The 56,760-nt window shown below is 59.0% G+C and carries 55 protein-coding genes and 1 pseudogene (1 of these 56 cut by a window edge); 46 read left to right on the plus strand and 10 right to left on the minus strand.

From position 1 onward, the window contains the following. From trpB to NB231_RS01025, 13 genes are all read left to right on the plus strand, one after another. On the plus strand, positions 1-811 hold an 811-nt coding region (trpB, locus tag NB231_RS00965), incomplete at its 5' end, for a tryptophan synthase subunit beta (protein ID WP_004998954.1). Beyond that, on the plus strand, positions 808-1,644 hold the full coding sequence (gene trpA, locus NB231_RS00970; RefSeq protein WP_004998956.1) for a tryptophan synthase subunit alpha: 837 nt from the start codon (positions 808-810) through the stop codon (positions 1,642-1,644). The genes trpB and trpA, both read left to right, overlap by 4 nt. A gap of 14 nt (positions 1,645-1,658) precedes the next feature. After that, positions 1,659-2,552, plus strand: a complete 894-nt coding sequence (gene accD, locus NB231_RS00975) for an acetyl-CoA carboxylase, carboxyltransferase subunit beta (protein WP_040662728.1) — start codon at positions 1,659-1,661, stop codon at positions 2,550-2,552. A gap of 5 nt (positions 2,553-2,557) precedes the next feature. Further along, positions 2,558-3,838 carry a bifunctional tetrahydrofolate synthase/dihydrofolate synthase gene (folC, locus tag NB231_RS00980; RefSeq protein WP_004998959.1) on the plus strand — a complete coding sequence of 427 codons (1,281 nt, stop codon included), beginning with the start codon at positions 2,558-2,560 and terminating at the stop codon, positions 3,836-3,838. Between the two features lie 85 nt (positions 3,839-3,923). Next, complete coding sequence (locus NB231_RS00985; protein ID WP_004998961.1) at positions 3,924-4,556, plus strand: SPOR domain-containing protein; 633 nt, start codon at positions 3,924-3,926, stop codon at positions 4,554-4,556. A gap of 74 nt (positions 4,557-4,630) precedes the next feature. Then, entirely contained in the window at positions 4,631-5,197 is a 567-nt protein-coding gene (locus tag NB231_RS00990; RefSeq protein WP_004998963.1) for a CvpA family protein, read from the plus strand. Positions 5,198-5,259: 62 nt separating this feature from the next. After that, on the plus strand, positions 5,260-6,771 hold the full coding sequence (gene purF, locus NB231_RS00995; protein WP_004998964.1) for an amidophosphoribosyltransferase: 1,512 nt from the start codon (positions 5,260-5,262) through the stop codon (positions 6,769-6,771). 196 nt (positions 6,772-6,967) lie between these two features. Next, the gene (locus NB231_RS01000; protein WP_004998965.1) at positions 6,968-8,167 is read left to right on the plus strand and encodes an O-succinylhomoserine sulfhydrylase; all 1,200 of its coding nucleotides are present in this window, start codon (positions 6,968-6,970) and stop codon (positions 8,165-8,167) included. After that, the gene (locus NB231_RS01005; RefSeq protein ID WP_004998966.1) at positions 8,164-9,390 is read left to right on the plus strand and encodes a DUF4147 domain-containing protein; all 1,227 of its coding nucleotides are present in this window, start codon (positions 8,164-8,166) and stop codon (positions 9,388-9,390) included. Before NB231_RS01000 ends, NB231_RS01005 begins: the two co-directional genes overlap by 4 nt. A 100-nt stretch (positions 9,391-9,490) precedes the next feature. Next, the gene (locus NB231_RS01010; RefSeq protein WP_040662731.1) at positions 9,491-9,766 is read left to right on the plus strand and encodes an Lrp/AsnC family transcriptional regulator; all 276 of its coding nucleotides are present in this window, start codon (positions 9,491-9,493) and stop codon (positions 9,764-9,766) included. Between the two features lie 31 nt (positions 9,767-9,797). Next, entirely contained in the window at positions 9,798-10,157 is a 360-nt protein-coding gene (locus tag NB231_RS01015) for a DUF488 domain-containing protein (RefSeq protein ID WP_004998986.1), read from the plus strand. A gap of 260 nt (positions 10,158-10,417) precedes the next feature. Continuing rightward, a complete protein-coding gene (locus tag NB231_RS01020; RefSeq protein WP_004998989.1) occupies positions 10,418-13,168 on the plus strand; it encodes a DUF349 domain-containing protein in 2,751 nt (916 codons plus the stop codon). 110 nt (positions 13,169-13,278) lie between these two features. Further along, positions 13,279-13,602 (plus strand): RnfH family protein, encoded by a 324-nt coding sequence (locus NB231_RS01025; protein ID WP_004998992.1) that lies wholly within the window; start codon positions 13,279-13,281, stop codon positions 13,600-13,602. On the opposite strand, the gene NB231_RS01030 is transcribed toward NB231_RS01025, so the two are convergent. After that, positions 13,585-13,986, minus strand: coding sequence for an outer membrane protein assembly factor BamE (locus NB231_RS01030; RefSeq protein ID WP_050756033.1), 402 nt, complete (start codon positions 13,984-13,986; stop codon positions 13,585-13,587). The two genes, NB231_RS01025 and NB231_RS01030, sit on opposite strands and share 18 nt — an antisense overlap. 77 nt (positions 13,987-14,063) lie before the next feature. Between NB231_RS01030 and fur the strand changes: the two genes are divergently transcribed. Beyond that, the gene (gene fur / locus NB231_RS17265) at positions 14,064-14,480 is read left to right on the plus strand and encodes a ferric iron uptake transcriptional regulator (RefSeq protein WP_004998995.1); all 417 of its coding nucleotides are present in this window, start codon (positions 14,064-14,066) and stop codon (positions 14,478-14,480) included. A 186-nt stretch (positions 14,481-14,666) separates the two neighbouring features. On the opposite strand, the gene recN is transcribed toward fur, so the two are convergent. After that, entirely contained in the window at positions 14,667-16,328 is a 1,662-nt protein-coding gene (gene recN / locus NB231_RS01040; protein ID WP_004998996.1) for a DNA repair protein RecN, read from the minus strand. A 35-nt stretch (positions 16,329-16,363) separates the two neighbouring features. Further along, positions 16,364-17,236, minus strand: a complete 873-nt coding sequence (locus NB231_RS01045) for an NAD(+) kinase (protein WP_040661515.1) — start codon at positions 17,234-17,236, stop codon at positions 16,364-16,366. A gap of 212 nt (positions 17,237-17,448) precedes the next feature. On the opposite strand from NB231_RS01045, the gene hrcA reads away from it, so the two are divergent. The 5 genes from hrcA to dapB all read left to right on the plus strand — a co-directional run bounded on the left by hrcA (position 17,449) and on the right by dapB (position 23,500). Next, positions 17,449-18,561, plus strand: coding sequence for a heat-inducible transcriptional repressor HrcA (hrcA, locus tag NB231_RS01050; RefSeq protein ID WP_084766191.1), 1,113 nt, complete (start codon positions 17,449-17,451; stop codon positions 18,559-18,561). An 87-nt stretch (positions 18,562-18,648) separates the two neighbouring features. Further along, a complete protein-coding gene (gene grpE, locus NB231_RS01055; protein ID WP_004999002.1) occupies positions 18,649-19,269 on the plus strand; it encodes a nucleotide exchange factor GrpE in 621 nt (206 codons plus the stop codon). Positions 19,270-19,360: 91 nt separating this feature from the next. Then, entirely contained in the window at positions 19,361-21,289 is a 1,929-nt protein-coding gene (dnaK, locus tag NB231_RS01060) for a molecular chaperone DnaK (protein ID WP_004999005.1), read from the plus strand. 225 nt (positions 21,290-21,514) lie between these two features. Further along, the gene (dnaJ, locus tag NB231_RS01065) at positions 21,515-22,651 is read left to right on the plus strand and encodes a molecular chaperone DnaJ (protein WP_004999008.1); all 1,137 of its coding nucleotides are present in this window, start codon (positions 21,515-21,517) and stop codon (positions 22,649-22,651) included. A 42-nt stretch (positions 22,652-22,693) separates the two neighbouring features. Further along, entirely contained in the window at positions 22,694-23,500 is an 807-nt protein-coding gene (gene dapB / locus NB231_RS01070) for a 4-hydroxy-tetrahydrodipicolinate reductase (protein WP_004999010.1), read from the plus strand. Positions 23,501-23,507: 7 nt separating this feature from the next. Here the strand turns inward: dapB and NB231_RS17270 are convergent. Beyond that, positions 23,508-24,585, minus strand: a pseudogene (locus NB231_RS17270) (IS630 family transposase). Positions 24,586-24,935: 350 nt separating this feature from the next. Further along, positions 24,936-25,955, minus strand: coding sequence for a CAF17-like 4Fe-4S cluster assembly/insertion protein YgfZ (gene ygfZ, locus NB231_RS01085; RefSeq protein WP_004999018.1), 1,020 nt, complete (start codon positions 25,953-25,955; stop codon positions 24,936-24,938). Positions 25,956-26,132: 177 nt separating this feature from the next. Between ygfZ and sdhC the strand changes: the two genes are divergently transcribed. From sdhC to NB231_RS01115, 6 genes are read left to right on the plus strand one after another with little or no spacing between them, the layout of a single operon-like run. Then, a complete protein-coding gene (gene sdhC / locus NB231_RS01090) occupies positions 26,133-26,513 on the plus strand; it encodes a succinate dehydrogenase, cytochrome b556 subunit (protein ID WP_004999020.1) in 381 nt (126 codons plus the stop codon). Positions 26,514-26,540: 27 nt separating this feature from the next. After that, a complete protein-coding gene (gene sdhD, locus NB231_RS01095; protein WP_004999021.1) occupies positions 26,541-26,921 on the plus strand; it encodes a succinate dehydrogenase, hydrophobic membrane anchor protein in 381 nt (126 codons plus the stop codon). Positions 26,922-26,924: 3 nt separating this feature from the next. After that, entirely contained in the window at positions 26,925-28,715 is a 1,791-nt protein-coding gene (gene sdhA / locus NB231_RS01100) for a succinate dehydrogenase flavoprotein subunit (RefSeq protein ID WP_004999023.1), read from the plus strand. Between the two features lie 59 nt (positions 28,716-28,774). Beyond that, positions 28,775-29,554: a succinate dehydrogenase iron-sulfur subunit gene (locus NB231_RS01105; protein ID WP_004999024.1), complete on the plus strand. Its 780-nt coding sequence runs from the start codon at positions 28,775-28,777 to the stop codon at positions 29,552-29,554. A gap of 33 nt (positions 29,555-29,587) precedes the next feature. Beyond that, positions 29,588-29,827 (plus strand): FAD assembly factor SdhE, encoded by a 240-nt coding sequence (locus tag NB231_RS01110; RefSeq protein ID WP_004999026.1) that lies wholly within the window; start codon positions 29,588-29,590, stop codon positions 29,825-29,827. Beyond that, entirely contained in the window at positions 29,817-30,224 is a 408-nt protein-coding gene (locus tag NB231_RS01115) for a hypothetical protein (RefSeq protein WP_040661520.1), read from the plus strand. The genes NB231_RS01110 and NB231_RS01115 overlap by 11 nt, the downstream gene beginning before the upstream one ends. A gap of 24 nt (positions 30,225-30,248) precedes the next feature. Here NB231_RS01115 and nadB read toward each other — a convergent pair whose 3' ends face one another. Continuing rightward, positions 30,249-31,892, minus strand: coding sequence for an L-aspartate oxidase (gene nadB, locus NB231_RS01120; protein WP_004999029.1), 1,644 nt, complete (start codon positions 31,890-31,892; stop codon positions 30,249-30,251). 186 nt (positions 31,893-32,078) lie between these two features. Between nadB and rpoE the strand changes: the two genes are divergently transcribed. The 11 genes from rpoE (at position 32,079) to acpS (ending at position 41,633) form a co-directional block, all read left to right on the plus strand. Continuing rightward, positions 32,079-32,678, plus strand: a complete 600-nt coding sequence (rpoE, locus tag NB231_RS01125) for an RNA polymerase sigma factor RpoE (RefSeq protein ID WP_040662747.1) — start codon at positions 32,079-32,081, stop codon at positions 32,676-32,678. Next, positions 32,675-33,316 (plus strand): sigma-E factor negative regulatory protein, encoded by a 642-nt coding sequence (locus tag NB231_RS01130; protein WP_004999033.1) that lies wholly within the window; start codon positions 32,675-32,677, stop codon positions 33,314-33,316. Before rpoE ends, NB231_RS01130 begins: the two co-directional genes overlap by 4 nt. After that, positions 33,300-34,343, plus strand: coding sequence for a MucB/RseB C-terminal domain-containing protein (locus NB231_RS01135; RefSeq protein WP_004999035.1), 1,044 nt, complete (start codon positions 33,300-33,302; stop codon positions 34,341-34,343). Before NB231_RS01130 ends, NB231_RS01135 begins: the two co-directional genes overlap by 17 nt. A gap of 651 nt (positions 34,344-34,994) precedes the next feature. Continuing rightward, entirely contained in the window at positions 34,995-36,809 is a 1,815-nt protein-coding gene (gene lepA, locus NB231_RS01140) for a translation elongation factor 4 (protein WP_004999037.1), read from the plus strand. A gap of 158 nt (positions 36,810-36,967) precedes the next feature. Further along, positions 36,968-37,744 carry a signal peptidase I gene (lepB, locus tag NB231_RS01145; RefSeq protein WP_004999039.1) on the plus strand — a complete coding sequence of 259 codons (777 nt, stop codon included), beginning with the start codon at positions 36,968-36,970 and terminating at the stop codon, positions 37,742-37,744. 23 nt (positions 37,745-37,767) lie between these two features. After that, positions 37,768-38,139: a DUF4845 domain-containing protein gene (locus NB231_RS01150; RefSeq protein ID WP_040661524.1), complete on the plus strand. Its 372-nt coding sequence runs from the start codon at positions 37,768-37,770 to the stop codon at positions 38,137-38,139. Beyond that, positions 38,136-38,816 (plus strand): ribonuclease III, encoded by a 681-nt coding sequence (gene rnc, locus NB231_RS01155; protein ID WP_004999045.1) that lies wholly within the window; start codon positions 38,136-38,138, stop codon positions 38,814-38,816. The genes NB231_RS01150 and rnc overlap by 4 nt, the downstream gene beginning before the upstream one ends. Beyond that, positions 38,813-39,745 carry a GTPase Era gene (gene era, locus NB231_RS01160; RefSeq protein WP_004999048.1) on the plus strand — a complete coding sequence of 311 codons (933 nt, stop codon included), beginning with the start codon at positions 38,813-38,815 and terminating at the stop codon, positions 39,743-39,745. Before rnc ends, era begins: the two co-directional genes overlap by 4 nt. A 6-nt stretch (positions 39,746-39,751) precedes the next feature. Next, on the plus strand, positions 39,752-40,501 hold the full coding sequence (gene recO / locus NB231_RS01165) for a DNA repair protein RecO (RefSeq protein ID WP_004999060.1): 750 nt from the start codon (positions 39,752-39,754) through the stop codon (positions 40,499-40,501). Positions 40,502-40,503: 2 nt separating this feature from the next. Next, positions 40,504-41,268: a pyridoxine 5'-phosphate synthase gene (pdxJ, locus tag NB231_RS01170; RefSeq protein ID WP_004999061.1), complete on the plus strand. Its 765-nt coding sequence runs from the start codon at positions 40,504-40,506 to the stop codon at positions 41,266-41,268. Continuing rightward, positions 41,250-41,633 (plus strand): holo-ACP synthase, encoded by a 384-nt coding sequence (gene acpS, locus NB231_RS01175; protein WP_004999062.1) that lies wholly within the window; start codon positions 41,250-41,252, stop codon positions 41,631-41,633. Before pdxJ ends, acpS begins: the two co-directional genes overlap by 19 nt. Positions 41,634-41,720: 87 nt before the next feature. On the opposite strand, the gene NB231_RS01180 is transcribed toward acpS, so the two are convergent. After that, entirely contained in the window at positions 41,721-42,389 is a 669-nt protein-coding gene (locus tag NB231_RS01180; RefSeq protein ID WP_232210360.1) for a response regulator, read from the minus strand. Between the two features lie 34 nt (positions 42,390-42,423). Beyond that, the gene (locus tag NB231_RS16535; protein WP_004999064.1) at positions 42,424-44,484 is read right to left on the minus strand and encodes a hybrid sensor histidine kinase/response regulator; all 2,061 of its coding nucleotides are present in this window, start codon (positions 44,482-44,484) and stop codon (positions 42,424-42,426) included. 291 nt (positions 44,485-44,775) lie between these two features. Here NB231_RS16535 and NB231_RS01190 point away from each other — a divergent pair, with 291 nt between their 5' ends. The 4 genes from NB231_RS01190 (at position 44,776) to NB231_RS16540 (ending at position 48,098) form a co-directional block, all read left to right on the plus strand. Further along, positions 44,776-45,558 (plus strand): 3'-5' exonuclease, encoded by a 783-nt coding sequence (locus tag NB231_RS01190; RefSeq protein WP_004999065.1) that lies wholly within the window; start codon positions 44,776-44,778, stop codon positions 45,556-45,558. A 25-nt stretch (positions 45,559-45,583) separates the two neighbouring features. Beyond that, positions 45,584-46,936, plus strand: a complete 1,353-nt coding sequence (gene rlmD / locus NB231_RS01195; protein WP_004999069.1) for a 23S rRNA (uracil(1939)-C(5))-methyltransferase RlmD — start codon at positions 45,584-45,586, stop codon at positions 46,934-46,936. Further along, positions 46,933-47,538, plus strand: a complete 606-nt coding sequence (locus NB231_RS01200; RefSeq protein WP_004999070.1) for an NUDIX domain-containing protein — start codon at positions 46,933-46,935, stop codon at positions 47,536-47,538. The genes rlmD and NB231_RS01200 overlap by 4 nt, the downstream gene beginning before the upstream one ends. A gap of 143 nt (positions 47,539-47,681) precedes the next feature. Beyond that, complete coding sequence (locus tag NB231_RS16540) at positions 47,682-48,098, plus strand: DUF6763 family protein (RefSeq protein WP_004999072.1); 417 nt, start codon at positions 47,682-47,684, stop codon at positions 48,096-48,098. A 60-nt stretch (positions 48,099-48,158) separates the two neighbouring features. On the opposite strand, the gene NB231_RS01210 is transcribed toward NB231_RS16540, so the two are convergent. Then, positions 48,159-48,605, minus strand: a complete 447-nt coding sequence (locus NB231_RS01210; protein ID WP_004999073.1) for a DUF2325 domain-containing protein — start codon at positions 48,603-48,605, stop codon at positions 48,159-48,161. Between the two features lie 329 nt (positions 48,606-48,934). Next, positions 48,935-49,216, minus strand: coding sequence for a hypothetical protein (locus NB231_RS01215; protein WP_040661526.1), 282 nt, complete (start codon positions 49,214-49,216; stop codon positions 48,935-48,937). Between the two features lie 828 nt (positions 49,217-50,044). Between NB231_RS01215 and tkt the strand changes: the two genes are divergently transcribed. The 6 genes from tkt to NB231_RS01245 all read left to right on the plus strand — a co-directional run. Next, positions 50,045-52,111: a transketolase gene (gene tkt / locus NB231_RS01220; RefSeq protein ID WP_004999079.1), complete on the plus strand. Its 2,067-nt coding sequence runs from the start codon at positions 50,045-50,047 to the stop codon at positions 52,109-52,111. A 152-nt stretch (positions 52,112-52,263) separates the two neighbouring features. After that, a complete protein-coding gene (gene fba, locus NB231_RS01225; RefSeq protein WP_004999082.1) occupies positions 52,264-53,310 on the plus strand; it encodes a class II fructose-bisphosphate aldolase in 1,047 nt (348 codons plus the stop codon). A 72-nt stretch (positions 53,311-53,382) separates the two neighbouring features. Continuing rightward, on the plus strand, positions 53,383-54,267 hold the full coding sequence (locus NB231_RS01230) for a phosphoribulokinase (protein ID WP_004999084.1): 885 nt from the start codon (positions 53,383-53,385) through the stop codon (positions 54,265-54,267). A gap of 37 nt (positions 54,268-54,304) precedes the next feature. Continuing rightward, the gene (locus NB231_RS01235) at positions 54,305-55,333 is read left to right on the plus strand and encodes a class 1 fructose-bisphosphatase (RefSeq protein WP_004999088.1); all 1,029 of its coding nucleotides are present in this window, start codon (positions 54,305-54,307) and stop codon (positions 55,331-55,333) included. 214 nt (positions 55,334-55,547) lie between these two features. Then, the gene (gene pip, locus NB231_RS01240; protein WP_004999091.1) at positions 55,548-56,519 is read left to right on the plus strand and encodes a prolyl aminopeptidase; all 972 of its coding nucleotides are present in this window, start codon (positions 55,548-55,550) and stop codon (positions 56,517-56,519) included. A gap of 232 nt (positions 56,520-56,751) precedes the next feature. Beyond that, positions 56,752-56,760, plus strand: partial view of an IS1634 family transposase gene (locus NB231_RS01245; RefSeq protein ID WP_004999092.1) — the beginning only. It continues 1,827 nt past the right edge of the window; the window shows 9 of its 1,836 coding nt (coding positions 1-9); it begins with the start codon at positions 56,752-56,754; its stop codon lies off the right edge, out of view.

The following is a 56,760-nucleotide window of genomic DNA, read 5'->3' on the forward strand; positions in this document are numbered from 1 at the left end:
TCTAGGCCTGGAATGCGTGATCTACATGGGTGCGGCGGATATACAACGTCAGTCTGTGAACGTCTACCGGATGCGGCTGCTCGGCGCTAAAGTCGTCGCTGTCGAAGCCGGCACGCGCACCCTCAAAGATGCCCTTAACGAAGCCTTCCGCGATTGGGCCGCCAACGTCGACGATACTTTCTACATCATCGGAACGGTGGCCGGGCCGCATCCTTATCCAGCGATGGTGCGGGATTTCCAGACGGTAATCGGACGTGAGGCCCGGAGGCAGGTCCTCGAGCGTGAGGAACGCCTGCCGGATGCGCTGGTTGCCTGCGTCGGTGGTGGCTCCAATGCCATGGGACTGTTTCACCCTTTTCTCGCTGATCCCGGGGTTCGGCTCTATGGTGTGGAGGCCGGCGGTGAGGGGTTGGCTGGTGGTCGGCACGCGGCGCCGCTCGCGACCGGTCGTCCAGGGGTGCTGCACGGCAATAGGACATATCTAATGGAGGACGCCGATGGGCAGATCCTGCCTACGCATTCGATTTCGGCCGGTTTGGACTATCCTGGCGTGGGGCCTGAGCATGCTTGGCTCAAGGACATCGGCCGTGCCGAATACGTCGATGCCACCGACCGTGAGGCGCTGGCGGCGTTTCACACGCTGACTCGGGCCGAAGGGATCATGCCGGCTTTAGAGAGCGCCCATGCCTTGGCCTGCGCTGATCGCTTGGCCCGCGAAATGACGCCGGATCAAATTATAATCGTGAATCTATCAGGCCGGGGGGATAAGGACATCAACACCGTGGCCGTTCTGGAAGGGATGGAGCTATGAATCGCATCGAGCGCCGTTTCGCCGCTTGCCGTGAACGTGGTCGTAAGGCGCTGATTCCTTATATTGCCGGTGGAGATCCGCAGCCTGACGCCACTGTACCGCTGCTGCAGGCCTTGGTGGAGGGGGGGGCCGATATCCTCGAAGTGGGAATCCCGTTTTCTGATCCCATGGCTGATGGCCAAGTCATTCAAGCGGCTTGTGAGCGCGCGCTGGTTCATCGGGTCAATATCCGACGAATTCTAGAGATGGTTCGTGAGTTTCGTGTGGATGACGTGCACACGCCAGTGGTTCTCATGGGCTACCTCAATCCCATCGAACAGATGGGCTATGCGGTTTTTGCCCGGGAGGCCGCTGCTGCGGGTGTGGATGGCATCCTGTGTGTGGATTTACCACCGGAGGAAAGTGGGCCTTTTGTAGAGACACTGCAGGCAAACCAGCTCGATCCGATCTGGTTGATCGCGCCGACTACCCAGGCCGGGCGTATGCACCGTATTTGCGAGGTGGCGCGCGGTTTCGTCTATTACGTATCGCTCAAGGGAGTAACCGGCGCCGACAGCCTGGATGTCAGCGACGTCGCTGTGCATGTGGCGAGTATCCGCACGGCCACGCAGCTGCCGGTGGGTGTGGGGTTTGGTGTTCGTGACGCCGCTGCCGCGGCTCGCATTGCCGCCGTGGCCGATGCCGTGGTGGTTGGCAGCGCGCTCGTTGCTCGAATCGAAACCCATCAGAGCCAGCCAGAGGTTATGTATGATGTCGTACGGGAGTTGATCGCCGATATGCGCCGGGCCATGGACGCCGCGGTGGTAAAAAGCGCGCTGGGCGCAGAGCAATGAGCGACGGGACCTATATGAGTTGGTTCCAGAAGCTGATGCCTTCCCGGATCCGCACGGAGGCTAACAATCGACGTAGCCGTAACGTCCCCGAGGGACTCTGGACCAAATGTGGCGCTTGCAACAGCGCGCTCTACCGACCGGAGTTGGAGCGCAGCTTCGATGTCTGTCCGAAGTGCGGCTATCACATGCGCATCGGGGCACGGCGGCGCCTGGAATTGTTTCTGGATGAAGGGGCGCGAAGCGAACTGGCTGAAAACGTGCAGCCGGTGGATGCGCTGCGCTTTCGCGACAGTAGGAAATACAAAGAGCGCTTGGTCCAGGCTCAGAAAGGGACTGGTGAAAAGGACGCCTTGGTCGTTATGCAAGGCGGGATATATGGCATTCCGGTCGTGGCCGCTGCTTTCGAATTCCGTTTCATGGGCGGTTCTATGGGCTCGGTGGTGGGCGAGAAAATTGTTCGTGCCGTCAATGTAAGCTTGCAGGAGCGTATTCCGTTGATCTGTTTCTCGGCAAGTGGTGGGGCGCGGATGCAGGAGGCGCTGCTCTCGCTTATGCAGATGGCGAAGACTGCTGCTGCATTGGGGCGGTTATCCGATGCGGGTATCCCCTTTATCTCCGTTTTAACGGATCCCACGATGGGGGGGGTTTCGGCCAGTCTAGCGATGCTCGGCGATGTGAACGTCGCCGAGCCGGGGGCTCTGATCGGCTTCGCCGGTCCTCGAGTCATCGAGCAGACCGTTCGTGAGACGCTGCCGGATGGCTTTCAGCGCAGCGAATTTCTGCTGCAGCACGGGGCCATCGATCTGATCGTGGATCGTCGTGAGATGCGGCCGCGGTTGGCAAATCTGCTGGCTATCATGACCCATAGGCCGCCGCCGAATGTCAAGCCTCTCGCCACCGTGACCTGAATCGCATGCGCTGCTCCAGCCTGCGAGATTGGCTGCGCTGGCAAGAAGGGCTCCACCCCCGAACGATCGAGCTCGGGTTGGAGCGCGTGGCGGCCGTCGCCAAGCGTTTGGGCGTTGATCGTAGCGGCGCGCGTGTCATCACCGTCGGCGGGACGAACGGTAAAGGTTCTACCGTTGCCTACCTAGAGGCTATGCTGCGGGCGTTGGGGTATCATCCGGGCGTGTATAGCTCACCTCATGTGCAGCGCTACAATGAGCGTATCCGCATCGACGGTCGGGAAGCGACGGATGAAGCCATCGTTGCCGCCTTCGAGGCGGTGGATGAGGCACGTTCGGATACCCCGCTGACGTACTTTGAATTCGGCACGCTGGCTGCCTTGCACCTCTTTCAACTCACCCAATGTGACGTCTGGCTGCTTGAGGTTGGGATGGGCGGGCGTTTGGACGCGGTCAATATCCTGGCAGCAGATGTGGCCGTGCTGACTAATGTTGAGCTCGATCATACCGATTGGCTCGGTCACGATCGTGACAGCATAGGTCGGGAAAAGGCCGGCATTATGCGCCCGGGTCGCCCCGTGATCTTCGGTTCGGTAGCTATGCCGTGCACGGTGACAGCACATGCGAGGTGCCTTGGAAGCGACGCGCGCCGTCTGGGGCGAGACTTTGATTACGGTTCGCCGGTTGGGGTGCCGCACTGGTGGTGGCGTGGTCGAAGCGTCCACTTATCCGAGTTGCCTTTACCGGGTTTGTCGGGTTGTCACCAGCTGGCCAATGCTGCGGCCGCCCTGGCCGCGTTGGAGGCATTCGGCGAGCCTGCCGCGCGTTTGGCTGACGCGGCACGGCGTGCTCTACCGCGGGTTTACTTGCCGGGGCGCGCCCAGTGGCTTGCCGGACCGCCGGATTGGCTTTTGGATGTCGCGCATAATGCCGCCGCCGCCGCTCGTCTGCCCGCGTTGCTGCGCGCCCGATCGGGCTCGGGTCGAGTGCGTTGTATCTTCGGGCTATTACGGCGCAAGGATCTTGCTGGTGTTGTCGCGCCGTTGTTACCGTTGGTAGATCAGTGGTATTTGCTCCAGCTAGCCGATGGTGAAGCGTTGGCGGCGGCGCACGTGGCGGCTCACCTGCGAGCCAATGAGGCGCGGATCGCCGCGATTGGGCCGGCGCACGAACTGGTGAGCCGAGTGTGTGGCGAGGCGGAGACGGTTGATTGCATCGTTGCGTTCGGCTCGTTCCGGGTGGTTGCGGAAATCTTGCACGAACTGCGCTTGTCCGACCCCCTACGGTAGATGCCCAATAATCGCCAGTCCTTTTCGGCCTGGCTCGAGGTAGGTAGTATGCTATGGATGTTCCAGCGCTTCGGGGAGAAAGAAGGTGGAGCAGCGAGCCAAACAACGGTTGATCGGTGCAGTGATCCTGGTCGCCTTGGGGGTGGTCTTCATCCCCATGTTGCTCCAAGGACCCGTCGAGCGTGATCGCAGCGGTATCCCAGTTGAAATTCCGCCACGGCCACAGATAACACCGGTGCCTGATGTTCCCAAAGCCGCGGTGTTGCATGAGCCCGCTCCCGGACAGCGGCTGGCTGAGCGTCCTCCGCCAATAGGGGCACCGCAGGCGAACTCGATGGCTACGGCGAATCGGTCAGCGTCGACGCCGGTCGACGAACGCGAGCGCCACACCTCCGCGCCGGTTTCGAAATCGACGGTTTCCGCCGGCGTCGGCGCCAACCAAATGGCAGCAGCCCCCCGTCGTGAGATTGCCGGTGAGAGGCCGGCTGCAGCCTGGACCGTGCAAGTGGGCAGTTTTCGAGAACGGGATAATGCCAATGCATTGCGACAAGTGCTGCGACAGAGTGGTTTCAGCACCTACATCGAACAGGCCCAATATCGACACAAGCCGCTTTTCCGCGTACGCATCGGCCCATTCGTCGCTCGTGACGAAGCCGAGCAACTGGCTGCTCGGTTGCATGAGCAACGTGGCATAAAGGTTCTAGTGGTGGAAAAATAACGACTGCGGCATAAGCGCTTCTCGCGCTCTGGGACATCTCGATCGCGAGCGGTTTGTTTGCACCTGTGGCGTATATGAACTGGTTGGATTACCTCTTCAGCGGTATTATCGCGGTCTCTGCAGCCATCAGCCTAGTGCGGGGATTCGTGCGCGAGGTATTATCCATCGTGGTCTGGGTCGCCGCATTTTGGATCAGTTTGCACTTCGCCCGTCAGCTTGCGTTCTACCTGAATGACTATGTCCATTCGCCTACACTTCGTTTAATGATTGCGTTTGTCGGTCTGTTCATCGTCGTTTTGGTGCTGGGCGGAGTTGTGAATTACCTCGTCGGTACTTTAGTCGGCAAGACCGGGTTGAGCGGCACCGACCGAGTTTTCGGGATGGTATTCGGCGGTCTGCGTGGTGCGTTGATCGTGGGGCTGCTGGTGCTCATGGCAGGGCTCACCAGCATTCCGCGGGAGCGGTGGTGGCAGGAGTCCGTGTTGGCGACGCAGTTTCGCCCGTGGGTGTGTTCCGTTGGGGTGGGGCAATGGCTGCAAGGTTTGCGCTTGTATAGCCCGGTCACTGCCAGCGACGAGCCGGCCACCGGCACTCCGCTGCGCGAGTACTGGCGGGAATACTGTAGTGCTGCTGAGCGTTGAGCAGCGCTTAGATCGTCGCCGCGGTCGTGGCGTGGCTTTACCGAATGGGATAATCAGTTGACATGTGTGGTGTAATCGGCATGGTGGCCCGAGGTCCCGTCAATCAGGCGCTCTACGATGGGCTCACGGTGCTTCAGCATCGCGGGCAGGATGCCGCGGGAATCATGACCTACGATAACGGGCAATTGTATCTGCGTAAGAGCAGCGGTCTCGTGCGGGACGTGTTCCGTGCCCAGGATATGTTGCAGTTGCGGGGCAATATGGGTATTGGTCATGTGCGCTATCCTACCGCCGGCTGCGCCAGTCTGGCGGAGGCACAGCCGTTCTACGTGAACTCACCGTACGGAATCAGCCTCGCCCACAACGGCAATCTGACCAATGCCGAGCAGATAAAGCGCGAGCTTTATCTCGAGGATTTACGGCATATCAATACGAACTCTGACTCGGAAGTGTTGCTCAACGTTTTTGCCCATGAGCTGGGCGAGATGCGCAAGCTCAAAATCGACGAGAACGACATCTTCTCGGCCGTGGCCGGTATCCACCGGCGGGTATTCGGCGGCTATGCCGCTGTGGTGATGATCAACGGTTACGGCGTGCTCGGCTTTCGCGACCCCCATGGCATTCGCCCGCTATGCTTCGGTAAGCGTGAGACCGAGTACGGCAGCGAATACATGATTGCCTCCGAGAGTGTGGCGTTGGACGTGCTCGGCTTTCAGCTGGTGCGCGATGTCGCGCCCGGTGAGGCTGTGTTCATCGACGTGGATGGGCGGCTTTATACTCGGCAATGCGCCACCAACGCCATTTTGACGCCTTGTATCTTCGAGTTCGTCTATTTGGCGCGTCCCGACTCCATGCTCGACGATGTCTCGGTATACAAATCGCGGCTTAGAATGGGCCGGATGCTTGCCCGCAAGATCGCTCGAGACTGGGCGAGCCATGACATCGACGTCGTCATCCCGATCCCCGATACTAGTCGCACGGTGGCCTTGGACCTCGCCAATGAATTGGGTGTGGTCTATCGTGAGGGGTTTATCAAGAATCGCTATATCGGCCGTACCTTTATCATGCCGGGCCAGACCCAGCGGCAATACTCGGTGCGCCAAAAACTCAACGCCATCGAACTGGAATTCCGCAATAAAAACGTCCTGTTGGTTGACGACTCGGTTGTGCGAGGAACCACCTCGCGGAAGATCGTTCAGATGGCTCGCGACGTGGGCGCAAATAAAGTCTATTTCGCCTCGGCGGCGCCGCCGGTGCGCTATCCCAATGTCTACGGCATCGACATGCCGGCGGCCAAGGAACTCATCGCTCATGCGCGCACGGAGCCTGAGATCTGCTGTGCGATCGGCGCGGATCACCTCATATACCAAGACTTGCCGGATCTCATCGAGGCAGTCCGCGGGGGTAACGACAAGATCGAGCGCTTCGACTGCTCTTGTTTCACAGGTGAATACGTCGCGGGTGACGTTACCCCCGACTATCTTCGCACGCTTGCGGCGTTGCGCTCTGAGGAGACCAGGCAGCGCGGCGAGGATGCCATGAGTTTCTGTGGGATCTCCAATACGGCCATTTGACAGTCCTGGCGGCAGGACGGAAGATAATCGAACGGCGCTAGTTTGACTCTCAGCTTGCGGGCGCCCTAGAAATACGGCTAAAGCGAGATCGGCCCGCCGTGTAGATTTCGCAATGGCGGGCTTGCGTTGCCGAGTTTCCGGTCTCGCTTCGCTCCGCCTGCTACGAGCTAATCCGTTGCTAGTGCGAGGTTGAGCCATGACCGACATCGATTTTCGGGAATTCGGAATTGCGACGCAGGCTCTGCGTGGAGGGCAGAGGCGAACGAACGAGCAAGAGCATTCCGAGCCGATTTTCCCCACCTCCAGTTTTACGTTTCAAAGCGCCGCCGAGGCGGCCGCCAAGTTTTCCGAGCAGCAGCCGGGCAACATCTACTCACGTTTCAGCAACCCGACGGTGCGAGCTTTCCAGGACCGCTTGGCGATCATGGAGGGCGGTGAGGCCTGTGTCGCCACGGCATCCGGTATGTCCGCTATCCTCACGACCTGTATGGCATTGCTCAACGCCGGAGATCATATCGTCTCCTCCATAGGCATCTTCGGTACCTCGGTTTCGTTGTTCGGCAATCATCTCGGGCGTTTTGGTGTACACACCGATTTCGTTCCGCTCACCGACTACGCGGCCTGGGAGGCGGCAATCCGTCCCGAGACGCGGTTGTTGTTCCTAGAGACCCCTTCCAACCCATTGACTGAAATCGCCGACATTGCCCGATTGGCCGAGCTTGCCCATGCGAACGATGCCGTTTTAGTGGTAGATAATTGCTTTTGTACCCCGGTGTTGCAGCGACCGTTGGCACTCGGTGCGGATATCGTGATTCACTCGGCTACCAAATACCTGGACGGCCAAGGACGCTGTGTGGGCGGTGCAGTGATTGGAAACGCCGAGCAGGTGGGCAAGCAGGTGTTGGGTTTTCTGCGCGCCGCCGGTCCTTCCATGAGTCCGTTCAATGCCTGGGTATTTCTCAAGGGACTCGAAACTTTGGCGCTACGGATGCGCGCCCATTGCGAGAACGCGCTAGCACTCGCCACTTGGCTCGCGGAGCAGCCTGGCGTGAGCCGGGTCCACTACCCAGGGCTTGCGACGCATGCTCAACATGAGCTTGCCGCGCGCCAGCAAAATGGTTTCGGCGGTATCGTATCCTTCGAGGTCGAAGGCGGGCGTGAGGCCGCCTGGCGCGTGATCGACCATACGCGAGTGTTGTCCATTACCGCTAATTTGGGCGATGCACGTACCACGATTACTCATCCGGCGAGCACCACGCATGGGCGCAACCCGCCGGCGCAACGCGCCGCCGCCGGAATCACCGAAGGTTTGATCCGGCTGTCGGTGGGTCTAGAAGACGTGGCGGATCTCTGCGCTGATCTCGACCGTGGGTTGGTGGCGGCGAGGAGTGAATGAATCCCCGCGAAGCGCTATTAGCGATCTATCAGGCCGGCCTTGACGCGGTGCGGGGTGATAGGTGCGTCCGCCGGTGGTTGCGGCAGCATCCATGTGATAATGCCATATACGCTATAGCCATCGGCAAGGCCGCGGCAGCTATGGCCCGCGGCGCCCTGGCGGTATGTGATCGCGCAACCGAGCGTGTTTTAGTGATCACCCGAGCGGGATATGGTGATCCGGGGCTCGCCAGCGATCCCCGGGTCGAGCAGTTGGAATCGGCACACCCGGTACCGGATACCCGTAGCTTGGTAGCGGGTGAACGCCTGGTCCGGTTCCTGGAAGCCGCCCCAGAGCAGGTGCACTTGTTGGTCATGATCTCCGGCGGCGCTTCTAGCCTGGTGGAATTACTCCCTGACGGAGCCAGTCCCGAACGGCTTGCCGAGCTCAACCGGCGGTTGTTGGCGAGCGGCTTCGCTATCCATGAGATCAACCGCATCCGCAAGGCTGTTTCGCGCATCAAGGGCGGACGTTTGGCGCGGTGGGTCGCAGGGCGGCCCACTACCGTCTTGCTTATATCGGATGTGCGTGATGATGATCCAGCGGTTATCGGTTCGGGATTGTTGTCTCCGGATAGCCAGGCAAGCGGCCTGGCAACACTACCGCTTGCGCTGCGCCGGCTCTGCCCACCAGCCGAGCCCGCTCCGAGGGCGAACGAGGCTTTGTTCCAGTCGATTCAATGGCAGCTCGTTGCCAGTAATCGGCAAGCGCGGGCGGCGGCGGTAAACGCCGCTCATGCGCTGGGGTTGCCCGTTAGCAATCACGAGGAGTTCATCAGTGGAGAGGCCGCCGTTGAGGGGCGGCGCATCGCGGAAGAACTCGTATATCTCAGCCCGGGCGTGCACATCTGGGGGGGCGAGCCGACCGTGAGCTTGCCGGAGAACCCTGGGCGCGGTGGTCGTATGCAGACGCTGGCGCTGGCGGCAGCCATGGCCCTTGCCGGTCGGGATGACATCTGGCTACTCGCGGCCGGCACCGACGGCGCCGATGGCTTTAGCGAAGATGCCGGCGCCTTGATCGATGGGCAAACCGTCAGTCGGGGCTCGGTTGCCGGGGGCAATGTCAACGAAGCCTTATTTGATGCCGATGCTGGGGGGTTTCTTGCCGGCAGCGGCGATCTCATACGTACCGGCGCGACCGGGACCAACGTAATGGATTTGATCATCGGGTTGCGGGCGGCCTGAACGATACCGCCGCGGGAGATCACGGTGAACGGATTTGACCGCTTCTGAGCTACACTCGTGAGGAATGGTTGCAGAGAGCGACAATCGAGGAGGCAAGCTCATGGTAACCGCGATCGTGCTGCTGAATGCCGCCCGCGGCCGGGTCAACGAGATCGCGAGCGTGCTTGCAGAGATGGAAGGCGTCAGTGAAGTCTACTCCGTCGGCGGTCACTACGATTTGGTCGTGGTCATCCGCGTGCATGCCAACGAAGAGCTGGCAGACTTGGTGACCGAGCACATGCAGAGCCTTGAAGGCATAGAGGCCACCGAGACCTTGATCGCCTTCCGGGCGTATTCCCGCCATGACTTGGAGAGCATGTTTTCGATCGGTCTTTGATCAGTTGCTTGCTGAAGTGCAGCTTGACAGGATGAGCGTTCGAATCAAGCGGATCTATGATGCTCCGGGCGATGACGATGGCTACCGGGTACTGGTGGATCGGGTCTGGCCACGCGGCGTATCCAAGCAAACGGCACGGCTTGATCGTTGGCTCAAGGAGATTGCTCCGTCCACTGAGCTTCGGCGTTGGTTCGGGCACGATCCGAGCCGCTGGAATGAATTCCGCAAACGCTATCGTGGGGAGCTGCAGGAGACCCCAGTGCTCGTGCAAGAACTCGCGGATAAAGCGCGGTACGCTCCGGTGACCCTGCTCTTTAGCGCGCGAGATCGGCAACATAATCAAGCCGTGGTATTGCGCGAGTGGCTTGAGGAGCGGCTTAGTAGCGACTGATTCGATTTTGCCCGGTCGGCGGTTTTCTCAGCGCTCGGCTGTTAGCCGAATTCGGGCGGGCCGTTGTGGAGAAACACAACTTGGAGCTTAGAATGGGCGGGGCATGTTCAACCTCATGGTTATCGGGCAGCTGAGAAGTTGGATTTTGCTCGTGAGCGTGGGCGGGCGGCAAGTGTGGGTTGATGGTTTCGCCTGTTGAAAAATAGCAAACATCTGACGGGCGGGTTTTTTCATATGCTGGTTTAGGGATCCATTGCCACATGTGGTTTGATCGATTTCGCCGGCCTGGCTGGCAGCATCGCAATCCCAAAGTACGTCAAGCAGCCGCTGCGAATCTTGCTACTGCCGATCCTGGCGAATATGCCACATTGGTGTCGCTCGCGGTGAGCGATCCCGCGCCCGCCGTGCGAGCAACGGCGGTCAAACGGCTTGTCGTACTGGAGACGCTTTGCCAATGTGCACAGCAAGATACTGACGCCGCCGTACGAGAGGCCGCGCAAGCTCGCTATTGCCAGCTCCTGGCGGAGGGCTGCGAGGCGCTTGATTATCCAAGCCGGGAAATCGCGCTGCGTGCGTGTCAGGATGCCGGTGTGCTGGCACAGGTGGCACGCTTTGGTCGCGAGGCAGCGATTCGGCTGGCGGCATTGGAACGGCTGGACGATCCGTTGGTGTTGGAAGAGATAATCAACACCGATGCCGTAGCGCGCGTGCGCCGGTTCGCCGTTGAGCGTGTTCGCGACGAAGCCGTGCTGGCGCGTGTTGAACGCCGGCGGCGGCGCACCGACCGCAGGGTCGCGCGTCTGGCGCGTGAGCGCCTCGATGAGCTATGTCGCCAGCGCGCGCGGCTAGAGGCTGTGGAGCGCGAGCGGGCGGCGGTGGTTACCGCATTGGAGGCGCTTGCCGAACATTCACGAAGTTCAGCTGTGGACGCTGAGCGCCAGCGCCTGCTCAACCGCTGGAAAACCCATGACGGCGGGGCGCCTCCCGAGCTGCAGCAGCGCTTGGCCACTGCCCTTAATGCCTTGGACAACGCTTTACCGCCAGAGGCAGATGACGCGCCACTGCCTCTTTCTGAGCGCTCCCCTGAGGCAGATGTTGACGCGCAAAGGGAGCAGGCGGCGCCACTCGAGAGCGTACTCGAGGCGATAACCGCGAGCCTCGAGCCCACCTCTGAGGCTGTGGTGCAAGTTCAAAGCCTGCTCGTGGGAACATCCGATGAATCGGCTGTCGAGTTCAAGGGCCGAGTCGCGCAGGCGCGCGCATGGCTGGATGCCGCACGCCGCTACCTGGAAGAGCGTATGGCCTTGGAGGCGGCCCTGACGGGTGGGACTGAGGTGGATCTCGCTGCCCTGCAGGTGCTTGAGCAACGAATCGCTTGGCCGGACGATTGCCCCGTTCCTATTTTACTGCAGGAGGGGCGCCGGCTGGCCGCGGCTCATCAAAGTAATAAGCAAAACCAGCGCCAGCGAGAGCGCAAGGTTCGTATAGAGGAGCTGCAGCGGCAGCTCGATGAGCTCGAAGCGGCGCTGAGCGAGGGGTATTTGCGGCCCGCGCGACGTCTGTTACAGCGCGTGGAGCAACTCGCGCGAGGTATGGCGGGCTCGTTGCCGGCACAACTCGAGCGCCGCCTGCGGCATGCGACGGTCCAGGTCGCGGAGCTACGGGATTGGCGACGTTTTGCCGTGCTGCCTAAACAAGAGGCATTGTGCCGCGCTATGGAGGCACTGCTTGCCGAGAATCCGGACCTCTCACCACCGGAGCGTGCCCGCCGCGTCCGTGACCTGCAGTCCGAATGGAAAGCGACCGGTGGCTCCGATTCGACTCGGTCGCGGGTGTTGTGGGAGCGCTTTAGCGGTGCGGCTGATCGGGCCTTTGAACCGTGTCGGGCATGGTTTGAAGCTGAGACGCAGCGCCGCAAGCTTAATCTAATTGAGCGTGAACGCATTTGTGGTCAGCTTGCCGAATTCGTCGAGCAGGCCGATTGGGACGCAATAGCCGGTAACACGTTGGAGCAGATTCGCGCCACGGCACGGGATGAGTGGAGGCATTTCGGCCCTGTTGAGCGCGCGCAGTCTGGAACGCTGCACGAGCGATTCGAGGCGCTTATGACGACCTTGACGCAGCATATCGAGATCAAACGAGCGGCTTATCGGGCATGCAAAGCGGAGTTGGTGGGCAAGGCCAGAGCGTTGCTCGATCACGACGATCTTGAGGCTGCAGCCGAACAAGCGAAACATTTGCAGCAAGAATGGAAGGCGCTCGGTCCAGCGCGGCCGGCTGATCGCATACTCTGGAAGGCGTTTCGCGCCGCCTGCGACGAGCTATTCAGCAAGCGCGATACACAGCGCGAGCGTCGCCGCTCGCGGCGGACTTGGTTGCTCGAAGAAGCGGCATTGATTTGTGCCCAATTAGAAACCTTAGCTGGGACGGATGGTCCGGTGGATCGTAATGCGCTGCGCAGAGAAGCTGATCGACTGCAATCCGCCTTCCAAGCGCTAGGTCTTCCCCAGGGGCGGGATGGTCAGGCTTTGAGGAAGCGCTTGGCGGCCGTTGATGAGGCGCTGGCCGAGCGACTCCAACGGCTCGAGACGACCACGGCGCGCCGGCAGCTCGCCGAGCTGAAGCGCTTGGCTGAGCTGAGCCGGGCTTGGGAGATGGGTACAGCCGGCCCGGTTTCATCAGCAGATCTTATGGAGCTTCCCAAATGGTCTCTCGGGCCGCTGCAACAGCGCTGGGCGGCAGTGGAAAGTGGCAAGCCCAAACCCCCCGACCCGGAAACGGCGCGGCGAATTTGTGTGCGCTTGGAGATTCTTGCAGGCATTGATTCACCACCGGTCGATGGAACGCTGCGTCTGGAGTTGCAGGTCGAGCGGCTCTCCGAGGGTCTGGGCCGCGGCAAGGAGTTGTTGCGGTGCCAGGAAGCGCAGCGATTGGCGGCGCAATGGTATGGCTTGCCAGGGGGCGAGGCATTGCAGGAGCGAGTGGATGCGGCGCTGGACCGCCTTTTCTAACTTGGGGGCAAGCCCGGCTTGCGGTTTGTATCCACTCGTATTGGGTTCGGCGTGCCCTGCTGGCGTTGCTGTCGGCCTGCACCCAGCCTTGGCTGGTTAGGAGAGGCAGGATGGACCACGAGCCCGATCCCATTTGTGTTGAGGTTGCCTATGCAACCGCCGATGAGCAAATCATCCTGTCGATGCAGGCACGCTCGGGTATAACCGTCGCGGAGGCGATCCGTCGTTCGGGAATTCAGCAGCGTTTCCCCGAGATCGACCTTGCGCGTCAGAAGGTCGGTATATTCAGCCGACCGGCTGAGTTGACGCAACGGCTGCGCCACAAGGATCGTGTGGAGATTTATCGCCCTTTGCTCGCCGATCCCAAAGAGATGCGGCGGCGGCGCGCGGCCCGAACCGGCGCTGCAGGGCGTGCTTCATCGGCGCGCCGATAAGCGTGGTTTGCTCTCGGACTCGCGCCGCAACAGCGGGCTCGTGGGCGGTAGCGCGTAGCCTTGAGCGGCCTGTAAGTGATTGCTGTCATCGAAGAAAAGCGTTAGCTGACGTTGCACTGGAGGGGCGCCGTTGCGCGGGTCGCGCAGATAGACATAATCCCAACGGTTGGTGTGGAATGGGTCTTGAATGGTAGGGGTGCCGAGCAGGAATTGAACTTGCTGTGGCGTCATGCCGGGCCGCAACTGTTTGATTTTGTCCGCGCTGAGGACAGTGCCTTGCTCCAGCGCCGGACGGTAGACGAAAGGCAGTTGTGATACGGAGCATCCCGAAAGTAACAAAGAAGTGATGTATACTATGGTTGTTACAATAAATGCAGTGCGCATCGACATCGTATCCTTACCCCAAACCGAGCGCATAATAGCGCAGCTGGCAAACGTTGCATACGAGCCGGGGAGGCGTTTTGGAATCCAAAGACCTCAGAAAGGCCGGTCTTAAGGTTACGCTACCGCGGACGAAGATACTTGAGATCCTGGACCAAAATCGACATCAACATATGTCCGCTGAAGATGTCTACCGTTGCCTCTTGGAAGCAGGGGAGGACATTGGACTCGCTACCGTTTATCGCGTTTTAACACAGTTCGAAGCGGCAGGACTTGTTCAGCGTCACAATTTCGAAGGCAATCAGGGCGTCTTTGAGCTCAACAAGGGCGAACACCACGATCATATGGTGTGCACCGAATGCGGCGGAATCGAAGAATTCATGGACGCGATTATCGAAGATCGGCAGGAACTGATCGCCCATGATCATGGTTTCGATTTGACCGCCCATTCGATGATTCTATATGGGCGTTGCCGGAAATGCCGTGGCAAGCGTTGATCGCTTCCTAAATTATTAGGACACGCGTGTTGCTGCCTCAATAGGGCGACTGTGCGGTGCTAAGCCGTGGCAAGAGTGAGCTGTGTTGCTGGCACTGGCTGGGTTGATGTTCGACAATAGGACTGAGGAGGAGCCTTGCGGCCCCTCAATCTCACCCCAGAAGGAAGCAATTAAGTAGTGCCGGTTTCAATTCACTCGCTGTAGCATTTCGCGAGCATGGTTGACAGTATTTTCCGTGATTTCCAAACCGCCCAGCATGCGGGCGATTTCGTAGGTTCGACTGGTTTCGTCAAGCGGCTCGACGCGGGTTCGCGTGCGCTCATGGTGGGTTTGTTTACAGACGCGCAGTTGGTGATGGGCTTGAGCCGCGACCTGGGGTAAGTGTGTGACGCAGAGCACTTGATGGTGGGAACCGAGTTGGCGGAGCTTGCGTCCAACCACCTCGGCAACGGCGCCGCCGATACCGCTGTCGGCTTCATCGAAAATAAGCGTAGGGATACGGGTCGTACGTGCCGTAGCCACTTCGAGTGCGAGTCCGATTCGGGAGATTTCGCCGCCGGAGGCGATCTTGTTGATTGGACCGAAGCGCTGATCGGGCGCGGTGCGGACCTCGAAGCACACATCATCCATACCATGCGGACTGATCGTTTTTGCAGCGAGGTTGACTTGGATCTTGAGCTCACCAGTCGGCATCCCGAGCTCGTGGGTCAAGCTCGTGACCTGCTCCTGTAGGACGCTGGCCGCTCGCTGACGCGCGTTACTAAGTTCGGTGGCCGCGGCATGGTACTTAGTCTCGACTTCGGCCATTTGCTTGGTAAGCTCCGCGAGCTGTGCGCCTGCCGATTCCTGCTCATCGAGCTCGTTGCGCAACTTCTGCAAGCACTCGGCCAGCTCTTCCGGGCGCACGCGGTGCTTCCGGGCCAGGTCGGCAATTTGCCCTAGGCGCTCCTCTACCTGCTGGAGCCGGTCGGGATCCACCTCGATACCTGTGACGAAATGACGTAGGGTTTCGCAACCTTCGCCGATCTGCACCAGCGCCTCATTGAACAACCCATAGGCTGCGGCAATAGCCGGGTCCAGGTCGGTCCGTCCAGCGAGCTGACGAACAGTTCCGCCGAGCACGTTTTGGACCGCTTGTTCGTCTTCGTAGAGTACGGCGATAGCCGACTGACAGATGGCGATGAGCTCTTCGGCGGAGGCCAGCCGGCGCTGCTCGTGATTGAGCTCTTCGAGTTCGTTGGCGTTCGGATTGAGCCCGATCAACTCGTCGACCTGGTAGCGCAAGAGTTCTATTTCGGCCCCGCGTCCTTGGCCACTTTGCAAGCGCTGAATGGCGGTGTGTAAGCGGTGATACGCCTGGTGGTATTCGCCCACCCGCGCTAGTTCGGTGGTGTGGCCACCAAACGCGTCCAGAATTTCACGCTGGATGTCGCGTCGACGCAGAGATTGGTGGGCGTGTTGACTATGAATTCCTATGAGCCGGCCCCCAAGCGCTGCAAGTTGTTGGAGCGGGACGGGGCGGCCGTTAATATAGCTCTGGGAGCGGCCATTGCGTTGTAAGATGCGGCGCAAAATGCATTCGTCGTCGTCGTCAAGATCTTGTTGTCGGAGCCACTCCCGGGCGTGCCAAGCATCGTGCAGATCGAAGGTGACATGAATCTCTGCACGTTCGGCGTGGTTAGGCAGGACAGAACTGTCGGCACGCTCACCGAGACACGTCCCGAGTGCATCGAGCAGAATGGATTTGCCGGCCCCTGTCTCTCCGGTCAGAGTCGTCATGCCCGGTTCGAAGGCGATTTCAACGGTATCGACGATCGCGAAATTCCGTATGTGAATTCGCCGCAGCATGGGCTATATCCTTGTGACGATGAGCGCTTGTAATTTTAACTGAAGTGGGTTCCTCCCCAGCGTAACTTGGCCCGCAGAATTCCGAAATAGCGGTAACGGGGCGGATGGATCAAGTGCACTTTGCGGGTGCTTTTGCGTACCATAATGCGTCCTTCGTTAACCAAACCGAGGTCTTCCTGACCGTCGCAACTTACCCGGATTTGCTTTAATGAGCTTGGATGCACAGTGATCTCGATCGTGCTCTCGGCGCTGATCACCAATGGGCGATTGCTTAGAGTGTGCGGGCAGATCGGTACCAGAGCGATGGCGTCCAGATTCGGATGCATGATCGGCCCTCCGCCCGACATGGCATACGCCGTCGACCCCGTGGGCGTAGCTACGATCAGCCCGTCGGAGTGGTGCCGATTGGCGAGTTCACCATCGATATAGGTCTCGAAATCGATCATCCGTGCCGTATTCCATTTATGCAATACGACATCGTTCAGAGCGATTCCGCGACTCAGGATCTCTCCGCCGCGGTGAATTTCCGCAGTGAGTAACATCCGATCATCGGCGATGAATTCTCCACTGAGCACGGCGTCGATTTCATCGAGATGACTGGGAGACACATCGACGAGAAAGCCCATGCGGCCGCGGTTGACACCGAGGATCGGCACCTCGTGATCGGCGAGCAGACGTGCTGCATGCAGCAGCGTGCCGTCACCCCCGACGGCAATGAGCAGATCGGCGTTTTGAGGCAGCACAGATCGCTCGCAGCGGTCGCCGTTCGGTATCTGAGGGGTGCTTTCAGCGTCGAGCAAGACCGGATGACCGATACTCTGGAGATGCTGCGCAATACGCGTTATGGTATCCGCGGCGTCGGGATCGTTGGCTTTGCCCATGATTCCAATCGTGTGAAAAGACTGCATCGTAGCGTCGTTCCTCATCATCCGCCGCCAAGTTATCATGTTGGGTCCAGTCGGCCAATTGCCTTCGCTATATGCGTTGTTCCTGGCGTGGATGGCGCTGCGTTTGCCGGTGCAGTATGGCGGGGGACTTTATTGACACTGTAGGGGGTGGCTGTTAGCTTGCCGTTAGCACTCTAGGTCATAGAGTGCCAATAAAGTGAGTCTGAAAACTCATGGCACGTAGAACTGCTCCCGCGCGAAGCGGTAGATCTTGGTCGTCGGCAGCTGTCCCGAACAGGGAATTTGCCGATCCGATTCTTGAGGAGCGCGCTCAGCAGCTGCTGAAGGCTTTGGTGCAGCGTTATATCCGCGAGGGCCAGCCGACGGGGTCGCGTACTCTCACGCGCGAGTCGGGCTTGAATCTCAGTCCGGCCACGGTTCGCAATATCATGGCGGATTTGGAGGAGGCGGGCTACGTTCGGGCGCCGCATACATCGGCCGGGCGGGTGCCGACCGACCTTGGTTACCGGTTCTTTGTCGACAGTCTGCTGACCGTGAATCCGTTGCGGGAGTGGGAGATCGAGCAGTTGCGCATTCGCCTGGATCGTGGCAGCAATGCCGATGTGTTGATCGATTCGGCGTCTAATTTGCTTTCTGGGCTGACACAGTTGACTGGAGTCGTAACGATACCCCGCCGCCACACGGGCTCGGTGCGGCAGCTGGGCTTCTTGCCGTTGTCCGAGCGGCGGGTCTTGGCGATTTTAGTGGTCAACGAGCAGGAAGTGCAAAACCGGATTTTACAGACCGGACGAGATTATAGTGGTGCCGAGCTTGAGCATATCGCCAACTACCTCAATGCCGAATTTGTCGGCAAGGACATCGAACAAATTCGCGCGGCGCTACTCGATGCCATGCACCAGGACCGTAAAGAGATGACCGAGCTGATGAGCTTGGCTATAGAGGTGGCGCAGCGCCTGTTTACGCGGTCCGAGGATGAGGATGACGACTATGTGATGGCTGGCGAGACCAATCTCATGACTTTCGCCGAGCTATCCAATATCGAAAAGCTCAAGCAGCTATTCGAGGCATTTAATCATAAGCGGGATATTATCCATCTGCTCGACCGCTGCCTGACAGCGGATGGAGTGCAGATTTTTATTGGTCAGGAATCAGGCTATGAGGTCTTTGATGGCGTTAGTTTGGTAACCTCGCGCTATCAAAGCGACGATGGGGTATTGGGTGTGCTCGGTGTTATCGGCCCGACTCGGATGCCCTACGGTCGGATCATTCCAATCGTCGATGTGACGGCGAAGTTGCTTGGTCATGCCTTGAATCCACACCACTGAGCCCCAAGTAAGGCGTAGCGTTCGCCCTATTTGGGGCGAGCGTTAGCTTATTGTGAGTGTTTTCGTACCGTCTGCTCGGAGAAAACGATGGCGGAAGAGGAACGCAACGAAGCTCAGCGCAACGATGAGCCGTCTGCACAGGCCCATAGCGAGCTGGATGCACAAGGCAATGAGTCGATCGAGCGGCTCCAGCAAGCCGTCGAGCGTTTGACTGTCGAGTGCGAGTCGGCGCGTACGCGGGCCGAAGAAAATTGGAATCAATTTTTGCGTGCCCGCGCCGAGCTGGAGAATCAGCACCGACGCTCGCAGCGGGACGTGGAGCAAGCCCATCGATATGCGCTCGAGAAGCTTGCAAACGAGCTTCTGGGGGTGCGAGACAGCTTGGAAATGGGAGTAAGTGTCGCGCAGGAAGCCCACGGCGATGTGTCCAAATTACGGGAAGGGGTGGAGCTTACGCTCAAGATGTTGAATCAGGTCATGGAAAAATTCGACATCCATGAGGTCAATCCACAAGGCGAGCGCTTCGACCCCGAGAAGCACGAGGCAATGGCGGCGCAGGAATCCGCTGAGCACGACCCGAATACGGTCATCCACGTGGTGCAAAAAGGCTATCTGCTGAACGACCGGTTGCTGCGCCCCGCGCTGGTGATCGTTTCCAAGCCCGACAATCACCGTCCCTCCGGCGGCGCGATCGATGAGCAGGCTTGAAATACCTACGCCTGGCCGCATTTAACCAGGCAGATCTTGAATTTAGCACTTGCACGCCGAAGTGACGAGGTGAGAGAGGGAGCATAGACTTATGGGTAAGATCATCGGCATTGACCTGGGCACCACGAACTCTTGTGTGGCCGTAATGGAAGGGGGCAAGCCCCGGGTAATTGAGAACGCCGAGGGCGATCGCACGACGCCATCCGTGGTGGCGTTTACCGAGGACGGCGAGATTTTGACCGGTGCGCCGGCCAAGCGGCAAGCGGTTACCAATCCGGAAAACACGGTCTATGCCGTCAAGCGCTTGATTGGCCGGCGTTATGAGGAAGAAGTCGTGCAGCGCGATGTGCGGGAGATGCCGTACAAAATCGTTCGAGCCGACAACGGTGACGCTTGGGTGGAAGTGCACGGTAAAAAGATGGCTTCTCCGGAGATCTCGGCCCGGACATTGATGAAGATGAAGAAGACCGCCGAGGATTATCTCGGTGAAGAGGTAAAGGAGGCGGTGATTACCGTGCCCGCCTACTTTAACGATTCCCAGCGCCAAGCGACCAAGGACGCCGGTCGTATTGCCGGTCTCGAGGTCAAGCGTATCATCAATGAGCCCACCGCGGCCGCGCTGGCTTACGGTTTGGACAAACGGGGTGGCGACCGTAAGGTGGCCGTCTTTGATCTCGGCGGTGGCACGTTCGATATCTCCATTATTGAGATCGCCGAAGTCGAAGGCGAGCATCAGTTCGAGGTGCTCTCCACGCACGGCGATACTTTTCTCGGCGGCGAAGATTTCGACCGGGCGATCATCAATTACCTGATCGCCGAGTTCAAGAAGGATCAGGGCATCGACCTCGGTGGTGATCGCCTGGCGATGCAGCGGCTTAAGGAAGCCGCCGAGAAAGCCAAGATCGAGCTGTCCTTCGCTCAGCAAACGGAGATCAATCTACCCTATATCACGGCGGATCGTGCCGGACCGAAGCACTTGAACCTGAAGCTGACCCGGGCCAAGCTCGAGGCGTTGCTCGAAGATATCATCAAGCGCACCGTCGAGCCGTGCCGGATTGCGCTAAAAGACGCTGATCTGTCTGCCTCCGAGGTCGATGAGGTGATTCTTGTCGGCGGCCAGACCCGGATGCCGAAGGTGCAGAAACTAGTGGAGGAGATCTTCGGCAAGGAGCCGCGAAAGGATGTCAACCCCGATGAAGCCGTGGCGCTCGGTGCGGCCGTGCAAGCCGGCGTGCTCGGTGGCGACGTCAAGGACGTGTTGCTGTTGGACGTGACGCCGCTGTCCCTGGGTATCGAGACTCTCGGCGGGGTAATGACCAAGCTGATCGATAAGAACACCACGATTCCGACCAAGGCGAATCAGGTGTTCTCTACGGCCGAGGATAACCAGACCGCAGTAACCGTGCACGTGCTGCAGGGTGAACGGGAAATGGCGAAATATAACAAGTCACTCGGCCGGTTCGACTTACAAGATATTCCGCCGGCTCCGCGCGGCGTGCCGCAGATCGAGGTCACGTTCGACATCGATGCCAATGGCATACTGCACGTCTCGGCGCGCGATAAAGCCACCGGCAAGCAGCAGTCCATCCAGATCAAGGCATCGAGCGGTCTGAACGACGATGAGATCGAGCGTATGGTCAAGGATGCCGAGGCGCATCGCGACGAAGACCGCAAGGCTCGAGAGTTGGTGGATGCCCGCAACCAGGCGGATAATCTCGTCCACGCCACCCGTAAGTCCATCCGTGATCTTGGTGACAAGATCTCGGAATCGGAGAAAAAGGATGTGGAGGAGGCGATTGTCGCACTGGAAGAGGCAATGAAGGGCAGCGACAAGACCGCCATCGATAGCAAGATGGAGGTTTTAGCGGAGAAGTCCGGAAAACTCGCGGAGCGCGCTTATCAGAGCAGTGCTACTGAGGGAGCCGAGGGCGAAGGGCAGCAAGGGGGCGGCGCGCGTGAAACCGCGCAGGAAGACGTGGTCGATGCTGAGTTTGAAGAAGTCAAGGATGACAAGAAGTAATCTGGGTTTGGCCACAGCGAGAGCGCGCCCACCTTCGCAGCGGCGACCAAAGATGTGGTTACTTGGCCACGTGGGGAAGGACCGAGAAAAGCATGGCTGGAAACGCGGTCAGCCGTTGGAGAGGGGGGGCAAGCAACCGAATAGGTGCGGTTCCAAAACTGATTATAATTCCCTCCGCTTTTAAGGTGGGGGATGGGTTAAGCGATAGGGCCGAGTTTTCAGCTAATGACGGAAAGAGATTATTACGAAATTTTAGGGGTGGCTCCCAATGCTTCGGAGGCCGATCTCAAGCAGGCCTATCGTCGCATGGCGATGAAGTATCATCCCGACCGCAACCCCGGCAACCAGGAGGCAGAGGTCCGCTTTAAGGAGGCCAAGGAAGCTTACGAAATCCTAAGTGATTCCCAGAAGCGGGCGGCTTATGATCAGTTCGGCCATGCCGGCGTCAATGCAAGCGCTGGGCGGAGCGGCTTTGGCGGGGGGCCAGGCAACTTCGCCGATATCTTCTCCGATGTCTTTGGTGATATCTTCGGCGGCGCCGCCGGTCGGGGCGGCGCTCCGGGCGTGTTTCGGGGTGCCGACCTGCGCTACACTTTGGAGCTCTCGCTTGAGGAGGCAGTCGCGGGCACCGAAAAGGAATTCGAAGTCCCGACCATGGTCGCTTGCGCGAGCTGCGCTGGCAGCGGTGCTGCCCAGGGCAGCAAACCACAGACCTGTACGACCTGCCAAGGACACGGTGAGGTGCGGGTCCAGCAGGGCTTCTTCGCTATCCGCCAGACCTGCCCGCGCTGCCGAGGCGGCGGCACCATAATCTCCACACCCTGCCGGCAATGCAACGGCAATGGCCGAGTTCCGGAGCAAAAACGCCTGTCGGTGAAGGTTCCGGCCGGTGTGGATACGGGCGATCGGATTCGCCTCGGTGGCGAGGGGGAGCCTGGAGAGAACGGCGGCCCCCCTGGCGATCTCTATGTGCAGATTGCCGTTCGGGCACACCCGATTTTCAAACGCGATGACGCGCATCTTCGCTGCGACATACCAATCAGCGTACCCACAGCTGCCCTTGGGGGCGATTTGGAAGTGCCGACTCTGGACGGTCGCATTACCTTGCGAGTGCCAGCAGGAACCCAATCCGGGCGGATTTTTCGCATCCGTGGCAAGGGGGTGCAGCCGGTGCGTGGCGGTTCACCCGGCGATTTGCTCTGCCGCGTGAAGGTTGAGACTCCGGTCAATCTGACGACTAAGCAGAAGGAGCTGCTCGAAGAACTGGCTGCGACGCTGGAGGTGGGCGGTGACCGGCACAACCCGCAGAGCAATAGCTGGCTGGATTCGGTCAAATCGTTCTTTGAGAGTATGAAGTTCTAGCCTCGGCGGGCGGCCGGCCGCCGAGGCTTTAGGTGTACACCAATGATCAAGATCGGTATCTGCGGGACGGCTGGTCGCATGGGGCGCACGCTGGTCGCGGCGGTCGTGCAGAATCCGCACACGAGACTGGCGGCGGCGATCGAGCATCAGGGCAGCCGCTGGATCGGTGCCGATGCAGGTGATCTGGCCGGTATCGGTACTCTAGGGCTCAGCCTCGTGGACGAGCCCGCCGCGGCGATCGATAGCAGTGACGTCCTGGTGGATTTTACTGTGCCAGAGGCCACGATGGCGAACCTTGCGCTGTGTCGTGCGGCGGGTAAGCCGATCGTCATCGGGACCACCGGCTTAGATCAAGCACAACGCCGTGAACTCAGCCGCACGGCGGAAGTGCTACCGATCGTGCTGGCACCGAATTTCAGCGCCGGAGTCAATTTGACGTTCAAGCTCATTGAGCTGGCCGCTCGGGCGCTCGGTGAGGACTTCGATATCGAGGTGATCGAGGCCCATCATCGCCATAAAATCGATGCGCCTTCGGGAACGGCGCTGCGCATGGGAGAGATACTGGCATCGGCATTGGATCGAGACTTCGGTACATCCGCGGTCTATAGTCGGCAGGGGCGTACCGGCGAGCGCGACCGCAAAACCATCGGCTTTGCGAGCGTCCGCGGTGGCGACATCGTCGGGGAGCACACGGTGCTGTATGCCGGCCTTGGCGAGCGCTTGGAAATTACCCACCGCGCATCCAGCCGTATGACTTTCGCCAACGGGGCTGTGCGTGCAGCTGTTTGGCTCGCTGGGCAAACAGCCGGCCTCTACGACATGCAGGATGTGCTCGGCTTGCGGGACTAGTGTCATGTCACGTATTAAAGGTCGGATATAGACGCTTCAGCTTGGTGCGCGCGTCTTGCGCGGTGAACCGTCGTTCACCTTTGCCTGGAGTTGATCGCGACGCACCTGCCAGGCTGAGATCTGCTCGCGCAACTGCGCAATGGTGTCGATTCGTCGATTCAGGCATTGGCTGATCATCACATTGAGCTCGATTTCGGCGACATTGAGCCAACTGCCGTGCTTCGGTGTGTAGACGAACTCAAAACGGTCCCAGAGGGCTTTGGCCTGATCCGGGGGAAAGGCTTCGTATAGCGCTCCCGGTCTGTGGGTATTCAAGTTGTCCATGATCAGCGTGATCCGCTCGGCATCAGTGTAACGCTCGGCAATGTCCTGAAGGAACTGCGCCCAGTCGATCTTCGTCTTGCGATCCGTCACCTTGGTCATCCGGGTTCCGGCCAACGGTTCAGTGGCCATGAACACGTTGCACACACCGCATCGCTCATACTCATAGTCATGGCGTTGCACACGCCCAGGGCCGGGTAGGAGCGGCGAGCGTGTCTCTCGGATGAGCTGTCGCGGCGTCTCGTCCATGCACATAACCGGATTCGCACCATCGTAAGGGCGTCGATACACGTCCAAAACCCGCTCCATCGCGGCGACAAACTCGGCGCTGCCCCCCGGTGGAATCACCCAACCGATCCGCCGCCAGGGTTTGATTTCGTTTTTTTTAAAACCCGACGGACCGTCTCGTAGGATAGGCTGTCGACGTACTCGAGTTCGACAGCACGATCGGCGAGTAACCGAAGCGACCACTGAGAGTAACCCTTCGGCGGCTCACTACAACTCAGCGCGACCAGGCGCGCTTCCAGATCACCGTCGGCCTTGCGCTCGTACTGCCGCTGGCGCGGCTGACCGCCCAAAGCCGTCTCCAGTCCCTCTTCGACAAATCGTTTTTTGACCCGATCGAGTCTGCGCAGGCTGACCTTCAGCACCTCGGCCACATCCTCGCCCCGCAAGCGCCGCTGATTGAACTCGCCTTCATCGCAGTTCAGCAAGATCAATGCGTTGATGACCTTCCGAGATTGATGCGAGCCCTTCTGCGTCATCGCCTCGAGCGACTGCCTCTCCTCCGCCTGTAACGTCACTTTGTATTTCTTGACCAAGGGTCTCTCTCCGTCTGTTCAGACGGAAAAACAGCCTGTCACACCATAAGCACATACGACGCTTTACGAGTGATGCGACACTAGCAGCTCCGAATAAGGTACAGAAACTTCAGCAGACACTTCATGCGAAAGCAAGTCGAGCACCCCGGCTCGTTGCAAATCCGCTGCGGATAGGAACCGACTGGCTCAGAAAGTGGCTGATGGACACTCGGTCAAGCAGTATGGGCCAGTCGGGCATTTTCCGCACATGGGTTCGGATCAGCCCAAACCCTGCTTAGGGGCGCGGTTTAAGCTCAAGTGTCGAAACTGTAAGGCAGTTCAAGGGGCTGCAACGGCGCACCGTTTAGCAGCAAGCTATTCTGCTCGGCCAGCTCGATCCGCAGCACGGCCAGTAGCTCGCAGCTTTCGGGCGTTGCCTGCGCGGCGGTAACGACCGTCCCGGCCTCCTGGCCGCCCGTGCCGGCGCGTACGATCTCGCCGGGCGCCGGCGCTGTCGCGGTTTGTGTGTGCAGGCGATACATTCGGCGCTTGAGTTTGCCCAAATAATGCATTCGGGCGATCACCTCTTGGCCAGGGTAACATCCTTTGCTGTAGCTGATTCCTTGCAGTGGCTCGAGGTTGAGCATTTGCGGAACGAAAGCTTCCTGGGTTGCGGGCGTGATTGTCGGTATGCCGGCACGGATTTCGAGCAACCGCCAAGCTTCGCTGCTGACCACCGGCAACGTATTTGCTAGCCTTGCCCAGAGCTCTGGCAGCAGCCGTCCCGGTACGACAAGCGCAAATCGATCCGGTACACAATCCAAACGTATGAGTCGAATTTCGTCCGCGTTTTGCACACCGCCGACCTGCTCCGGTAGCGAGCCCATGAGCCGCTGCAATGGTGGCCTGGCCGCTGCCCCGACCAGCCCGATTACCCCAATTGCCTCCGAAACGTCGTCGAGAGTGACCTTGGAGCGCAGCACGAACATGCGCAAACGCCGGATGAGTGAGTCGGTGAGTGCCTTGTGGGTAAACAGGAGCAGGCCGGCATCCGTGCGCAGCACTCGCAGCAGCGCAAGCGCGCGGCCTTTGGCATTGCAATAGGCCGCAAGCCGTGCGTTCGCCGTGTCGAGGCTTTGGATGTCGTTGCTGAGCTGACTGTGGAGGAATGCCGCCGCATCAGCACCGTGAACGTGAATGACGCCCCAATCCGACAGCGCGCACAGGCACTCGCTTGGTTCGTTCGGTGAGAACTCGGTGGGGGTTTGCCCTAGGGCGGGGTTTGCCCGCCGTTCGGGCGTGCTCAGATCGAGGAAGTTCCAGAGTCTCGGCATAATGCTTTTTACTCAGCCCAATCATTTCTTTCCCATCAAAAACCCAATATATCGTATTATCGAAACGGCTTGGACGCACGTGCCGTTCACGCGGGTTATCTCAGTCTTGCAAGGCGGGTGGCCAGCCTATACTGTCGGCAGTGTCGTACTTTTTGCTAGGAGCGGAGCGGTTTACAAATGGATAGTGATGATCGGCCGCTTTCCCCCCACCTGCAGATCTATCGCTTCCCAACCACCGTTATCACCTCGATTACCCATCGTATCACCGGTGCCTTGCTCGCGCTCGGCACGCTGGGTGTGACCTATTGGTTGATCGCACTCGCCTCTGGCCCACAAGTGTATGCCGCAGCCCGTGCCTTTTTCGGCAATGGGTTCGTGCAGCTCATCCTATTTTTCTGGACATACGCACTTTTCTATCATTTATGCAATGGCATCCGCCATCTCGGGTGGGCCATCGATTACGGGTTCGAGCTGGAGCGGGCGCGCAAGTCCGCGGTGGCGGTGTTCGTAGCGGCTGGGATTTTGACCGTTATCACCTGGCTGTTCGCCCTGAGCTAATAATTTCGTTATCGAGGAGCGCCATCCATGAGTTTCCGCACGCCGCTCAAGCAGGCTTTGGGATTGGGAGCGTCGCATTCGGGAACCTCGCGCTGGTGGGCGCAGAGGGTGAGCTCGGTGGCGCTCGTCCCACTACTGATCTGGCTCATCATCGGAATCGTCCGCCATGGCGGTGCCGACTACACCGATGCTCAAGCTTGGCTCAGTTCGCCAATTACCGCTGTTTTAACGATTCTGACGCTTGTCGCCTCCTTTTATCATGGCGCGCTCGGCATGCAGGTCATAGTGGAAGACTACGTCAGTCACGAGACGGTCCAGCTGGCGTTGGTCGTATTGGTGAAGTTCGCCGCCATGGTGCTTGCCGTTGCGGGGATTTTCGCCGTGCTCTTGGTTGCATTGGGAGGCTGATGGATGGCCGGCGATTATGTGATCATCGATCATAGTTACGATGTTGTCGTGGTGGGCGCGGGTGGGGCGGGGTTGCGTGCCACGCTCGGCATGGCCGAGAAGGGTTTGACGACCGCCTGCGTCACGAAATTGTTCCCGACGCGCAGTCATACCGTATCGGCCCAGGGCGGAATCAGCGCGGCGCTAGGCAATATGGGCGAGGATGATTGGCGCTGGCATGCCTACGATACGATCAAGGGCTCCGATTGGCTCGGTGATCAAGATGCCATTGAATATATGTGCCGTGAGGCGATTCCCGCGATCCTCGAGCTCGAGCACTATGGCGTACCGTTTTCGCGTACCGAGCAGGGTCGGATCTATCAACGCGCGTTCGGCGGTATGACGACGCACTTTGGCGAGGGTCGCGCCCTGCGCACCTGCGCCGCGGCTGATCGCACCGGGCATGCAATCCTGCACGCGCTTTATCAGCAGGCACTCAAACACCAGGCAGAGTTTTTCATCGAGTTCTTCGCCATCGATCTCATCATGGATGCGCAAGGTGTCTGTAGAGGGGTGATCGCTTTGGAGTTGGCAACCGGAGAGATTCACCGTTTCCGCGCGCATCTCACCGTGCTCGCAACCGGCGGTTATGGACGGAGCTATTTCTCCTGCACCTCCGCGCATACCTGTACCGGTGATGGTAACGGTATGGCGCTGCGCGCGGGCTTGGCGCTGCAGGACATGGAGTTCATCCAATTCCATCCCACCGGAATTTACGGCGCCGGGATGCTGATCACCGAGGGCGTGCGTGGCGAGGGCGGCTATCTGACCAACTCTGAGGGTAACCGTTTCATGGAGCACTATGCGCCGCATGCGAAGGATTTGGCTTCGCGGGATGTGGTCAGCCGCGCCATGACCGTAGAGATCCGAGAAGGCCGAGGCGTGGGTCCGAGCAAGGATCATCTTCACCTACACCTCGATCATCTCAGCCCGGAAGTCATCCACGAGCGGTTGCCGGGCATTGCCGAGACCACCCGCATCTTCGCCGGAGTGGATGTGCGCAGGGACCCCATACCGGTGCTGCCAACCGCGCATTACACCATGGGCGGAGTCCCGACCAATCTGCATGGAGAGGCCGTCACGTTGCGGGGTGGTGACTCCAACAGCGTAGTCCCCGGGCTGATGGCGATTGGCGAGGCGGCCTGTGTATCCGTGCACGGCGCCAACCGGTTAGGTTCGAATTCGCTGTTGGATATCGTGGTCTTTGGCCGCGCAGCGGCGCTGCGTGCCGCGCAGATCGTCAAAGAACAGGGACCGCCACCGCCATTACCGCGTGACGCGGCGGAACCGGCGCTCACGCGATTGGAGCGGTTGCGTTACGCCAAGGGCGGCGAGCCGACCGCGATGATCCGCGAGCGTATGCAGCGTACGATGCAGGATTGTGCCGCCGTTTTTCGCGACCTCCCCACCTTGGAGGAAGGTTGCAAACGCATAGCCGAGGTTTATCAGCATTTTGCGGGTGTGAGCGTTTCGGACCGCTCGCTCATTTGGAACACGGACCTAGTGGAAACCTTGGAGTTGGAAAATCTGCTGGGCTGCGCGATTACAGCGGTCGAATCTGCGCGCAACCGTACGGAGACGCGTGGCGCACATAGCCGTGAGGACTACCCTGAGCGGGACGATCGACATTGGCTAAAGCATACGCTGTCATGGCTGGATGCCAGCGGCAAGGTCTCTTTGGATTACCGTCCCGTACGTTTGACGCCTTTGACAGGCGCAATGAAAGCGGTGCCGCCGCAGGTCCGTGTTTATTAAAATTGCGGCCGCGACCCCAGCCGCGCGCGCGAAGACAAGTTTTGAGACGAGGGCCAGCTATGGCGAAGTTCAGACTTCCGGCGAACTCCCGCATTCAATCGGGGCGGCACCATCCTGCACCTGTGGGTGCCAAGAACGTCAAAGTGTTCAAGGTTTATCGATGGAGCCCGGATCAGGGCGGTAATCCGCGCTTGGACACCTACGAAATAGATCGGGACAGCTGCGGTTCGATGGTTTTAGACGCGCTGATCAAGATCAAAAACGAGCTTGATTCCACCTTAACGTTCCGACGTTCATGTCGGGAAGGGGTCTGCGGCTCCTGCGCTATGAACATTGCCGGCCGCAATACTTTGGCTTGTACCAAACCCATTGACGGAATTGAAGGGGAAATCCGAGTTTATCCACTGCCGTCCTTGCCGGTGATCAAGGATCTTGTGCCGGATATGACTCATTTCTATGCGCAATACGCTTCAATAAAGCCATGGCTGCAGGCCAAAACACCAACGCCTCCTAACCGTGAGCGGCTGCAGTCTCGGGAAGACCGAGCGAAACTCGATGGGCTCTATGAATGCATTCTCTGTGCCTGCTGTACCACCGGCTGTCCGAGCTGGTGGTGGAACTCAAAGCGTTATCTAGGACCCGCGGTTTTGCTGCAAGCTCAGCGCTGGCTAGCGGATAGTCGGGACGAGGCGACTGGAGAGCGCTTGGATGACCTAGAAGATTCCTTCAAGTTGTATCGTTGCCACACCATCATGAACTGCGTCGAGGTCTGTCCCAAAGGACTGAATCCGGCGCAAGCGATCGCGCGGATCAAAGGGCGGCTGCTTGTTCGGGGTTGAGGGGCTGGGTGCTTTGCAGAGGCGGGCGATCAGATGAGCGAAATCGCGCGTCTACGCTGGCGCTGCCGACGCGGTACCCGAGAATTGGAATATCTGCTGCAGCGGTTTCTGGATCATCATTTGAGCCTGGATGAACCGGACTTGCGTGCCTTCGAACGCTTGCTCGATTGTGAAGACGACCGGCTTATCGATTGGCTTATCAGGGGAGATGACCCGGCCGATGGACAGCTCTGCGCCATCATCCGCCACATACGGCGCAGCATTGGTTGTTGACGTAGTACCCTCGCGACGTCTGTTCGGGCTGGTGCTCGCGTTGTCGGCCGCCGCGGCGCTACCGGCATTGCTTTGGTCGGATTTGGCCGTGGCCGTACGAGTTGGCTGGTTCGTGGTAATTGTCGTGTTGTGCTATCGCGAGCTCACCCGTCAGGGCTGGGCGCACCCCAATGCCTTAGTGCATCGGTTCGGACGAACCGGCGCTGGCCATTGGTTCTTTGAAGCCCGTGGCGTTCGATACAGCGAAGCGGTTTTGACCGAGCGGTTGGTTGGGCCAGGGGTATGCATATTGCGGCTATCGACCCCGAGTTTTGCCCGGACCCTGGTGGTCCCCACCGATGCCACCGATGGACTTAGCCATCGGCGCCTGCGTGCGGCATTACTGGTCCTTCAATGATCCCGCCCTGACGGATGTAAACCGTTATCCTTCCTTGCCCTTGCGACGATAGGGCCGCGGCGCTGCAGGTGTAAGAATGGTGGGGCCTGAGGGGTGAGCCTCATCGCGCTGCGGATAGTCCAGGATGTAATGCAACCCGCGGCTTTCTCTGCGCAGCAAGGCGCTGCGAATGATCAGATCAGCCACCACAGCGAGGTTGCGCAGCTCCACCAAATCCGCGGTAATGCGGAAGTTGCCATAGTACTCCTGGATTTCACCGAGGAGCAGATCAATCCGCCGCTGCGCTCGTTCCAAGCGTTTGTGAGTACGTACGATGCCGACATAATCCCACATGAAGCGTCGAATTTCGTCCCAATTATGGCTTACTACCACCTGCTCGTCGGAATCGGTCACCAGGCTTTCATCCCACAGTGGCAACGCCGGCTGCCGCGTTGGCTGTTCGGCGAGCACTCGAGCGATGTCGGCGGCCGCCGCAGTGCCATAGACGAGGCATTCGAGCAACGAATTGCTGGCCAGTCGATTGGCCCCGTGTAATCCGGTGTAGGAGACTTCGCCGATGGCATAGAGCCCCGGTACATCCGTGCGGCCGCAGTGATCCACGAGCACTCCGCCACAGGTATAGTGAGCCGCTGGTACCACCGGGAGGGGAGCCTGGGTCAGGTCGAAGCCGAATTCGAGGCAGCGGCGCTGGATGGTCGGGAAATGGGTGCGCAGAAATGCGGCGGATTTATGGCTGATATCGAGGTAAACACAGTCGATTCCGAGACGTTTCATCTCGTGATCGATGGCTCGGGCGACGATATCTCGGGGTGCGAGTTCACCGCGCGGATCAAAACGCTCCATAAAACGCTCGCCGTTGGGTAGTCGCAACCAGGCCCCTTCGCCACGCACGGCTTCGCTGATGAGGAACGATTTGGCCTGCGGATGATAAAGGCAGGTGGGGTGGAATTGAATGAACTCCATATTGGCGATACGGGCTCCGGCGCGCCAGGCCATAGCGATACCGTCTCCGGTAGCACCGTCCGGATTGCTCGTGTAAAGGTATACTTTATTGGCTCCGCCACTTGCCAAGACGACACAGCGCGCTTGCACGAGTATGACGTGGTTGCTGCTCTGATCGAGCACATAGGCGCCGTAGCAGCGGTTGTCGTCGAGCCCGAGCCGACGCCCGGTGATGAGGTCGACCGCGGCATGGTATTCAAGGACGCTAACATTCGCTAGGTCGCGTACTTGCTGCTCTAGGGTCGTTTCGAGAGCGCGTCCGGTGGCATCGGCGACATGGGCGATGCGGCGGTGGCTATGGCCGCCCTCGCGATGGAGGTGTAATCTCTCGGTACCGTCGGCGCGGCGCTCGCGCGAGAAGGGGACGCGTACATCGAGTAGCCATTCGATCATCTGGGGGGCGCGGCTGGCGACGAACCGCGCTACCTGCGGATCGCAAAGTCCGGCGCCGGCTTCCAGTGTGTCGGCGACATGTGAGTCGATCGAATCGGGTTCTTCCAGTACCGCCGAAACGCCGCCTTGGGCATACAGGCTCGAGCCTTCGTTCAGTGCCCCCTTGGAGAGCAGGGCGATGCGGGTAGTGCGCGGCAGATGCAGCGCCAGTGTCAGGCCGGCCGCGCCGCTGCCAACGATTAACACATCATACGAAATTGCCGCATTTTCCATATAGTTGCACCTAACGGAGGGGATCGGCTACCCTCCTGTTCCGTTGCCGCGCAAAGATCAATCCGGTTCTGGACCGTAGCCGGGTCAATATAAACCTACACTGTGACCGCGCGAACTATCCATGTTGCTTAGTGTCTATGAGGATAGAGCAAACCGCTCCACGAGCCGGTGGTTGGTCTCCGAATGATGAGGAGATCGGGCACCGATCAGGAGTTGGTGGCGCGTGTGAAGGCCGGTGACAAGCAGGCCTTCAATGTGTTGGTGCAAAAATATCAGCACAAACTGGTTAAGCTGATATCGCGCTACGTCCATGACCAAACAGAGGCGCTGGATGTGGCACAAGAGACATTTATCAAAGCGTATCGGGCGTTGCCCGGCTTTCGCGGCGAGAGCAGTTTTTATACGTGGTTGTATCGAATCGGGCTCAATACGGCGAAAAACCACCTGGTTTCATTGGCTCGGCGTCCGCCGGACACTGACATCGATGCCCAAGATGCATCACGCTATGATATCGAGTCGAGGCTGAAAAACCATGATACGCCCGAAGCGCTCGCCCAACGCGACGAGATCGAGCGTACGGTGTTGATGGCCATTGAGGAGTTGCCGGAGGATCTGCGCATCGCGATCACATTGCGGGAGCTCGAGGGCTTGAGCTATGAGGAGATCGCGCAAGCGATGGATTGTCCGATCGGTACCGTACGGTCGCGGATATTCCGCGCTCGGGATGCTATCGCCAAGCGTTTGCGGCCATTGTATAGCGTTAGCCTGGCAGGTGACGGGTTATGAGGGATGGGCTTAATGAGCAGCTGTCGGCGCTGGTCGACGGCGAGCTTCGCAAAGGTGAGACGGATTTGCTTTTGCGTCAATTGGGACGTTCTGCAGAGCTTAAAGCGCGTTTCGCGCGTTATTGTCTGATCAGTGATGCATTGCAGCGGAATCTCTCAGTAGCAACGGGCAGCGACCTTCCCACGCGGGTTGCACGCGCACTCGAAGACGAGCCAAGTTACGGCGCAGAACAGCACCGGCATACGCGCGGCCCGCGTGGTCGTTTATTATTGCGCCCGGTGGCCGGCATGGCACTTGCTATTACCGGAGCATTGGCGATGGTGACGATGTGGCCGCAGCAATCCCAGAAGACAGCATCGGTGCAGGCTGAGGGCGAGAGGCCGATCGTGGCGGTACAGGAGACACCGCTGCAAAGTCGTCTGCGGCCGATCGAAGCAACCGTTGCGTCTGAGCATGCGGTGCCGAGTGTGGCCGTTGAAACGGCGGCGCGCAGTCAGCTCCAATGGAAGCGCCTCGATCCGCAGCTACAGCAGCAACTGACAGACTATCTGATCAAGCACAGTGAGCGTTCGGCAACCGGCCAGATGGATGCCGCCCTGCCTTATATGCGGATCATAGGGTATGAAGCGGGCGAATGAGTGGGGGGCGGAACGTTGGTTCTGGCTTGGTGCGCTCGTATGTTTGGCGGCTTGTCTAGTACTCGGCACCCGAGCTCAGGCTGATGCCAATGAAAGCCAAGCGGCACAAGCCTTACTGCAGCGTATGATGCATGCCGTGCGGTTTACCAACTACGTCGGCGTCTGCGTTTATCGCTTCGGTGACAATTTGCAGACGATACGTATCGTTCATCAAGTCAAGAATGGTCATCGGTACGAACGGCTGATTTCGTTGAACGGGCCTGAGCGGGAAATCATCCGCACTGATGCTCAAGCCACTCGCATCCAACCGAGCGAGCATTTCATCGCCCAGAATCTGGCATTGTTGAATCCCCCTTTTGACACGGCGTTTTCGGGTGATACGGCTCGATCCGTAGCGGTCGATGATTTTTGGGATAACATTTATGGCCTGGAATTGCTTGGTACCGATCGTGTTGCGGGACGAGAGACGAGACGTTTGAACATCGTGCCGTTCGACCATTTTCGTTACGGCTATCGATTGTGGATCGATGAGGACAGCGGGTTGCTGCTCCGATCGGATCTGATCGATGAGGCGGGCGAACCTTTAGAACAGATCATGTTCACGAGGATCGAAACCCCGGACACCATTCCGGATCAGTGGCTCGAGTCTGCACCCAACAGTGATGCAATCACTTGGCATCGCGTGCATGCACCACATATGCAACGCGGTACGGTTATGGCTTCGGCGTGGATGATCGGTGACTTGCCGGAAGGCTTCAAGCTCGCCTTTCGGGGGCATCAGCCTCTGCATGGCGAGCGTAATGATTTCATAGAGCATTGGCTTTATAGCGATGGTTTGGCGACGGTGTCGGTTTATATTCGACCGCAAGGCAGGCATCCATTCAACGGCTGGTCGCGAATGGGCGCGGTTAGTACGTTTGGGCGTACGCTTGATGATTATCAGATCATTGTGGTCGGGGAGGTTCCGGCTGTGACGGTTCGACGAATCGGTGAGTCGATGATGCCGGCGCAGGGTGCTGAACCATGAGCCGATGCCGGATGCTGTGACGGTTTGGGGTGGACGTGCCGCGCGAAGGGCGCTCGAGTGCTTGCCTTAGCCTAAGGACACAGGCGAAGACGGTTGGGCCTCATGGGGGCGGGATTAGGCCGGTTGGCCGTAGCGCTATTGATCGCGTTGCCCACGAGTGCCACGGATTTTTCCGGTTTCACTAAGCCAGCGTGCTGGAACTCCTCGGCGATACTCGGCGCCCGCCAGGGGCGATAGAGTTGTATCAACAGGGTAAGAACCACCCGACAGTTTTTCAATGACCGGCTCTCTCGCAAAGCGTATGATGCGCAATCATTTGGCTCGAGTTGCCTTATCTCCAAAGACAACCACCCCGTGACCGATTCTCATGGGGTGGCGAAGGCGAGCCAGATCAGGGGTAGGTTTGCGCAGCCGGCCGAGTTCACGAGACGCAGTTGGTCCAATCGGATCGGTGTGACGACCGTTCGACTATTTTGTCGCTGCAGTTTTGACGAATAAAAGCCGGGCGGCCGTGTATGCGCGCTCCGCAATCCATCGTTTGGCCTCGCCGGCCCCGTGGCCGCCGCTGCGCGGGCGACGCTAATCAGGCTGTCGAGCTAGCAGCGGCCCTCTGGCACGGCATAACATTCGGCAGTGCGCCGTTGGATTTCTATGACTACGCGCAGACTCGAGCAAATTCGTAACTTTTCCATTATCGCGCACATCGATCATGGTAAGTCGACGCTGGCGGACCGGCTGATCGAACGCTCCGGTGCTCTGAGCCAGCGGGAGATGGCAGAGCAAGTCCTCGATAGTATGGACTTGGAGCGCGAGCGCGGGATTACCATCAAAGCACAGAGTGTTTCTCTCGATTACACAGCGCGCGACGGGCGGACCTATCAGCTCAACTTCATCGACACTCCGGGGCATGTCGATTTCTCATACGAGGTCAGCCGCTCCCTCTATGCGTGTGAGGGCGCCTTGCTATTGGTCGATGCCTCGCAGGGCGTGGAGGCCCAAAGTGTGGCCAATTGCTACACTGCGGTGGAGCAAGGGCTCGAGGTTCTGCCGGTGCTCAATAAGATCGATCTGGTATCAGCCGATCCCGACCGGGTGGTCCAGCAGATCGAGGAAATCATCGGCCTGGATGCGGCCGACGTACTCAAGATTAGCGCCAAGACCGGGCAGGGCCTCGATGAGCTACTGGAGAGCCTGGTCCAACACTTTCCACCACCTATGGGTGATCCGGATGGGCCATTGAAGGCCTTGATCATCGACTCTTGGTTCAACAATTACCTGGGCGTGGTTTGTCTGGTGCGGGTGTTCGATGGTGTGGTGCAGCCAGGCGAGAAGATCCGTGTCCATTCTACGGGACGGGAGTTTACGGTGGATCAGGTCGGGATATTCACGCCCAAGCAAACCTCGTGGCAAAGCCTTACGGCCGGCCGGGTCGGCTATGTGATCGCCGGTATCAAGAGCCTCGACGGAGCTCCTGTCGGTGATACGCTCACACACGCCAGCCAGAAAACCACCGTTCCGCTCCCGGGATTTAAGGTAGTCAAGCCCCGGGTGTTCGCTGGGGTATTTCCCGTGAGTGCCGAGGACTATGAAGACTGCCGCGAAGCGCTCGCCAAGTTGCGGCTAAACGATACGGCGTTGCGCTATGAGCCAGAGACTTCCCAAGCGCTGGGCTTTGGATTTCGTTGCGGCTTTCTCGGTATGCTGCACATGGAAATCGTCCAGGAGCGGCTCGAGCGGGAATACGGCTTGAACTTGATTACCACGGCGCCGACGGTGGTTCATGAGGTGCTGACGACTCGTGCCGAGGTGTTGGAGGTGCACAACCCTGCGGATTTGCCGCCGCTGGGGGAGATCAAGGAAATTCGGGAGCCGATTATTCAGGCGAGCATTCTGGTGCCGCAGGAGTATTTGGGCAATGTAATCAAGCTTTGCGAGGACAAGCGCGGCAGCCAAAAATCACTGCAATACGTGGGCAACCAAATAGCGCTGGAATACGAGATGCCCATGAGCGAAGTAGTGCTCGATTTCTTTGATCGGCTCAAATCTGCGAGCCGCGGATTCGCCTCGTTCGACTACGAGTTTCGTCGCTTCCAGGTGGCCTCTCTAGTCAAGCTGGATATACTCGTTAACGGTGAACCGGTCGACGCACTTTCCACCATCGTTCACCGTGATTTGGCGCAAGTTCGTGGTCGTGAGCTCACAGAGCGGCTCAAAAGCATCATCCCCAGGCAGATGTTCGAGGTGGCGATTCAGGCGGCAGTCGGTAGTCGGATCATTGCCCGCTCCACCATCAAAGCCTTGCGCAAGAACGTCACAGCCAAATGCTACGGCGGCGATATTACCCGCAAGAAGAAATTGTTGGAGAAGCAAAAAGCCGGCAAACGGCGCATGAAACAGGTGGGTAAGATCGAGATCCCACAAGATGCTTTTCTTGCCGTACTACAGGTTGATCAAGCAAATAAATGATAATCCCGCGTGGGAGAAGCGATCGGGGGTAGGTGTAAAGCTGGGTGGGCCGCGGCGCGCGCGCTCGCATAATAGGTTTTCGAGCGTTGATCAGTGATGCGGATAAACCGGCTGTTGATCACCCTGGCGATTGGCAAGACCGATAGGGGGGACGGTTCATGTATTTCAATTTCGAGGCGTTACTGGTCCTGCTGACATTCCTCACGGGCGCGATTTGGCTGTGGGACTGGCGACAGCGCCGTAGCCAAGCTCAGCGCCGCGGTGCAGCAGCGGCTGAGCCCCGCACCAAGATCGGTTGGTGGATCGAGCTATCCCGGTCGCTGTTTCCGGTGATTTTGGCAGTGTTGATCATCCGCTCCTTCATTGTCGAGCCATTCCGGATTCCATCGGGCTCTATGATTCCGACTTTGCTCCCTGGCGATTTCATTCTGGTGAACAAGTTTTCCTACGGTTTGCGGCTGCCCGTGCTGCACACTCGAGTATTCGGCGATGGGCAGCCCGAGCGGGGTGATGTGGTCGTATTTCGTTACCCCGAGGATCCCTCGCAGGACTACATCAAGCGGATTGTCGCTTTACCTGGGGACGCCATCCGCTATGAGCATAAGAAGCTCTATATTAATGGCGAGCCCGCGCCCCAGGAGCTGGTTGGACGCTACCCGCCGGATCCTGCCGCCGTAGTAAAGAGAGAACACCTGGAAGGTGTCAACCACGAGATCCTCTTGTATAAGAATGCGCGTGACGGCGGCTTTACTTTCAAAGTGCCGCCGGATGAATACTTCGCCATGGGGGATAATCGGGATCGTAGCAGCGACAGCCGCTATTGGGGAGGGGTTCCAGCGAACAATCTGGTCGGCAAGGCGTTTTTGGTCTGGATGAGCTGGGATTGGCAGGACAGCACGATTAACTGGGGCCGCATCGGAGACGCCATTCATTAAGTACACACAGGGAGGGGGCGCTTATGAGCCGGTTTGGTCATCAGGGGGGGATGACACTGGTCAGCTGGTTGGTGGCACTGTGCCTGATCGGAACGTTTATTTTGATGGCGATCCGATTGGCACCCGTCTATATCGAGGCCTATGAGGTCGGCTCGATACTGCAGAGCATGGCCGGTGACTCGGGACTTAGGAACTCAACCCGGGGAAAGGTGTGGGAAACATTCAAAAAGCGCCTCGACATCAATAATATTAATTATATTGTTAAAAGTGATGTCGCAATGAATGAGGTTGCAGACGGGTTGCAGCTGATCGTCGCCTACCAGGCACGCGTGCATCTGCTAGGTAACCTGGACGCCGTGGCCAGCTTTCGTAAAGAGGCTATGATTCGGAAGTGACGGTGGAATATGATCGTCTACAGGAGAGACTTGGCTATCGATTTTCGGAGTCGACGTTGCTCGTGCGGGCGTTGACGCATCGCAGTGCGTTTGGGCCGAATAACGAACGCTTGGAATTTTTGGGCGACAGTGTCTTGAACTTCGTCGTTGCGGCGGAGGTTTTCGATCGCCGCAAGCAAGCCAGAGAGGGTGAGCTGAGTCGGTTGCGGGCGAAGCTGGTCAATCAAGCCTCGTTGGCTGATATTGCTCGTGAACTTGCGCTGGGTGAGGCGCTGCGCCTGGGCGGCGGCGAGATGAAAGCCGGTGGCCAACGCCGGGACTCCATCCTGTCGGATACTTTGGAGGCCATAGTCGGCGCAGTCTATTTGGATGCCGGGTTTGCTATCTGCCGTGAGGTCATCCGGCGCCTGTATGGCAATCGGCTACGGGAACTCCCAAGTATCCGAGAGCTAAAAGATCCGAAGACCCGTCTGCAGGAGCATCTGCAATCGATTCGCCTGCCATTGCCGGAGTACCGTGTGCTCGAGATCGCCGGCCGGGCGCATGCTCAGACTTTCCAAGTCGAGTGCCGTATTATAGGCGTGGAGACGGTAACGCATGGTCTGGCGAATAGTCGTCGCCAGGCCGAGCAGAAGGCCGCCGCATCGATGTTGCAGCGGTTGGAGGAGGAAAGTTGACTGATCTGAACGATACGTGCGGTGTGAGTGCCACGGCATCGCAGCTGCGTTGCGGTTTTGCCGCGCTCGTCGGCCGGCCCAACGTCGGCAAATCGACTTTGCTCAACACCCTCCTGGGGCGGAAGGTTACGATCGTCTCGCGCAAACCGCAGACGACCCGGCACCGGATTCTCGGAATTCACACGCTTACCGGTGCCCAGATCGTCTATGTGGATACGCCCGGCTTGCACCGTCAAGAGAATACAGCTATGAATCGCTGCCTCAATCGCACCGCCACCACGGTGCTGGCGGAGGCAGATGTGGCGGTTTTCCTGGTCGATGCGCTGCGTTGGACACAGGAGGACGAGTTCGTCCTCGAGCGATTGACGCCATTTGCAAACCCGGTCATTTTGGCTCTCAACAAGATCGACCGCCTGCGGGCCAAACAGGCTTTGCTGCCGCTCATCGATCGGCTCTCGGGACGACGTGATTTTGCCGCCGTGGTTCCGGTCTCGGCAAGCCGTGGGATCAATCTCGCGGCCCTAGAGGCAGAGATCGTGCAGCAGTTGCCCAATTCCGTTGCCTACTTCCCGCAAGAGCAGATCACCGATCGCAGTGAGCGCTTCATGGCAGCCGAGCTCATACGCGAGCGTCTGCTCAAAACCTTGGGTCAGGAACTGCCTTATGCGAGTACCGTGGCGATTGAAGCCTTCGAGCAAGAAGGTCGGCTGCGGCGCATCGCAGCGGTAATCTGGATCGAGCGTCGTGGACAAAAACCCATTGTAATCGGCCACAAAGGGCAGCGCCTCAAGCAAATCGGCCGCCAGGCTCGCGAAGAAATGGAAGCGCTGTTTGGTGCCGTGGTTTACTTGCAGCTGTGGGTTAAGGTTCGGGAAGGCTGGTCGGATGACGAACGGGCACTTGGCTTGCTGGGCTATGCCGAACCGTGATCGTCCATGATGGCTGAACGTCGCTCGAGTCTCCTCGAGCCGGCTTACGTTTTGCACCGCCGGGCCTATCGAGAGAGCAGTGCCATAGCCGAGTTGTTCACAGCTGAGCATGGGCGGCTTGGAGTCGTCGCGCGCGGTGTGCGCTCCTCGCGCTCGCGTTGGCGAGCGCTACTGCAGCCGTTTACTCCCTTGTCGGTATCATGGCAGGCGCGAGGTGATTTGGGTACGCTCACCGACGTGGAGTTGCAGTGGCGATCCACCCTGCCGACTGGTCGGCGGCTGGTCAGCGGTTTTTATCTGAATGAGCTTTTGCTGCGTGTGTTGCAGCGGGAGGATCCCTATCCGGAGCTTTTTCAATGCTATGCCGGTGCTGTGCTAATGTTGGCGAGCCGCGGCGCGGAGCAGCCACTGCTGCGTTGTTTCGAGCGGGACCTGCTCGCTGCGATGGGCTATGGCTTATTGCTGAGCCACGATGCGGACGGTAGCCCGATCGAACCACAACGTTGGTATCGCTATGAAATCGATAAGGGGGCGGTGCCCGTGACGGCGCCGCGAGGCCGGTTGGTAGTGCAAGGCGCGACGTTGAGTGCATTGGCCAGCGGTGTGTTCCCGAATGCCGGTGTCGAGGTGCAGGCCCGGCAACTCATGCGAGCCGCATTGCGGCCCCATGTTGGAGAGCGGCCACTGAAGAGTCGTGAACTCTATGCCCAATACCTGGGGGCCAAATCCCAGCCGCAGCCGCGGGGTGATGGGTAACCATGGAAACGACAGGCCAGTCGAATGAAGTTCTGCTCGGTGTCAATATCGATCACGTGGCCACGCTGCGTCAGGCGCGGGGAACCCGTTATCCAGACCCCGTACAGGCGGCGATTGTGGCTGAGCAGGCTGGAGCCAATGCCGTCACGCTGCATTTGCGTGAGGACCGGCGGCACATTCAAGAGCGCGATCTGAGGCTATTACGGGATATCGTGCAGGCCCGTTTGAACCTGGAGATGGCGATGACGGCGGAAATGCTCGAAATCGCCGAGCGCTACCGGCCGCATGACAGCTGCATCGTGCCTGAGCGGCGCGAGGAGTTGACTACCGAGGGCGGGCTCGATGTGCGAGCTCAGCTGGCGCGGACGCGCGAGGCCTGTACTCGGCTTAGGGCGGCCGGTGTGCAGGTGGCACTGTTCATCGACCCGGAAATCGAGCAAATCGACGCAGCGGTAGAGGCGGGTGCGCCCTGCGTTGAGATCCATACTGGGCATTACGCCGAGGCGGCCGAGACCGCTAGCCGCGCGCACGAGCTGGAGCGCATCCGTGCGGCGGTACGCCACGGGCTGCAACGAGGCCTTCAGGTCAACGCAGGGCACGGCCTGAATTATCGCAACGTCAAGCCCGTGGCCGCCTTGGCGGGCTTGGGTACGCTCAACATCGGGCATGCAATCGTCGCGCAGGCGGTATTTGTCGGTTTCGCCACGGCGGTGGGCGATATGAGGCGTTTGATTTTGGAGGCGCGGGCTTGGCGATCGTCGGGATAGGTGCCGATGTGGTGGATACGGAGCGGATCCGAGCAATATGGGGGCGCCACGGCCAACGCTTTGCACAACGCATCCTTACCTTAGCCGAGCGCGCGGAATGGAACGGGCTGGAAGTCGGTTTCCTGGCGCGCCGTTTTGCCGTTAAGGAGGCGGCGGCCAAGGCGCTCGGTAGCGGTATCGCGGCGGGTGTCACCTTCCGCGATATGGAGCTCGGGCATGACCATCGTGGCCGGCCGCTGCTACACTTTACTGGCGCGGCGTGGCAGCGCAGCAGGGTGCTTGGGGTGACCTCAGTGCATGTGAGTATTAGCGACGAAAGGACACTCGCTCTGGCTTTCGTCATTTTGGAATCCCAGCCGCTTTGAGATCGGCCAGCTGATTGCTCGGTTCGAGGCACGCTTGCCGCTACAGCAGGAGGGGAAACGCCGGCGCACGGTGGTGGTTGGGCGCCATCAGATCATGCGCGTAGGCGGGGGCCGGGGCTGGCGATCGCTGTCCAGTTGCTGGTCGATTTCGGCCAACAGCCGTTTCATGCCGCCGATGATCGCGTGACGCTTGCCCTTGATCAGCGCCTCTTCCAGGTTTCGACAGGCCCCCTGCAAGGGCGGTAAGCGGCAGATGCTGGCGGCGCCGTGCAACCGGTGCACCTGCTCGCGCAGGCGCGCCATGTCGTCGCTTCGATAGGCATTGCGAATACGCCGGCGGTGCTCGGGGAGCTCTACCCGAAGCATTTGCTTTAACTCCGCTTCCAGCAGATCTCCACGAGCAGCAGGATCGCCGTAGGATGTCACGGCTTGGTTGTTTGCTTCGTAGGGATCGGCTCGCCAAAAACTGAGCCAGTCTGCCACTTGCTCCTCGGTGATCGGTTTGATCAGGCACCCGTCCATGCCGCCGGCGAGCAGACGCTCGCGTTCACCGGGCATGGCATTGGCGGTAAGGGCGACGATTTTCGGCATGCGCTCGCGTGGATAGAGCTCATGAATTCGTTGCGCAGCTTCTTTACCGCCGAGCCCGGGCATGACTATGTCCATGAAAATGATGTCATAGTTTCGTTCCCGGCAACGTGCCAGCGCTTCGAATCCGTCGCAGGCCTCGTCGACCCAGGCGCCTTGCTGGGCCATGATACTTCGTACCAGCTTGCGGTTGATCGCATTGTCATCGACTACGAGCACCCGCGAGGGGGGGGGCTGGCCGGGTCGCGGCTGCGCCGCGGGGGAGCCCGGCCTCGTCGTGGCGCGCCGTTCGCGGCGCCAGCGGGTTGGGTGCGCCGATCAGTTGGCAGAGTTCCCGGAGAATAGCCTGGCGGCGGCTTGCTCTAGACAGGACGGCGCTGGCGCCGCTTTTATAGAATCTGCGCAGCTGCGCGCGATCGACGGTGCTTGCCAAGATCAGCAGCGGCACGGCAGCGTCGCTGCATCGGCTAACCAGCTCCTTCGGAAGCTCTCTATGCAGTGCCTTACGTGCCACACTTAAGATGGTTGCCTCCCAAGGCCCGTTGTGGTCAAGCCGATCCAGGGCGGCCATTTCATTCGCTACCGGGGTGACGTTTGCCCCCCAGTGTGCCAGCAAATTCTGGGTTGCCTGTTGCGATAGCGGTTCATCATCCAGCAGTAAAAAGAACCGACCCGCCAAAGGGGAAGCGCGTCCAATCGCAGTTGTCGGCGCAATGCTGGGTTGTTTCTGCAAAGACAAGGCGAACCAGAAAGTCGAGCCTTTCTGTGGCTCGCTCTCAAAACCGATCGACCCTCCCATCTGTTCGACGAGTTGCTTGGAAATGATCAAACCGAGCCCGGTGCCGCTACAATGGCTACCTGGCGAACCGCCTGCCTGGCCGAAGGCTCGGAAGAGCTTGCTATGGTCGTTTTCGCCCAATCCGATCCCGGTATCGTTAATCGTTATCCGCAGTGTTGCATCGACGGCGCTCTCCTCTTCGAGGATGACTCGAACGACGATTCGACCCTGCTCGGTGAACTTGATGGCATTATGCAGCAGGTTGGTCAATATTTGCCGGATACGGACGGGGTCGCCGTTGAGCTTGGGGGGTACGTCCGCGTAGATCAGTTGAACCAGTTCGAGCCCCTTGCTATAGGCCGTTGGAGCGAGCAGCGTGATCACCTCTTCGACGCTGTCGCGTACATCAAAAACCATATTGTCGATTTCTAGCTTGCCGGCCTCGATCTTGGAGAAATCCAGGATGTCGTTGATGATGGCCAGCAGATTGGCACAGGAGACCTTGATGGTGTCGACATGATCGCGCTGTTCTGCATCGAGCGGGCTGTGCTGGAGTAGCTCGGCGAAACCCACAATGCCGTTGATTGGTGTGCGGATTTCGTGGCTCACCTTGGCAAGGAATTGCGATTTGATCTTGCTCGCCTCGAGTGCACGTCGGCGCGCGACATCGAGTTCCGCGTTTTGCACTTCGAGCGCTCGTAGCGTCTGGCGTAACTCCGAGGTTGTACAATGGATTCGCTCCTCAAAACGATGTTGACGCTGCCGTAAGGCAGTTACCATTGTCTCTACCGCTGTTTCCAGTTGCCCTAGCTGGCCTTGGCAGCCGATCGGTGCCCAGCTCTGCAGAGAATCGCGTTCGAACTTTCGGATTTGTTGAGTCAGTCGACGCATGGGTCTCAGGATGGTGCCGGCGGTGAGTAATGCCAGCAAGCCGGCACAGAATAGGGCAGCCAATGCAAGCAATCCGGGTAAGAGTATCTCCTCCAGTTGGGCACGCGCGGCATTGGTTACCGGCAGCTCGATTTCCAGGCTGCCAAGCGGGGCGGCGGGTAACGCGCGCAATGAACTCGCAGTGTAGGTGCTCGAGTAGATTCGGAGGACTGCGGCACTCGGCTGCAAGTGTTCACCCGCCGGTAGTACACGCAGCAAATGATTTGCGAGCGTGCCGAGGCGGTCCGCCGTTTTGTGCTGCCTGATGTCGACTAGGATTTGGCCCTGCTGGTCGCGCACCCGGAGCCGAGCAATGCGCTTGCTTTGCACTGCGGCCTGCGCAATGCGCTCTAGCATAGCGCCGTCATTGTACTGCAACGCTCGCTCGATGGCCGGTGCCCATTGCCTGGCGATTCGCTGCGCTTCGGGCGCTAGATTGTTGTTGAAGCGTGCCAAGCGAGCATTTACTAGAAAAACGAGCAATACTACGGCGATGGCGGCAGCGGGAGTCAAGGCCACAAACAGAAATCGAGCTCGAATCCCGCAATACTCCATCTGTCTCTCCCCCAACACAGTGACAGTGCTCGATGTCGGCGCCCATTAGACCCTATGTTTGAACTTGCTCAGCAAGTTAAAACATATCAGTCCCTTGGGGATATCGCGGGATGGTAAATCAAAAATTTTGACACACTAACTAGGATAGCAATCCCTGGGCCCGGGTAGCTGCTGTTCTTCTTAAGCCATTTGCGTTCCATTACAATCGTCGGCTGGAGAGGTTTTCAGTTTGGCCGTGACGTTATCCTGTACAGGGCGTTTCGAAACGCAATTGCGAGTCTGGGCCTAGCGATGAACGTGTTCGCCTTTGACATCGAGACCATCCCCGATCTACAAGCTGGCCGCCGGCTCTACGGCCTCCAGGGGCTTAGTGACGATGCGGTGCTACAGGCCATGCGCTCGCTGCGTCGGCAGCGCGCGGGTGGTTCGGAGTTTCTCCGGCTGCATCTGCAGCGCGTGGTCGTGATTTCTTTGGCAGGTCGCATCGGTGAGCGTTTTTGCATCTGGTCGATCGGCGAGGCGGAGGCCAGCGAGGCCGATGTGTTGGCGCGTTTTTTCGCCGGTATCGAGCGCTATGTGCCCCGGTTGATTTCCTGGAACGGCAGCGGTTTCGATCTGCCGGTACTGCATTATCGTGCCATGATTCACGGCGTTCAGGCACCGCGTTACTGGGATAACGGAGTCGAGGATTCGAGCTTTCGCTGGGACAATTATCTCAACCGCTTTCATGAGCGGCACACCGATCTGATGGACGTGCTCGCCGGGTATCAGGCTCGTGCCAATGCACCGCTCGATGAGATGGCGAGCCTCTGCGGATTGCCGGGCAAGATGGGGATGAGCGGTGCGCAGGTATGGGAGCAGCTGGCGGCCGGGGAGTTCGATTCGGTGCGTGATTATTGTGAGACCGATGCCTTGAACACCTATTTGCTGTATTTACGCTTCGAGCTAATGCGGGGCCGGTTGGATACAGCGGGTTACGCCGAGGAGTGCGAGCGCGTGAAGGAGGCATTACGGCAAAGTGGCAAGCCCCACCTGGATGCTTTTCGTCGCGCTTGGGAGGTTGCCAGTGGTTGACTCGAGCAAAAATGCGATATAGAGCATGAACCAACCACGCCGGAGGCGGTTACCTCAGCAGCCACTCGAGGCCGAAGTGAGTGCGCTTAGCCATGAAGGTCGCGGCATTGCGCACGTGGAAGGTAAGATCACCTTCGTGCGAGGGGCGTTGGCCGGCGAGCGGGTCCGCTTGCGTTATACCAAGCGGCATCGACAATGGGATGAGGGCAAACTGCTCGAAGTGTTGCGCCCCGCGCCCGAGCGGGTCGAGCCGGGCTGCATCCATTTCGGTGTCTGCGGCGGCTGCGCTCTGCAGCATTTGACTCCGCAGCAGCAACTGACTTTCAAAGAAACCGTGGTGCGGGAGAAGCTCCGCCATATGGGTGGCGTGGAGCCAAGCACATGGCTTGCACCCCTGGGCAGCCCGGCCTGGGGCTATCGCCGTAAGGCGCGGCTGGCCGTGAAATACGTGGCGGGCAAAGATGACCGGGTGTTAGTGGGTTTTCGCGAGACCCACAGTACCTTGGTAGCGGATCTGGCGAGTTGCCGCGTGTTGGATCCACGGATAGGGGCGCATATCCCCCAGCTTGCCGAGACGATCAGATGTTTGTCGATCTTCGACCGAGTGCCGCAGATCGAGGTTGCTGCCGGTGATCAGGCCGTGGGGTTGGTATTTCGTAACTTGGCACCTTTTACAGTCGAAGATTATCGGCTACTGAGCGCTTTTGCGCGACAATACGATTTTTACGTCTATGAACAACCGGGCGACAAGGCTTCGGTTCGGCCGATCTGGCCCCGGGCGCCGCAGCTGAGCTACGCACTGCCGGATCACGCCGTCAGTGTGTTCTTTGAGCCCACTGACTTCACTCAAGTCAACCCGGCCGTGAATCATGCATTGGTGGAGCGGGCCATTGCGCTGTTGGCGTTGCAGCCGCAGGATCGTGTTCTCGATCTCTATTGTGGTTTGGGAAATTTCGCGTTTTGCATCGCCCGGCAGGTGGCAAGCGTGGTCGGGTTAGAAGGTGACGACGCGCTGGTGGAGCGAGCCCGAGAGAATGCGGCCCGTAACGCAATTACCAATGTTGTTTTTCAACGAGCGGATCTGAGCCGAGGCATCGCTGAGCTGGCGCATCTACAGCGGGATGGGGTTTCGCGGGTACTGCTCGATCCGCCGCGCTCCGGAGCGGCCGAAGTGCTTGCCGATATCGCCGCCTTGCGTGCCGAGCGTATCGTCTATGTCTCGTGCGGACCATCCACGTTGGCTCGGGATGCAGGGCGCCTCGTCCACGAATATGGCTACCGGCTGGCAGCAGCCGGGGTAATGGATATGTTCCCGCATACGGCCCATGTCGAGTGCATTACGCTGTTTGTTCGTGACCAAGCCGGTGACGTGCCATGAGCCTGCGCTACGATGTCCTCGAGCGTGAAACCGCCTACGAGGGGTACTTTCGGATTGTTCGTTATCGCGTCCGTCACAGCCTTTTCAGCGGTGGGCGCAGCGGTATTTTGAGCCGCGAGTGCTTTGAGCGCGGCGACTCGGTCGGTGTGTTGCCGTACGATCCGGTGCGAGACACCGTTGTTTTGGTCGAGCAGTTTCGCATTGGTGCGTTGGGGGTTGCGCACGGCGGCCCCTGGCTGGTGGAGGCCGTAGCCGGGGTGGTCGAGCCCGGTGAGTCGAGCGAACAGGTCGCCCGTCGTGAACTGCAGGAAGAGGCTGGTTGCGAGCCACAGGAACTCGTGCCGATTTGCCGCTATTTGGTCAGCCCGGGGGGTGCCTCAGAGCAGGTCACACTGTTCTGCGCACGCCTTGATACCGCTGGCGTTGGGGGCATTCACGGGAAGGCGGAGGAGGGTGAGGATATCCGTGTGCACATCGCACCCTTCGAGCAAGCGTTGGCCATGGTTGCAAATGGAGCAATTCATGCGGCGATGCCCATCATTGCCTTGCAGTGGCTCGCGCTTAATCGCGAGCGTCTACAAGCGCTCTGGTGCGGCGACTGACGGCGCGCTGCCTATTTTAGTGCAGGTGTTCCGATCTCCTGCAAGCTTTTAATGCTCACCCCCTGGCCCAGAATGCCTTATGCTGATTTGAGCCAGCGCGAAGGCGGGTGCGGCGGATTTTCTCTGCTGCATAGGAGGTCACCATGTCGCACGATTTCGAACCTGTAGTCGGATATTGGTATCTTCATCTGGATAAGGGGCAAACGTTCGCGGTGGTTGCCTTTGATGAATCGCAAGCCGCAGTCGAGATCCAGCACTACGACGGTGACGTTGAAGAAATCGACCTCGATGCATGGTACGAGATGGAAATCGAGCCCACGATAGCGCCTAAGGATTGGATTGGACCGTTGGATGATATCGAACTCGACGATCTGGGCTACACCGATTTCGCCATGGATGAGAAGGTGGCGGAGGGGGACAGCGATGAGTATTCCGAACGACCCGAAGAGTGGAGCAACGATCCCGAGGCTCGGGAGGCGGCGGCGCGTGACCCGGAGGAGCCCGATCCCCCGGAGGAGAGCATAGAATATGGTGTGGCGTCCGATAGGACCGATCGCTAATCGCTAAGGGTGTGACTGAGCTATATGAAGGCGTACCGTAGAAGACACGGCGGCATGCTTTTAGGTGCTCTGGGCCGTGGGCAGTTCTTCCAGGGCTCTTGCTAAGGCGGATAAACTGGCGCTGCGTAGCAGAACCAACCTCGTTGGAGACTGCTTGCAAAAGTGACGCACGCGCTGCATGGCTCCGTGACTGACACAGTCCACTGGACAGATCACCGCATCGGCACGAGGCAGCACCGAGGCCAAGCGGCCGAGTCCCACCTCGAGGCCGCCGTCGTGGTGCATAAAAAACCAGCCGTTTTGCTCGGCTAGCGCGCGGTAATGTTTGCATAGGCGAACTCGCCCGCCGACATAGAGAAGGCAACGGGTCTCGCAAGGCAGGCCGGTTTGTGGGCAGATTCTAGCCAACCGGCGCGGAGGTGCTGATGGACGCTTACCGCCGCCATTTACCGTGAGCGGTATTTCATTGGGATGCTCTTTTCGATTCGGCGCAACGGTTCCAGCCATACCGTTTGCGCCTGTAAGGGATTGGGGCATGATAACAAGCCATGGTTGAAGCAGAACAAAGGTTCTAATAAAAACAATAATAATTCTTATTTGTGTTGTCAAGTGATTGTGATGCGCCGCGGGCTTTGCTTTGACACATAGGCGGCGCTACAGACTTGCCCAATGAAAGTTCAAGCAAGCCGCTACGAGGGAGGGTCACGAGAAACGCTCGGAGAAGGAAGGTGTGGCGTTCGTGATAAGATAAACGGGTGGCGCTTCATTTTATGATTAGCGCTTCGGCGCCTCTCTCAGGATCGCAGAGAGAGGCGCCACCGATCAAAAGGTCAGTCTCAATCGTTGTCATACCAATCAGGGAACTCACAACGCAGGTCCACCATGACCCGAGCAATTTCCTCTTGCGTATAGGGCTCATGTGCACCGTCTCCTTTGAACTCATCGGCCGGCCATTTTTGTGCCACCTGCTCTGCTAGCTCTTCCTCGGAGTAACTGATAAAAAGTTGCGCGAGTTCTTCACGTGTGTTTTGCCCGCTACCCGTGAGGTGGGTTGCACAGATCGCCCGCAGCCAATCCTCTCGCGTTTCGAAAGGGTAGTCACCAAATACGTAACCCATTGTTTGATCCTCGCAATAGAAATGCCCACCACCGCGCACTCTCTGTTGCCATCGCAGGTATATCGCGCGGTAGCCAATTGCTTGCTCGGCGGCGGCGCATGCCCTTGCCAGTATCCGCCGTCGCCGCCCTTTGCTCGATTTTGTGGTGCGAACGCCGAGTGCTTCGCCGATTCAATCTATAATGATACCAATATTCCAGTGCCTCCCTCGGAGGCGCTAATATGCATTTAGCGCAACCCGTATCCCCCGTCAATGTCAACGTCGACAGCGGTCAGGTGGGCGTATTCTATGCCATACGAAAGCGTGCAGCAGGCCCTCTAACTAGCCTGCCGAGGCTAAAACTAGAGGAGCAGGGCGCAATCAACTCCAACATAATGCTCACGAACCGGCTCATCCGATGCTATAGTGGCCGGCGATCCGTGCCCGATCCATATGTGGTCTACTGGTGGATTAGGGAGAGGGGGGTTGGACCGGCGGTGATATAAGGGGTATTCTGCGCCGCTTCGGCTTGTGAGTCTGTACTGGACAACCGCAGTAGCGATTCGAGGAGTGACTGCAGACGCATCTGCGCGCGTCTATTCCAGCTGTGATGTCTAGTTAACAAGTTTATTTAGAATTTAGAGGCGAACAAAGGTTTACGGGTCCGGGCGGATAGCTAAGGGGCGAGTGACCGGCTCGTTGCCGGAAGCACCCGTGGGAGCGTTCGGAACAGCATTCGAAAATAGAATGTATCGATCTTTATTCTATTCTTAAAAAGATCAATTTTACGATATAAGCATTCCATTAATGAGCAGCTATGCTGCCTGTTTTTTGCCAGGAGGTCGTACGATGCAACCGCCGCAGGATACTACGACGACGGCTGCCGACCGGTCCCCCCACGCGCGTGCGAGCGACAGTGGGCCCCGACGGCGCCTCGCCAATGCCATCCGAGCGCTGAGCATGGATGCTGTGCAGCGCGCCAACGCCGGGCATCCGGGGGCCCCGATGGGCATGGCCGATATTGCCGAGGTGCTGTGGAACGATTTCTTGCGCCATAATCCAGCCAATCCGCGCTGGTTTAATCGGGATCGTTTCATTCTCTCCAACGGCCATGGTGCAATGCTGCTTTACTCCGTGCTGCATTTGAGCGGCTATGAGCTCAGCATGGAGGACATCATGCAGTTTCGCCAGCTGGGCTCCAAAACCCCGGGGCATCCGGAGTACGGCTATACTCCAGGCGTTGAGACGACCACCGGCCCGTTGGGGCAAGGCCTGGCGAATGCGGTGGGAATGGCCATCGCGGAGCGAACCCTGGCGGCGCAGTTCAATCGCCCTGGGCATACCTTGGTGGATCACTACACCTATTGTTTTTTGGGCGATGGCTGTTTGATGGAGGGGGTTTCTCACGAGGTTTGCTCCTTGGCCGGTACATTGCGGCTGGGCAAGTTGATCTGTGTCTACGACGATAACGGCATTTCGATCGACGGCAAAGTCGACGGTTGGTTTACCGATGATACGCCGTTGCGATTTGAGGCCTATGGTTGGCATGTGGTGCGTGATGTGGATGGTCACGACGCCGAAGCAGTGAAACATGCTATTGAGGAGGCGCGTAAGGTCGCTGATCGACCCTCGCTCATCTGTGCCAAAACAATAATCGGTTTTGGCGCGCCGAATGTCTGTGGTACCCACGGCGTGCATGGCGCACCGCTGGGGGGGGATGAAATTCAAGCCACGCGCGAGTTCTTGGGCTGGGAATATCCACCATTTGAAATCCCGGATGATATTTATCGGGACTGGGATGCTCGTTCGCGGGGAGCGCGCTGGGAGACGGAATGGGACGCCGTCCTGGGTGATTATAAGCGGGCGCATCCGGATCTGGCGCGTGAGTTCGAACGGCGCTGCCGTGCCGAGTTGCCGGAGAAATGGTCGCAGCATGCCGCAGAGGCATTGGCACGCGCCAATGAACGTGGAGCCAAGGAGGCGACCCGGAAATCTTCGCAGGCCGCGCTCAACGCTTATGGCCCTTATTTGCCGGAGTTGCTTGGCGGTTCGGCGGACCTCACCGGTTCGAATAACACGAATTGGGATGATTGTACGGCGCTGACCCACAAGGATAGCGATGGGAATTACATCTACTATGGGGTGCGCGAGTTTGGCATGTCGGCCATCATCAACGGGCTCGCGCTCCACGGTGGTTTCATTCCGTATGGTGGAACCTTCCTCGTCTTTTCCGATTATGCGCGCAATGCGTTGCGTATGGCCTCGATCATAGGTGCGCAGAGCATCTTCGTGCTGACCCATGATTCCATTGGTCTCGGCGAGGATGGCCCGACCCATCAGCCGGTGGAGCACGTCGCCTCGCTGCGCTTGATCCCGAACCTCACCGTGTGGCGTCCTTGCGATAGCGTGGAAACAATTGCCGCTTGGCGCTCGGCAATCGAGCGCCGTGATGGCCCCACATGCTTGATTCTTACGCGGCAAAATGTCGCCCATCAAGCCCGTGATGCAAAAATGCTGCAGGCGATCGAGCGTGGAGGCTACGTGCTCCGTGATGCCACCTCGGAGCCGGAAGCGCTCATTATTGCAACCGGTTCCGAAGTCGAACTCGCCGTGGATGCGGCGCAAGCGCTTACTGAGCGCGGCCGCCGGATACGGGTGGTTTCCTTGCCCAGCGTTGAAATCTTTGAGGCACAGGATGCGGCCTATCGCGAGTCGGTTTTACCCTCCCGGTTGACCGCCCGATTGGTTTTGGAAGCGGGTGCCACGCGGCTTTGGGCCTCCTATGCTGGCCCGAAGGGCAAAGTGCTCGGTATCGACCGCTTCGGCGAATCAGCGCCGGCGAATGCACTGTTTCAGCATTTTGGCTTTACCGTCGAGCGGGTCGTTGCCGCCGTGGAAGCATTGTTGTCCGAATAGCCTGGAGTCTACTCGCACTGCGCGATGAACGGCGGTCGTGGTGGGTTGCTGCAACATGTTGGCAGCTTCGCTGCGATCCATCGTTACGACTCTTAAACACCTGCATCCGAACAGTACCTTGGAATTTCAGCCACTTTGAAGAGGAAATCGAGATGGCCCTAATTACCTTGAGGCAGCTGCTTGACCACGCCGCTGATCACAGCTATGGCGTCCCGGCCTTCAATGTCAATAACATGGAACAGGTGCACTCGATCATGGAGGCGGCGGACAAAGCCGACAGTCCCGTGATCATGCAGGCTTCTGCCGGCGCTAGGAAATATGCCGGCGCATCTTTCCTGCGCTATCTGTTCGACGCTGCGGTGCAGCAGTGGCCCCACATACCAATCGTCATGCATCAGGATCATGGTGCCTCCGCGGCGGTATGCTTGCGCTCGATTCAGCTCGGGTTTACTTCGGTGATGATGGACGGTTCTCTGCTCGAGGATATGAAGACCCCGTCCGATTACGATTACAATGTCGATGTGACCCGCCGGGTGGCGGAGATGGCGCATGCGGGTGGTGTCTCCGTGGAAGGCGAGCTCGGCTGTCTCGGCTCGCTTGAGAGCGGCTTGGCTGGGGAGGAAGACGGCTCTGGCGCCGTAGGCAAGCTGACGCGGGAGCAGTTGCTCACCGATCCGGATCAGGCGGCCGACTTCGTGACCAAGACTCAGGCGGATGCGTTGGCGATTGCCATCGGCACCTCGCATGGCGCCTACAAGTTTACCCGACCGCCGACCGGCGAGACGCTCGCAATCGACCGGGTTAAAGAGATCCATGCGCGAATTCCGAATACCCACTTGGTGATGCATGGCTCCTCTTCGGTGCCCCAGGAGTGGCTGGAGGTGATCAATACTTATGGTGGCGACATGGGCTCGACCTATGGTGTGCCCGTTGAAGAGATCGCCGAGGGCATTCGCCATGGAGTGCGCAAGGTGAACATCGATACCGATCTGCGCATGGCTTCCACCGGTGCTATACGTAAGTTCCTGGCGGAGAATCCAGCCGAGTTCGATCCGCGCAAGTTCCTCACGGCCTCGACCAAGGCAATGAAGGAGATTTGCCAGGCGCGCTTCGAGGCTTTTGGCTGTGCGGGTCAGGCCACCAAGATCAAGCCGGTCAGCTTGGAGGCGATGGCGCAGCGCTATGCCAGTAGCTCTTGAGCGAGTGAATGGGGCTGCCGCGCGCCTCCGTTGGGATTGGGAAATCCGTGCTGCCCGCAGGGAGAGTTATTAATGTCCAAACAACACCCGATCGTCGCCATCACCGGCTCCTCCGGAGCCGGTACCTCCACCGTGCGGGGGGCGATGGAGCATATCTTTCGCCGTGACGGTTTCAATGCCGCGGTCATCGAGGGGGACAGCTTTCATCGCTACGATCGTTTTGAGATGCGACGTCAGCTCGAACTCGCACGTGAGGAGGGACGCAACCTCAGCCACTTCGGCCCGGATGGCAATGTCTTCGAAGAACTCGAAGCCTTGTTTCGGGAATACGGTGAGCATGGCACCGGAAAGCGTCGCTACTATCTGCATAATGCGGAAGAGGCGAGTCCCTTCAAGCAAGAACCGGGGACATTCACGCCCTGGGAAGCGCTGCCTGGTGATACGGACTTGCTTTTTTACGAAGGGCTGCACGGCGGGGTAGTCACGGGCGATGTCAATGTCGCTCAGCATGTGGACTTGCTGGTCGGCGTGGTGCCGATTGTCAATTTGGAATGGATCCAAAAGATCCATCGCGACACCTCGGTGCGGGGCTACAGCCCGGAGGCGGTCACTGACACCATTCTGCGGCGTCTGCCTGATTACGTGCATTACATTACGCCTCAGTTCTCTCGTACAGATATCAATTTTCAGCGGGTTCCGACCGTGGATACGTCCAATCCGTTCATTGCGCGGGATATTCCTACATTGGACGAGAGCTTCGTGGTGATTCGTTTTCGGGAGCCACGTAAGACGCAGGTGGATTTCTCTTATTTGCTCAACATGATCGATGACTCCTTTATGTCGCGGCGCAATACCATCGTGGTCCCCGGCGGCAAGATGGGGCTGGCCATGGAGCTGATTACTCAGCCTTTGATCGAGCGACTGGTGCAAAACGGCGCTAATCGGGTACCGGCCTAGGGTTCGGCGTGATCGGAGATAATCGAGGACTGGATCAATGCGTAATCAAGGTAAGTCCCTGACTCAATTCCTCAATGAAGGGGTGCGCCAGGGCTTAGGATTAGAGGCGGATCTTGCCGTGTTGATCGGCGAGATCGCCGCGGTATGTAAGTCGCTCTCTTATGCCACACGGGCGGGAGGTCTCGAAGGAGTGCTCGGTACTGCCGGTACCGAGAATGTCCAAGGGGAGACTCAGCAGAAGCTGGATGTTTTCGCCAATGAAGCGATGCTGGATAGCTTGGGTGCCTCCGAGCACGTGGCGGGGATGGCCTCCGAGGAGTTGACGGATATCCATCCGGTATCGGCCGGCCGCTCGCGTGGGCGCTATCTCGTGGTCTTCGATCCGCTGGATGGTTCCTCAAACATCGATGTCAACGTATCGGTGGGGACCATATTCTCGGTTTTACCGGCCCCAGCAGGGGTTAGCGAGCTTGCGGCCCAGCATTTTCTGCAGCCGGGCCGCGAGCAAGTATGCGCCGGATATGCGCTCTACGGCCCGTCCACCATGCTGGTGTTGACGACCGGGAACGGGGTCGATGGATTTACATTGGATCCGCGAGTGGGTGAATTTATCCTGACGCATCCGCAACGCCGAATCCCGGCCGACACGCGGGAGTTTGCCATCAATATGTCCAACCAGCGGTTTTGGGAGCCTCCGATGCAGCGCTATATCCAAGAGTGTCTGGAGGGTAGCAGCGGGCCGCGTGGCAAGGACTTCAATATGCGTTGGGTGGCTTCGATGGTTGCCGAAATTCACCGTGTGCTGATCCGAGGTGGCATCTTCATGTACCCGTATGACAGCCGTGAACCCAAGCGCCCGGGCCGTTTGCGGCTGATGTACGAGGCAAGTCCCATGGCTATGCTCGTCGAGCAGGCGGGCGGGTCCGCTTCGACTGGTTATAAGCAAATCCTTGATGTGCAGCCGGACGATCTACACCAACGGGTTCCAGTAATTTTGGGCTCACGTAACGAGGTTACCCAGGTGACTTCATATCATACGCAGACAGCAGCCGACGCCGCCAACTAGACATGATGTTTTGACCGATGTCCGTGCTCCCTCTGCCGTCGAACGGTAGTGATCGCGCTGGCAAGAGGCAGGCGCAGAGGCGATTCAGTCGGATTTTGGCGAGCCTGAGAGTTCTATTGACATACCTCGGGCTCGCGCTCTTTCTCGGTCTAGGACAGTAATTGACGGCCAATGAAGCATGAGCTAATTGGCAAACTTTACGCCGAGCAGCCCGATGGACGGCGCATTTCCCTCCATAGCCCCATACCGCAGCGGTTTTCTCGATACCCCTGATGGACAGCAGATTTATTTCGAGGAGAGTGGCAATTCAGCCGGTTTACCCGTTGTCATCGTGCATGGCGGCCCGGGCGCATCGACCCAACCATACCGGCGACGGTTTTTCCGATCGACAGTCTACCGAATCATTGGCTTTGATCAGCGTGGCGCTGGGCACTCGCGCCCAAGTGGTGTGCTAGAGCGGAATACCACTGCGTATCTCCTCGATGACATAGAGGTACTTCGAAAATACCTCGGAATAGAGCGTTGGGTGGTGTTTGGCGGATCTTGGGGGGCGACGCTGGCCCTTTGTTATGCGCAGCGTTACCCCGAGCACGTCCAAGCCTTGTTGGTGCGCGGTACATTGCTCGGGCGGGCACGGGATCTAGAATGGTTTTTTGGCGCCTATGGTGTGGCTTCGATTTTACCGGAAGCCTATCAGCGGTTTCTCGCACCGCTGCCTCCAGCTGCGCGGGATCGGCCAGTGTCGGCGTACGTCGACTTGTTTACCTCGGGCGCGCGGGACATTCGCACGGCCGCGGCCGCGGCATGGGCGCATTGGGAGGCGAGTGTCGCGTACGGACTATTTTGCAAAAAAGCAGGCTACGCGCCTGAACCGCGGCTGGGCGCACAGGCTCCGGACCGCTATGCGATTGCTGCGATGTACGCCCACAACGGTTTCTTTCTCGAGCCGGAATGCGGCGCCCTGCACGATACACGAAATCTCTCGGATGTACCCGGCTTCATCATCCACGGCCGGCTGGATCTTGTCTGTCCAGTGGAGAATGCGATCACTTTGCACCAGGCCTGGCCCAAGGCCGAGCTGCAGGTAATCGAAGAAGCGGGGCATCTGGACATCGAGCCACCGCTCGTGGCCGCATTGGTGGCGGCCAGCGAGGCGATTTTGTCTTGCTGCCACTCTCATCGATAGACGGGTTGCCCATCACCAATCCGCGTAATTATCGAATACCGCCGCTGGAGCTCGATTCGTAGCAGGCTAGCCCATCTTTAACGCTCTCTGCCTGATTTCGGGCTGATTTGGGCGTGTATGCGAAGAGAAGTTATTGATTCGTATAGTGGCGAGGGTGGCGCGCTGGATGTAGTGCCATAATATTTGTTGTTATCCCTTGTGCGGAGCGCCCGCCCACGCTAGCCTCGCGGGCATGTTCATC

The organism is Nitrococcus mobilis Nb-231 (genome assembly GCF_000153205.1).
Classification (GTDB): Bacteria; Pseudomonadota; Gammaproteobacteria; order Nitrococcales; family Nitrococcaceae; genus Nitrococcus; species Nitrococcus mobilis.

What these genes read in the sequence shown, in the direction of transcription:
- trpA (WP_004998956.1), top strand. Translation starts at nt 808, where the DNA reads ATGAATCGCATCGAGCGCCGTTTCGCCGCTTGCCGTGAACGTGGTCGT.
- accD (WP_040662728.1), top strand. Translation starts at nt 1,659, where the DNA reads ATGAGTTGGTTCCAGAAGCTGATGCCTTCCCGGATCCGCACGGAGGCT.
- folC (WP_004998959.1), top strand. Translation starts at nt 2,558, where the DNA reads ATGCGCTGCTCCAGCCTGCGAGATTGGCTGCGCTGGCAAGAAGGGCTC.
- NB231_RS00990 (WP_004998963.1), top strand. Translation starts at nt 4,631, where the DNA reads ATGAACTGGTTGGATTACCTCTTCAGCGGTATTATCGCGGTCTCTGCA.
- purF (WP_004998964.1), top strand. Translation starts at nt 5,260, where the DNA reads ATGTGTGGTGTAATCGGCATGGTGGCCCGAGGTCCCGTCAATCAGGCG.
- NB231_RS01000 (WP_004998965.1), top strand. Translation starts at nt 6,968, where the DNA reads ATGACCGACATCGATTTTCGGGAATTCGGAATTGCGACGCAGGCTCTG.
- NB231_RS01005 (WP_004998966.1), top strand. Translation starts at nt 8,164, where the DNA reads ATGAATCCCCGCGAAGCGCTATTAGCGATCTATCAGGCCGGCCTTGAC.
- NB231_RS01010 (WP_040662731.1), top strand. Translation starts at nt 9,491, where the DNA reads ATGGTAACCGCGATCGTGCTGCTGAATGCCGCCCGCGGCCGGGTCAAC.
- NB231_RS01015 (WP_004998986.1), top strand. Translation starts at nt 9,798, where the DNA reads ATGAGCGTTCGAATCAAGCGGATCTATGATGCTCCGGGCGATGACGAT.
- NB231_RS01020 (WP_004998989.1), top strand. Translation starts at nt 10,418, where the DNA reads ATGTGGTTTGATCGATTTCGCCGGCCTGGCTGGCAGCATCGCAATCCC.
- NB231_RS01025 (WP_004998992.1), top strand. Translation starts at nt 13,279, where the DNA reads ATGGACCACGAGCCCGATCCCATTTGTGTTGAGGTTGCCTATGCAACC.
- NB231_RS01030 (WP_050756033.1), bottom strand. Translation starts at nt 13,986, where the DNA reads ATGCGCACTGCATTTATTGTAACAACCATAGTATACATCACTTCTTTG.
- recN (WP_004998996.1), bottom strand. Translation starts at nt 16,328, where the DNA reads ATGCTGCGGCGAATTCACATACGGAATTTCGCGATCGTCGATACCGTT.
- NB231_RS01045 (WP_040661515.1), bottom strand. Translation starts at nt 17,236, where the DNA reads ATGCAGTCTTTTCACACGATTGGAATCATGGGCAAAGCCAACGATCCC.
- hrcA (WP_084766191.1), top strand. Translation starts at nt 17,449, where the DNA reads ATGGCACGTAGAACTGCTCCCGCGCGAAGCGGTAGATCTTGGTCGTCG.
- grpE (WP_004999002.1), top strand. Translation starts at nt 18,649, where the DNA reads ATGGCGGAAGAGGAACGCAACGAAGCTCAGCGCAACGATGAGCCGTCT.
- dnaK (WP_004999005.1), top strand. Translation starts at nt 19,361, where the DNA reads ATGGGTAAGATCATCGGCATTGACCTGGGCACCACGAACTCTTGTGTG.
- dnaJ (WP_004999008.1), top strand. Translation starts at nt 21,515, where the DNA reads ATGACGGAAAGAGATTATTACGAAATTTTAGGGGTGGCTCCCAATGCT.
- dapB (WP_004999010.1), top strand. Translation starts at nt 22,694, where the DNA reads ATGATCAAGATCGGTATCTGCGGGACGGCTGGTCGCATGGGGCGCACG.
- ygfZ (WP_004999018.1), bottom strand. Translation starts at nt 25,955, where the DNA reads ATGCCGAGACTCTGGAACTTCCTCGATCTGAGCACGCCCGAACGGCGG.
- sdhC (WP_004999020.1), top strand. Translation starts at nt 26,133, where the DNA reads ATGGATAGTGATGATCGGCCGCTTTCCCCCCACCTGCAGATCTATCGC.
- sdhD (WP_004999021.1), top strand. Translation starts at nt 26,541, where the DNA reads ATGAGTTTCCGCACGCCGCTCAAGCAGGCTTTGGGATTGGGAGCGTCG.
- sdhA (WP_004999023.1), top strand. Translation starts at nt 26,925, where the DNA reads ATGGCCGGCGATTATGTGATCATCGATCATAGTTACGATGTTGTCGTG.
- NB231_RS01105 (WP_004999024.1), top strand. Translation starts at nt 28,775, where the DNA reads ATGGCGAAGTTCAGACTTCCGGCGAACTCCCGCATTCAATCGGGGCGG.
- NB231_RS01110 (WP_004999026.1), top strand. Translation starts at nt 29,588, where the DNA reads ATGAGCGAAATCGCGCGTCTACGCTGGCGCTGCCGACGCGGTACCCGA.
- nadB (WP_004999029.1), bottom strand. Translation starts at nt 31,892, where the DNA reads ATGGAAAATGCGGCAATTTCGTATGATGTGTTAATCGTTGGCAGCGGC.
- rpoE (WP_040662747.1), top strand. Translation starts at nt 32,079, where the DNA reads ATGAGGAGATCGGGCACCGATCAGGAGTTGGTGGCGCGTGTGAAGGCC.
- NB231_RS01130 (WP_004999033.1), top strand. Translation starts at nt 32,675, where the DNA reads ATGAGGGATGGGCTTAATGAGCAGCTGTCGGCGCTGGTCGACGGCGAG.
- NB231_RS01135 (WP_004999035.1), top strand. Translation starts at nt 33,300, where the DNA reads ATGAAGCGGGCGAATGAGTGGGGGGCGGAACGTTGGTTCTGGCTTGGT.
- lepA (WP_004999037.1), top strand. Translation starts at nt 34,995, where the DNA reads ATGACTACGCGCAGACTCGAGCAAATTCGTAACTTTTCCATTATCGCG.
- lepB (WP_004999039.1), top strand. Translation starts at nt 36,968, where the DNA reads ATGTATTTCAATTTCGAGGCGTTACTGGTCCTGCTGACATTCCTCACG.
- NB231_RS01150 (WP_040661524.1), top strand. Translation starts at nt 37,768, where the DNA reads ATGAGCCGGTTTGGTCATCAGGGGGGGATGACACTGGTCAGCTGGTTG.
- recO (WP_004999060.1), top strand. Translation starts at nt 39,752, where the DNA reads ATGATGGCTGAACGTCGCTCGAGTCTCCTCGAGCCGGCTTACGTTTTG.
- pdxJ (WP_004999061.1), top strand. Translation starts at nt 40,504, where the DNA reads ATGGAAACGACAGGCCAGTCGAATGAAGTTCTGCTCGGTGTCAATATC.
- NB231_RS01180 (WP_232210360.1), bottom strand. Translation starts at nt 42,389, where the DNA reads ATGGCCCAGCAAGGCGCCTGGGTCGACGAGGCCTGCGACGGATTCGAA.
- NB231_RS16535 (WP_004999064.1), bottom strand. Translation starts at nt 44,484, where the DNA reads ATGGAGTATTGCGGGATTCGAGCTCGATTTCTGTTTGTGGCCTTGACT.
- NB231_RS01190 (WP_004999065.1), top strand. Translation starts at nt 44,776, where the DNA reads ATGAACGTGTTCGCCTTTGACATCGAGACCATCCCCGATCTACAAGCT.
- rlmD (WP_004999069.1), top strand. Translation starts at nt 45,584, where the DNA reads ATGAACCAACCACGCCGGAGGCGGTTACCTCAGCAGCCACTCGAGGCC.
- NB231_RS01200 (WP_004999070.1), top strand. Translation starts at nt 46,933, where the DNA reads ATGAGCCTGCGCTACGATGTCCTCGAGCGTGAAACCGCCTACGAGGGG.
- NB231_RS16540 (WP_004999072.1), top strand. Translation starts at nt 47,682, where the DNA reads ATGTCGCACGATTTCGAACCTGTAGTCGGATATTGGTATCTTCATCTG.
- NB231_RS01210 (WP_004999073.1), bottom strand. Translation starts at nt 48,605, where the DNA reads ATGGCTGGAACCGTTGCGCCGAATCGAAAAGAGCATCCCAATGAAATA.
- NB231_RS01215 (WP_040661526.1), bottom strand. Translation starts at nt 49,216, where the DNA reads ATGGGTTACGTATTTGGTGACTACCCTTTCGAAACGCGAGAGGATTGG.
- tkt (WP_004999079.1), top strand. Translation starts at nt 50,045, where the DNA reads ATGCAACCGCCGCAGGATACTACGACGACGGCTGCCGACCGGTCCCCC.
- fba (WP_004999082.1), top strand. Translation starts at nt 52,264, where the DNA reads ATGGCCCTAATTACCTTGAGGCAGCTGCTTGACCACGCCGCTGATCAC.
- NB231_RS01230 (WP_004999084.1), top strand. Translation starts at nt 53,383, where the DNA reads ATGTCCAAACAACACCCGATCGTCGCCATCACCGGCTCCTCCGGAGCC.
- NB231_RS01235 (WP_004999088.1), top strand. Translation starts at nt 54,305, where the DNA reads ATGCGTAATCAAGGTAAGTCCCTGACTCAATTCCTCAATGAAGGGGTG.
- pip (WP_004999091.1), top strand. Translation starts at nt 55,548, where the DNA reads ATGGACGGCGCATTTCCCTCCATAGCCCCATACCGCAGCGGTTTTCTC.